Origin of the sequence: Vibrio sp. 10N.261.46.A3 (genome assembly GCF_041472995.1) — a bacterium.
Taxonomy (GTDB): Bacteria; Pseudomonadota; Gammaproteobacteria; order Enterobacterales; family Vibrionaceae; genus Vibrio; species Vibrio coralliirubri.
This window is the reverse complement of record NZ_JBFRRH010000038.1, coordinates 1-53,343: the sequence shown is the minus strand read 5'-3', so window position 1 is coordinate 53,343 and position 53,343 is coordinate 1. Positions and strand designations below refer to the sequence as shown.

Sequence of the window (53,343 nt, the reverse complement as noted above, 5' to 3'; positions counted from 1 at the left end):
TTTGTGTATAAGAGTCAGCTTAATAGCAGGCACTCAGGTTGTTAGTGTAGCTATACCTAGAAACCTAGATTTCAGTACTATCGAATAATTCCGAAGTAAGTTCTGTCTCGTTAGCTACATGCTTAAATAAACAGCGCCAACGCCAATTGTTGGTGCTGTTTTTACTTTCCCCTTACACTCTTTCCAAATATCGAATTTAGTATCAAATTTCTCTTTGTTATACAGGCAAGTCTCTCATTATGAAGAACTTCTTTGATAGCGAACTCATGCTCTCTAGCTCCTTGAATTTCGTTTTGCTATCGCTTGGGCTAACGCTCCTTTTTCATCTTCCGATTTGGTGTGGGTTCAACTTGAGCCGACGCAAATGGAAGCTTATGGATTATCTATGGCCGTTCTTGGCAGGTATCGGGATGCTGGGTGCAGTGTCTGAGATTCGTGCGAAAGTAGCGGGTGATTGGGTTGAAACAGAACAAACCAGAGCGGTGGCGATTTTAGAATCGGTTCAGCAGTTTTCTTTGGATAAGCTGCGAAGTGATACCTGCACCGGTCAACCATCTTTAGATAATCACGCTCAGCACCATGAAGCGTGTTTGTGGTATTTGAACACGGCAATCACGTTCAAAGATGTCGATTTCACCTTGTTACCCAACGCATCGGATTTTACGGTTCCTGCGCCGAGCGTGTCGCTGGTTGAAAGTGATGCTGTGTGGGTGAGTGGTATGCTGAGTCAGTATGAGAAGCAGAAAAACCAATACATAAAAACCAGAGAAGCGCAGGTGAAGCAGCCATTAGAAAGCCTCTTCTGGTATGTGAGTCCTTACTTAGTCTGTTTCGCTATTGCGTTGCGTTTGACGAAAGTGACTGCAGAGCTCAAATTAGATAAGTGCGCATAGTTTTCCTATACCCAGATAGAAAAGGTGAAGTAATGAATGTGAGTGAGTTTTCTCGGTTGGTGGGTTTGTCAGCCCACACGCTTCGCTACTATGAAAAAATCGGCTTGTTGAAAAATGTTCAGCGAAACAGTAGCGGGCATCGAGTCTATACATCGAAGGACGTCACTTGGATTGAGTTCGTGAAGCGGCTGAAAGACACCGCTATGCCACTGGATGAGATTTTAGAATACGCAAAGCTAAGGGAATTAGGGCCAGAATCTGTTTCGCAGCGCCAAGTGTTGCTGGAACAACATCAACAGAATTTGCGAGCCCATATTGAAGAACAGCAAAAGCATCTGGCTGCGCTAGAGCAAAAAATTAGTTTGTATCGAGATGGAAAAGTCCGTTGACTTAGAGTCGACTCTAACTTGTAAGGTGTTCCTGTGAACTATAAATACAGGAACAGACACATGAATCAATCACGTTTCGACATTGGCTTAGAAAGACTTAATCATATCGACGGAGAAGCAGGGCAACAGGTTATCGACAGCCTGCAAGACATCTGCCCCGATCTTGCCAAATATACAATCGAATATCCCTTTGGTGACATCTATTCACGCCCCGGTTTGGATTTGAAATCGCGAGAGATTGCGACCGTGGCAGCTCTCACTGCGCTCGGCAATTGTGCGCCTCAGCTTAAGGTGCATTTGAATGCGGCACTCAATGTTGGGTGCAGCGAGGAAGAGATTAAAGAAGTGATATTGCAGATGTCGGTGTATGCGGGATTCCCTTCGGCACTCAATGGCATGTTTGCTTTCAAGGAAGTGCTTGCTGAGAGAAACACAGTGTAAGAGAAACAAAAAATACATTCTAAAAAGGGAGCCTCAACTTTGCTAAGTTGCGCTCCCTTTTTATTTATTGGCTAAGTTTTCAAGGTCCTAAACCTGAGGGTTCTCGATTCTTTAAGGTGACATAGACAGCGCGAACGACAGCAAAATAGGCAAAGTCACCACGCTCAGGAAGTTGCCGAACAACACCATAGACGCGACTTTAGGCGGCTCGACATTGAACCTTTCTGCGAACAGGTAGTTCATCACGGCGGGTGGCAGCATGGTGAACAGCACCATCATCTGTAGGTGCAGTGTAGGCAGTGGAATAAAGAAGTAGATGATGGCAAAGGCGATGCCCCCTGTGAACAGCGATTGAGCCGTGCACAGTAAGCCTACTTTGAGTCCGCTTAGCTTCAAGTTCACCATTTGCGAACCCAGCGATAACAGCATGATAGGCACGGCTGCTTGGCCAAGTAACGATGTGGCTTCGTAGATTGGATTCCACACTGTAATGCCAGACAGGTTGAGCGTCATCGCTAATGCAGCCGCTAAAAATATTGGCATCTTGAGGATCTGTTTGATTGGGTTACCTTCGCTTAGGAGCGCCAAACCTACACTAATATGAACACACGCCGATACCACAAACAACAGTACTGCTGGGGCTAGTGCACTCTCACCAAAGGTATAGGTGAATAGAGGAATCGCAAGGTTACCGCTGTTACGAAACATGTGTGGCGGAGCCCAAGCTTTGAAATTGAGCTTAAAGATCTTACAGATTGGTATCATCAATAAAGCGGGCACTAACACCGCAACCAAAGAAGCGGTGATGAGTGGCAATTGCTCTGTGTCGAGAGGCATGGTGGTCAGCGAGGCAAACACCAAAGCAGGGATACAAACATCCATGTTGATGCGATTGATCGGTTTGAAATCGGGCTTGAGCCAACGACCCACAGCAAAGCCAGCACTGGCTAAAGCAAAAACGGGAAACAGAATGCTGACGACCTGTTCGAACATAGAATTCCTTTCTAGATTGGGTGCTTCCATTTAGCTGATAAACGAATGTTTTAGAGAGACGCTAAAGTGAAGTATGAAGTCGAAATGTATAAACATTAACCTATCAATATAATGACTTGGCGTCACCGAAGATCGTTGTCTGTGAACGGTTAATTTATATTTCTTTGAATGAAGTACAAAAAAGACCAGTGGCATCAGCAACTGGTCTTTAAAGGCTAGATAAATCTGGACGGATTTTTAATTAACGACGACTTGTCGCTGTCTAGCGATTGTTACTCGGTTTTAAGCCTAACTAACGAGCTTCTTGTAATCTTTGAAGTTCACATCGTAGGCCTTTTCGCCATAGATGTAAGTCTCGCTAACGGTTCTGTCGTCACCCAAACTCATCAGTACAAACAGCTTCTCTTCCAGTTTGGTGGCTTGTTCCATTCTAAAGCGCATCAGCTGAGTTGCGTGTAGATCCAACACCACGAAATCCGCTTCTTTTCCGACTTCCAAGTTACCAATCTTGTCTTCTAGATGCAGCGAGCGAGCACCGCCTAGTGTGGCCAAGAACAGCGATTTAGCTGGGTGGAGCTTCTTATGCTGTAACTGCATGATCTTGTACGCTTCACTCATGGTTTGCAGAATCGAGAAGCTGGTGCCTGCGCCAACATCAGTACCGACGCCGACACGAATGCCGTGTTCTTCCATCTCTGGTAATCGGAATAGGCCAGAGCCTAAGAATAAGTTCGAAGTTGGGCAAAAGGCGATGGCAGATTCAGTATCAGCAAGGCGTTTACATTCGCAATCTGATAGGTGAATACCATGAGCAAATACCGAACGTTTGTGAAGTAGTCCGTAATGGTCATAGACATCTAGGTAACTGTCACGCTCTGGGAACAGCGATTTCACCCACTCGATCTCTTTCTCGTTTTCAGAAAGGTGAGTGTGCATGTACACGTCTGGATATTCTTCTAGCAGTTTACCGACAGTAGCAAGTTGCTCTGGTGTACTGGTTGGCGCAAAACGAGGTGTCACCGCGTAAAGCAAACGGCTGCGGTTGTGCCATTTCTCAATCAGTTCCTTGGAGTCGGCATAGCCAGATTCTGGTGTGTCGGTGAGGTAGTCTGGCGCATTGCGATCCATTAATACCTTACCTGCAATCATGCGTAGGTTACGTTTCTCAGCTTCTTCGAAGAACACGTTAACCGACTCTTTGTGTACCGTGCCAAAAACCAGTGCAGTAGTGGTGCCGTTGCTTGCCAATTCGTCTAGGAATAGCTTCGCCACTTTGTGTGCGTAGACTGGGTTTTTAAAGCGTTTTTCTTCTGGGAAGGTGTAGTTCTCTAACCAATCTAGTAGCTGTTCACCGTAAGACGCGATCATCCCTGTTTGAGGGTAGTGGATGTGCGTATCAATAAAGCCAGAGGTGATCAGCTTGTCTTTGTATTCTTTTACTTCGAGTGTTTTAGGTTGGCGAGCTAATACCTCGTCGGCATGCCCGAGGTCGACTACATGGCCGTTCTCAACCACTAAAACACCGTCTTCAAAATAGTCGTAAGACTCATCGATACCGACGTCTTTTGGGTCGGCGACGCTGTGTAAAATGCTGGCGCGATAAGCTTTGCGTTGCGTTGTCATGTTTACTTCCTTTTAATGACTTCAGCGACGTTATGGCCACTGAAGCTTTGCGACTTGTGTTAGGCGATCTTCTCTTCCAATGGTGGTTCGCCTACGTCGCTTGGTTGACTGTGTTGATCGGTCAAATCCTGATTTCGATATTGTTTGGTTGGGCGCTTTTGTTCAAGTGCTTGGCCTTGATAGTGTGCGATCAGTTCACCCGCAACCGATACCGCAATTTCGGCAGGATGTTTGCCATTCACAGCACTAATGCCAATCGGGCAAATCATGGTTTCAATTTGCTCTTGGCTGTAGCCGCGTTGCTCTAAGCGGAAGTCGAACTTCTTGCGCTTAGTGAGCGAGCCGATCATGCCGAAGTAACGGCTATCTTCACGGTCGATAATGGCTTTGGTTAGGTCAAAATCGAGCTGGTGGTTGTGCGTCATCACTAGGTAATAGCTGTTCGGTGGCATGTGTTTTACTTCACCAACCGGATCGTCTGAAACAAGCTTTTTAACACCGTGTGGCAGCGTTTCAGGGAACACTTCTTCACGTTCATCAATCCAGGTCACACGGAAAGGCAGAGTCGCGACAATGTGCAGCAGCGCTTTGGCAACATGTCCTGCGCCAAACAGCACAAGGTGGTTCTGCTGAGTGCCAATCGGTTCAAAGCTTAGCGTTGCCATTCCGCCACAACACTGGCCTAAGCGAGCGCCTAGGTTGAAGCGTTCCACTTTGAGTGACTTTTCACTGGCAATCAGCATTTCACGCGCCATTTTAGTGGCCACATGTTCAAGGTGACCACCACCAATCGTAGCGATGATTCGGTCACGAGTGACAAGCATTTTGGTGCCCGCATCGCGTGGAACGGAACCTCTGTCTTCGAGCACCGTCACCATCACACACGGTTCGTAGTTCTCTTCCAGTTTTGCCAGTTCGTGAATCCAATTATCCTTAAACATATGTCCTCCTAAATCCCTTTTATGCTTCCCTAGCTGTTTATTACGCCCTAAGCCGTTTCTGATTGAGCATCGACCGAAGTCGGAGCCGTTTCAGTTACTTCCTGTATCGCCATCAGAATACGTTCTGGCGTTGCAGGTGTGTTGAGCTTGGGAATCGCGCCATCGGCAGCAACATAGCTAATCGCATCTTTCAGTGCGCTCCATACCGACATACCCAACATGAAAGGGGGTTCACCCACGGCTTTCGAATTGAAGACGGTGTCTTCTGGGTTGCTGCGGTTTTCCAAAAGGTGCGTTCTGAAATCAATTGGCATATCGGCAATCGCTGGGATCTTGTAGCTTGCCGGGCCATTGGTCATTAAGCGGCCTTGTTGGTTCCAAACCAACTCTTCCGTGGTTAACCAACCGACACCTTGCACAAAGCCACCTTCGACTTGGCCGATATCAATTGCAGGGTTCAGTGAAGCACCCACGTCATGCAGAATATCGACACGTAGAATCTTGTTTTCGCCGGTTAGAGTATCGACGATAACCTCTGAACAAGATGCGCCATACGCGTAGTAGTAGAACGGACGACCGCGCGCTTTCTCGTGATCGTAATAGATCTTCGGAGTGCGGTAGAAGCCAGTGCTCGACAGCGAAATTTGATTAAACCAAGCCAGTTCAACAAACGAGTTGAAGGTCATGATCTCGTCGCGGATCTGCACCATGCCGTTCTTAAACACCACCTCTTCAGGCCACACTTTGAAGTGTGAAGAAGCAAAGTCGATCAGGCGCTGCTTAATCGTTATTGCGGCGTTTTGCGCGGCCTTACCGTTGAGGTCGGCGCCCGATGAGGCTGCGGTTGGTGATGTGTTCGGAACTTTGTCTGTGTTTGTAGCGGTGATCTGGATACGTTCGACATCGACTTGGAACTCCTGTGCAACGATTTGTGCCACTTTGATGTTCAAGCCTTGCCCCATTTCCGTACCACCATGATTCAAATGAATACTGCCATCGGTGTAGATATGGATGAGCGCACCTGCTTGGTTCAAGAAAGTCGCAGTAAACGAGATGCCGAATTTCACTGGTGTGATCGCAAGGCCTTTCTTCAAGATAGGGCTCTGCTTGTTGAACTCAGCGATGTCTTTACGACGTGCGTGGTAGTCACTGCTGCGTTCAAGCTGTTCGGTTATCTCAGGTAAAAAGTTGTCTTCAACGGTTTGGTAGTAATGGGTCACGTTACGGCCTTCTTCGCCGTAGTAGTTCGCCTTACGTACTTCCAAAGGATCTTTTTTCAGGTAACGCGCAATCTCGTCCATGATGTGTTCAATCGTCATCATGCCTTGCGGGCCACCAAAACCACGGTAAGCGGTGTTCGATGCGGTATTGGTTTTGCATCGATGACCGACCACAGTTGCATCGCCTAGGTAATAAGCGTTGTCTGAGTGGAACATCGCACGGTCGACAATAGAGCTTGATAAGTCTGGTGAGTAGCCACAGTTACCTGCAACGGTAATGTCGGCACCTTGAATCACTCCATTGTCGTCAAAACCGACGGTGTATTGGTTGTAAAACGGGTGTCGTTTGCCGGTTTGCTGCATGTCTTCACTGCGCAGCAAACGCATTTTGGTTGGGCGACCGGTGAGGTGAGCAATAACCGCAGCCATACACGCTGGAGAGGCTGCTTGAGTCTCTTTACCACCGAAACCACCGCCCATACGACGCATATCAATCACGACTTTGTGCATTGGTACGCCAATCACTTCCGCAACCAGTTTTTGAACTTCGGTCGGGTTTTGAGTCGAGGTGTACACGATCATGCCGCCGTCTTCGGTTGGCATCACGCTACTGATTTGAGTTTCTAGGTAGAAGTGTTCTTGGCCGCCGATCTCTAGGTCACCAGAGATCACGTGTTTTGCTTTTGCCAGTGCGGCTTTCGAGTCACCACGTTGTTGAGTGTGGCTCTCTGTGACGAAGTGTTCTTTCTCTAGCGCTTCTTTTACATCAAGAATCGCAGGCAGTTCTTCATATTCAATGATTGCAGCGTGTGCGGCTTTACGTGCGGTTTCTAAATCGTTAGCTGCCACGGCAATCACAGGTTGACCGTAGTATTCTACTTTGCCATCGGCAAGCAGTGGGTCACCAGGAAGAATTGCACCAATATCCAGTTCACCCGGTACGTCTTTCGCTTGAATGGCAATTGCCACGCCTTCAAATTCGTAACACGGTGATAAATCTATCTTAGTGATGTTCGCGTGTGCTTGAGTGCTCAGGCGTGCGTATACGTGCAGCTGATTTGGGAACTCTAGGCGGTCGTCAATGTATACCGCTTCGCCCGTGACTTGCTTGGCTGCACTGTCGTGTTTAACGCTTTTACCTACGCCAGTTTTTAGGTCTTGTTTTGCAATGGTAACCATCTCTTCGTGGGTCATCGCATTGCTCTTGTGAACAGAGGAATTTGATTTAGACATAAGACGTTACCCTTGTTTCGATTTGGTTGTTTTTGTTCTGTTGTTCAATGAAGTAGCGACGCAGCATGTTGGCCGCCGACAATGAACGGTATTCTTGGCTTGCACGGAAATCAGATAGCGGCTCAAAATCGTTATACAGTTCCTGCATCGCTAACTTAATATTAGCGTCTGTCCACGGTTTGCCTAATAACGTATTTTCACATCGCGCCGCGCGCTTAGGTGTTGCAGCCATACCGCCAAAGGCGATACGAGCGTAAGAAACCTTGCCGTCTTCGATTTGAATATCAAACGCACCACACACTGCAGAGATGTCATCATCTAAACGCTTAGACAGCTTGTAAGCTCGGAAGCTATCGTTAGTTGGTTTAGGAATGATGATCTGTTCAATGAACTCACTCTCTTTCTGCGCCGTCACTTTGTAGCTGATGAAGTAATCTTCAATCGGCATGGTGCGTGACTCATCGCCGCAACGAAGTTTGATCTTCGCGTTAAGGGCAATCAGCAGAGGAGGAGTGTCACCGATAGGCGAGGCATTCGCCACGTTACCGCCGATGGTGCCTTGGTTACGTACTTGCAGTGAAGCAAAGCGATGCAACAGTTCACCAAAATCTGGGTAGTGTTTTTTCAGTAGCGCGTAAGAATCGCTGATCGGCAGGTTAGCGCCAACGATTAAATCGGTGTCGGTCTCTTTACATACCTTCATGTCTTCAACAAGGTTTACGCTGATCAGCGTTTCAATCTCACGATGGAATTGCGTCACTTCCAGTGCTAAATCCGTACCGCCAGCAACCAGCTTAGCGTTCGGGTGGGCTTGAAAAAGCTTGGCCAGCTCATCAGTGCTTTTCGGGGAAAAAGCGGTGAGGTGACCAAGGCGTAAGTTGGCCTCGGTGTCTTGAATACTTTCTAGCTTCTTGATGGTGTTGCGTTCGAGCTCAGCGAACTGGTCGATCAAAGGTTGGTCTGTTGAAAGCGACATCGCTGCATCAACAATTGGTCGGTAGCCCGTACAGCGACATAGGTTACCCGCCAGTGATTCCATGACGTCTTCTTTGCTCGCATCGGGTTTGTTTTTGCCTAGTGCAAACATCGACATGATGAAGCCCGGCGTGCAGTAACCACACTGTGAACCGTGAAAATCAACCACCGCTTTCTGCACTGGGTGCAAAGAGCGATCTCGATTTTGCAGATCTTCTACCGTGATCAGTTGTTTGCCATGCAGCGCTGAAACGAACGTCAGGCAAGAGTTCACCGAGCGGTATTGCAGTTGTCCATCAACCACTTCACCGAGAACTACCGTACATGCACCGCAGTCACCGGACCCACAACCTTCTTTTGTACCGGTTTTATTAACCTTGGTACGAAGGTAGTTGAGCACTGTCATGTTAGGTGACAGATTGTCTTCACGTCTTATTTCCTGATTGAGCAAAAAAGTAATCAAGAGACCTCCTTGTATATCGACATATTTCCATGTGTATTCTTTTTGACTTCTAGGTCAATAATTATCCATCCTGACCCTGCGGTCAACTATTTATTTACAAAAATGCAACAATGAAGTGTCATATTGAATTGTATACAATTTATTTCATTGTCTATTTGTTTGTTTTATAAAGAGTTGACGGTCTTTTAGTAAGTTTAATGGTGTGAATGTGTTTTTATCTATGTATACAAAAATTGTAGGAGTTTAAGGAGGTGAGCGCATCGGTGTTATTCAGTTCTATAGCCTCATTCAGGCAAGTAATAACAAGGCGAGCAGGGGAAGTAGTGGTGATTTTCTAACGATGGAGGAGGGGTTTACGCATAAAAAAGAGAAGTAAACGCTGAGGCTTACTTCTCTTCTGTTTTGTTAATAAAAAGTTGTTAACAAAAGATTTGGCTATCTAGTTAGCAGAACTATGATTTGCTCTTGAGCAGATCAGAGAACACCACATGCAGGTCGCTCGAAGCTGTGTTGCTGTCTAGGTTGAGCTTGGAGCGAATGTGGCTTAAATGCTCTCGCATTAGGTCAACGGCTTGCTCTTCATCGCCAGACTCTATCGCATCAAGCAATCCTTCATGCTCATCGAGAGAGCAATTTGAGTGGCTGCCCGTTTCGTACTGGGCAATAAGCAGAGAGGTTTGCGATACCAAGCTGCGTTGGAAAGCCAGCAGTGGCGCGTTCTCAGCCATTTCAGCCAGTTTGATGTGAAACTCACCAGATAAACGTAAGCCAGAACCATAGTCACCTTGGTCAAAGGCGCAGTTCTCTTTCGCGACCAGTTTTCTACACTCGTCGATTTGGGCTTTGGTTGCGTTCTTAACCGCTAGCTCAGTGATAGCAATTTCCATCACTTCACGTGCTTTAAATATCTGCTTGGCTTCGTCTACTGTTGGGGCTGCAATCACAGCACCTCGGTTAGGACGGATCACCACAACTTGTTCTAAGGAGAGGCGCAGCAAGGCACGGCGGATAATAGTACGGCTAACGCCAAAGATTTCTGCTAGTGCTTCTTCGCTTAATTTGGTGGCTGGTGGCAGCCTTTGTTCTAGTATCGCGTCGAAGATATGGCAGTAAACAACATCGTCTTGAGTCTGGCCTGTTACTTTCGTTTTTACACCTTTGGAGACAGAGTTTTTGAGAACTGTCATAGAGATAAGGACCCTTGTTTAGTCGAGTTGGGTTGGTCGAGAATAATTCATGAGTATTACTCTATATTGTATACATTTATCTATACAATGCCACTGGATGAAAGTGCGATGCACGCTTATTTGTTAATGACTTGTAATATTTAGTTTGCAGGGAACTGTGTGCAAACTAGAGCTTTAAGTCATTAGCCCTAAAGCTAGACGCGATTATCTCCGCAGCTGTACGCCACGATCTGGCTGATTTCGCTCAGGCTACGACCTGATTGTTGCTGCCATTCGTTGAAAGCCTTACTTGCCGCGACTTGTGCTCGCTTGGTGTTACGGCCGCTATCCACCACATCGGTACTGCGTAGGTGTGCTTCAACATCTGATGACAAGATGAAGGTGTCTTTGCCCATTTGGCGCAGAGTGTAGGCACCAGTATTACCACCTAATCGCTTGCCGTGTTTTTTCAGATAATCCCAAAGTTCAGTGATACGTTCTGATGGCCAGTCGGCAACCATTTGTGAGAAGGAATCCGCCTCACGCTTGGCATTATGAATCATGGTGGCATTGGCAGGGATAGTCATCACCTTAGTAAGGTGACGAATAATGCGCGGGTCTTGTGCTTTCTGCTCCCACATCTCGTTCGGCAGCATCAGCATTTTTTCGATGTCGAATTCAAAGAACACTTCTTCGAATTGCGGCCATTTCTTTCTCACCACATTCCACGAAATACCACACTGGAATACCTTTTCGGTAAAGGCGGCTAGCCAACGGTCGTCGGTGATTTGCGATAACTCGGCTTGGGAAAGGGGCGCACGAACAATCTTTTCGAGCTCGGTAGCTCCGCCTTTACGGTGAGCCGCACGTTGATAAATAGTGTCGAATTTTTCTTGGGTCATTGGAGGTTCCAAACTAAAGCGATTCTTTATGATATGGGGACTAATTTCTATATGAAAAGGAGCTTAAGCCATTGTCTTCAAATCAAATGAAAGCCAATTAAGAGAGTTTTAATTCCATTTGATACAAGGGCCATGTTTTGCCATTGAACTCTTTCACGCTCGGCTCTTTGTCGACCACCTCAAAGCCCGCTTTGTCGTAGCAGCGTTTTGCGCCGTGGTTTTGCTTGAATACGGCCAAGGTGATGGTGGTGACATCAGGGATTTTTTTCGCAGCGTCTAATGCACTTTCTATCATGGATTGCCCAAGCCCTTTGCCTCGTTGGTTTGGGTGAATCGCAACTCGGCAAAAGCGAAGTTCATTGTCTGACATGCGTTGAAATTCCATAAAGCCAAGCAAGTCCCTGGCGTTTGAGTTTGCGTTTGAATCGGCGTTCGGTTCAGAGTGTGACTTAGATGCAGAAAAGGTATAGAGCTCGACATGTGGCTCTTGAGATCTCTCGATGATGGAGGCTGCTTCTAATGGCCAACCAAATGTTCGCCCGCCCCATAGAACGTAGTCTTCTAGGGATGTAAACCAAGTGACGATCTCTTCAGCGTCGGATGCTTTAAAGCGGTTTATTTCCATATCCTTCCCTCTCACTTATCGCGTGTCTCTTTTTTAATCCGTTAAACTTCTGCGCCCAACTGTTCTAGAAAACCGCGCATGTAGTCGGTGCGCTTGTTGGCTTCTAACTTGGCGGATTCTGTATTCATGGTTTCAGCGAGCTTAAACAGCTTCACGTAGAAATGGTCGACGCTGTAATGCTTGTCATCTAAGTCACGTTGCTTCGCGAACGGATCTTGATGGTTATAGAGTTCAGCGTTAAAGCTTTGGCCGACGTACAGGCAGCGAGCAATGCCAATCGCACCGAGAGAATCTAGGCGATCGGCATCTTGGACTATTTGAGCTTCCAAAGTTTCTGGTGTGATGTTGGCGCTGTAGCTGTGCGTGACAATCGCATGATGGATCTCGTCGAGATAAGACGCGGGATACTCGATAGATTTGAGGAAAGAGATCGCCTTGTCTGCCGCCATTTGTGAGCTTTGGGCTCGGTCTGGGTGGTTCTTGGGAAAGGTGAAACAATCATGAAGGTAAGCGGCAGGCAGAACGACCTCAAGCTTAGCTTGTTCTTGAGTACATAAAGCCTTAGCAGCTTTGACGACGCGCTTGATGTGGCTGATATCATGCGCCGCATCTTGTGTCATTTGTTGTTGTGCAAAATCAAGCAGTTGGCTTTCAATTTTTTCAATCACGCGTCCCTTTCTCCCTTTCTAGACGTTATCAATGTTGCTTGTCAGTTAGCATCAGTTTCACATCGACTGTAACAGTTTCTAGCGCGATTTTTTATCTTTTATAAAAGGAATACCCACAAAAAAACCGACTCAGTGAGTCGGCTTAATATTGGTCTTAAATTGCTGTGATGGGCTTTTAAGCGGCGGCCTGTTGCAGCTGCGCCAATACATGATGCAGTGACGGGCTGATCGTGTGACCAAGCGCTTTAACTTCTTCGCAAGGTTCAACCAAATCTGGAATTTGGAAGCTGATCATGTTCGCTGCCATTGATGCACGAATACCGTTGTTTGAGTCCTCAAACGCTAGGCAGGTTTCAGGTGCGACACCTAAGCGTTCTGCCGCCAGTAAGTAGATCTCTGGGTGAGGCTTGCCGTGAGTCACTTCGCAGCCTGTGCTTAACGAGGTGAAGTACGAATCTAGGCCAGCCAGCTCAAGCTTCTTCTTTGCGATATCAAGCTGAGTGGAGGTCGCCACCGCGATTGGAATGTCGTTTGATTTTAGCCATTCAAGCAGCTCAATCACGCCATCTTTTACTGGGATTGCTTGGTTTTTAACAATTGCACTGTAGCGCGTGCGCCATTCATTATTCAGCGCTGGGTAGTCTAACCCTTCACCGTAACCATTTCGAAAAATCTGTTCGATGGTTTTTGCGTTACAACCAATGATGCCTAGGTAGACATCTTGTAAAAACGGAACACCTTGCGCGTGACATGCTTCTTCAAAAACCTGCATACAAAGTCGCTCAGTGTCGAGCAGCAGTCCATCCATATCAAAAATAGCAGCTTGAAAATTCATATACGTGGTTCTTTCTGTGTTGTCGTCGTGAGGGCAGGTATTTTGACATAGTGTCTAGTGATAGGCGAGTCAGCGTTCAGTAAGAATGTATCCAATCGGCTCGGCAATATGCTTCTGAATGACTTTAAGTGTGATTGATTGTAGTTGGAATAATATCGTTAAGTTATGAGCCTGATATTGTATAGGCCATCCAGATCTAACAGAAACAATTATGATTATTCCACATAACAAATCTAGCTTGTGCGTCTGGCTTCTTATTACATTTCATAAACTTACGGGCGTGTTAGCGTGACCATAATCTTATAAAAAACAATTACCGGGAGCCTGCAATCATAGTGTGACCAAGCAATAAGTAAATGGCTGAACTTAGGGAGAAAATAACATTAGTCCACATTTTTAGCAGGGTTGCTTATGTTGTATTTTGAGTTTCTATTTTTATTAGTCGTCCTTTATATCGGGTCTCGGTATGGCGGTATTGGCTTAGGTGTTGTTTCGGGTATTGGTTTGGTTATCGAGGTGTTTGTCTTCAAGATGCCACCAACGTCTCCACCTGTCACCGTAATGCTGATCATCCTCGCCGTTGTTACTTGTGCCTCGATTCTCGAAGCGGCAGGTGGTTTGAAATACATGCTGCAAGTGGCGGAAAGGGTGCTAAGAAAGAACCCGAAACGCGTTACCCTGATAGCTCCGTTCGTGACTTACTCGATGACTTTCCTATTGGGTACTGGCCACGCGGTTTACTCCATCATGCCAATCATCGGCGATGTCGCACTGAAGAACGGGATTCGTCCTGAGCGCCCAATGGCAGCGGCGTCTGTCGCGTCTCAACTGGCCATTACGGCATCACCAATTTCAGCGGCTGTGGTGTACTACCTCGCACAACTTTCAGATATTCAACACTCTATTACTCTGCTTTCTATTTTGATGGTGACGGTGCCTGCAACGCTGTTTGGTACGTTTTTGCTTTCTTTGTACAGCCTGAAACGCGGTAAAGAGCTGAACGATGATCCTGAATACCAAGCTCGTCTAAAAGATCCTGAGTGGAAAAAACGTATCGAAAGCACCACTGCGACGTCTTTGGATGAAGTGCTGCCAACTTCGGCTCGTAATGCGGTATTGATTTTCCTACTTTCAATTGTCGTGATTGTTATCGTGGCGATGGTGCCTGAGATCAGAACCATCGTAGACGGCGACAAGCCAATCAAGATGTCGGTGATCATCCAAATGATGATGCTCTGCTTCGGTGGTATCATCTTGTTAGCGACCAAAACTGACCCGCGAGATGTGCCAAACGGCGTGGTATTCAAATCGGGTATGGTGGCGGCGATTGCTATCTTCGGTATCGCTTGGATGTCGGATACTTACTTCCAATACGCAATGCCTCAGTTTAAATCTGGCATCGTGGAAATGGTGACCAACTACCCATGGACGTTCGCACTAGCGCTATTCATCGTATCGGTTGTGGTGAACTCTCAAGCAGCAACTGCTCGTATGATGCTACCGGTTGGCCTTGGCTTAGGATTAGACCCCGCACTGCTTATCGGCTTGATGCCAGCGGTTTACGGCTACTTCTTCATCCCTAACTACCCATCAGACATTGCAACGGTGAACTTCGATGTGTCTGGCACCACCAAGATTGGTAAGTGGTATTTCAACCACTCATTCATGTCGGTTGGTTTAATCGGTGTAGTAGGCGCATGTTGCTTGGGCTACGCACTAGCACAGATTTTTATCGCTTAATCTTACTTTTTGTCGCTTAATTAAGCGATAACGAGATAAGAAACGAAAACAGCGCCTATTGAGGCGCTGTTTTTGTTTGTTCTGATTGGATGCTTTGATGCGAATCTAAACCAATATTAACGTGGCTCAAACGCCAAAGACTGAATCGCTTCTTCGATAGTCAGGAAGTGGATTTTCATCAGGCACACTTCTGCCTTCTGGAACTCGTGATTTCGAATCAGTTTAGTCACGCTTTCAACCGAATACTGCTCGGCTCGTTTAGTTAAACCCAGTTGGTTTGAGTTTGATTGAAGCGAGTAGCTGTCGCCCTCTGAATCGATGAGGTAATCATCTTCGCCCAAGATCATATCTGAGCATTCTGCTTGAAAATCTTGTTCGGACGCGACGTAAATAAGCTCATCGTCACCGTCGAGTTTTACCAAAGATGGCCAACTGATCATTACTGCCTCTAAATCATGCATATTGAAGTGTGTGTCTGGACTATAAACGCTTTCGAAGCTTTGGTCATGTGCTGTCCTAAGCGCTATTTACTCAAAGATCGCCCTAATGGTACGAAGTAACCTTGCAGCGCTTGGTATATCTCTTTGCGATGCGCCATATCTGGATACACGGGGTACATATCAGGCTTGGTTGTGCCATTGACCAGATAAGCGTTCTTGATATCGGAACACGATTCAATCACCGACTCAAAGGCACGCGCCATCATCTCTGTGGGTAGTGAGAAGTAACGGGCAGACATCGCCTTGTCGGCAATAACACTGCGAGCCACGTAATCGTGTTTGTCCAAGTTATTGTCGCTAAGCAAAGTGGCGTCAAACAGAGACATCAAACTCTCGTTTAATGGATGAGGTCTTACTTTTCTATCGTGCAACCAACAGTCGCTGGCGAACAAGATTTGCTTTCTTGGGCCAGAGGTATCGCCGATTTCGAACGCTTTCTCTGCGATATAGTGGTCAAACGCATGCCAAAACTCGTGTGCGAGCGCGCCAGCTCCAGCATTCTTGGCGAGGGCTAATTCTCTCTGGTTTGGTGCGTAGTGTGCTTGTACGCCTTTTCTGCCACCACTGCCAAACGCTAGGCCTAATGTACCGCGTAGGCCAACTGCCTCTGGTGGCAGAGCCAAGATGTAAGCCAAGTCTGCTAACGAGTCGAATATCAGATTTGCAGCCAACTCTTTTTCTTCTTTCGTCACCCAAGCACCCACACGAATGCTGCCCATACCGAAGGTCTGTTTGATGTCCATAAAAGACACCTGATCGCCATGTCGGTAGTCTGGGCCTTCGCGCGTTTTGTATTTAAAGTGAGTTAACTTCAAAAGGGTCCTTGGAAACAGACGTAAGAATGAATGAGATGCTCAGCGAGATGCACTTGTATGAGGTGCATCTTTTTGAGTTAAAGGACGTTAGCACTTTTGATAGCAAATTACCGAACAAAATTAGTCTAGATTGAGTTCGAACGCTTCCCATGAGGTTGGGTTACCTTCACGAGTGAGTGGAAAGAGTGGCTGTTGTGGTTTTGCATAGCTTAATCGGTGCAGTCTTTGGGTTACGTGGTAGCTATCAAGCCCCGATACCGTGACTAAATCCAAAACTTCTAAATCAAGGTAGCCATCCGGCATCACGGCGCGTTTGGGTGCGTGAATCGTTATAACCTCACCGATCAACATTTGTGTTTGATTGCTTTCGATAGTGATCTGTTCTTTGAACGCTAACCCTATCTTTAAACTGCTTTCCAAGACGAAGGGAGCAGGAAATGTGTCGTCATAATAGGCCGTTAAACCGACCGCGTTGAATTCTGAGATTGGTTTAGGGTAGCGAGCTGAGGTTTGATGGGCCTTTTTAACAAAGTCAGCACCAATGCTGTTAACGGTGAAGTACTTCGTTTCTAGAATGTTTTCTAGCGTATGACGGCGGCTTTTATCTGGGCGAACAATAAAACCAAGCAGCGCGGGATCAGACCCTAGATGAATGACAGAGCTTACTATCGCAAGATTTTCAAACCCCTGCTTATCACAAGTACCAATTAAGTTGGCACTTTTAAATCCAGACAAAGAATTAACCAAACGAATGCGGTGGCGCTGGTCCATTGTTTGGATATCTTGTTTAGAAAGGGTCATGTCTTTCATATCTTCTCTTCTTCTCATTTATTGTTATCTTCGAGCATGCTCACTAACGGACTTATATGTACGAAGAATCCGCTTTTATCGATCAAAGAGCGCTTAGTTTGGCCGTGGGCAGTTTGTCTCTTTTATCTCTGCTACAGCACAATGAACGAGATCCTTTGCATAGATTTACGCGCGTTGACGTCCCTTTACATCACAGGAGCTAAAGTAATGATGTCGTCTTTATGAGTGTTAAAAAATGAAAACAGTCCGCAATATCATTTGGGCAATGATTGCCACAATGTCAGCCTTTTGGTTTGCGATGGAACCGCAATTATTCGCTTCAAGCGATGTCTTTGAATGGCGCTCAGCCATGATTCAGTACTCAGGTATTTTGTCTCTGATGTTAATGTCCATCACAATGATCTTGGCGATGCGTTTGCCTATGGTTGAGAATTGGCTGAAAGGTATGGATAAAGCATATCGAGTCCATAAATGGCTCGGTATCGGTGGTGTTGCACTGGGTGTGACACACTGGTTGTGGTACCAAATTCCTAAGTCATTGGTGGTGTCTGGCGTGTTAGATAAGCCTGCTCGACACGATGGTTCAGGGCCGCAAGCTGTTTTGACTGTATGGGAGTTATGGGTCAATGAATTGCGCGGTATTGCTCAGAGTATTGGCGAATGGGGCTTCTACTTATTACTCATTTTACTTGTGGCGTCACTATGGGCGGCAGTGAAGTACAAACCGTTTAAACTGTCGCACCGTCTGATGTCGGTTGCGTACCTGTTTATCGCTTTTCACTCAGTAATACTGCTTAAACGAGCGTATTGGGGAGAGCCTATTTATTATCTAACTGTGGCATTTGCTTTGGTTGGGTCTATCGCAGCGATTTACAGTTTATTGGGCTTAGTTGGGCGTAGTAATCGTCACTCAGCGACCATTACCTCGACTCGATATTTTCCACAAGCTGAGGTGATGGAGCTTGTGTTAAAACCTGATGCATCTTGGCATGGTCATAACGCTGGGCAGTTTGCATACTTGCGTTTCGGTAATGAAGACCCGCATCCGTTTACCATTGTTTCTGGCAGTCAAGATTCAGAGCTACGCTTTTTGATCAAAGAGCTGGGTGATTTTACTAATGGCCTTTATGAACGAGTGAAAGCGGGCGATGCGGTTACGGTTGAAGGACCCTATGGTCGACTTGATTTTGACCTAAGCAAGCCACAAATTTGGATCGCTGGTGGCGTCGGGATTGCGTCGTTTTTTGCAACACTTGAAGCGCTCAAAACAGAACGAGATCATCCTCGTATTGAGTTGTTTTATTGTACTCGCGGTGTTGATAAGCAATTAATCGATGAGTTGTGGCACCTTGCACACGCGGTTGGTGTGAAGTTGACCGTGATAGACACCTTACATTCACCTCGACTGAATGCCGGAAGAATTGTCAATCAATGTGGCGACCTCAACGAATACGAGATGTATTTCTGCGGGCCGGAGTTGTTCTCTACATCATTGAAAAAAGAATTAGACACCTATCAATTTGATATTGAAAAGCACTACCACGAAGAGCTGTTTGTGATGCGCTAAAGCCAACTATTGGGGCTGTGACTGTTAAGTTCGTTAATCGGCACAGTACAAAAAGGCGCAAAGTCACTCAATTTGTTATTGCAGCGGTTTGCTATTGAGCGATACCATATAAGGCTGTTTCTTTGGTAAAGATGTAATTATGTCAGATGAAAAACTCGCACTCGAATGGATGCGCCAACAAGCTCATAAAGTTGACCCATACGTTATCGATCCATCGTTTGATGAATGCGTTGAGTTGCTTGATCCTGCCTTCAAGAAAGGCAAGAGTGTTGCTCAACTCAAGTATCTGTTATCAGAAGCAGATCGCCGAGCGGGCGCGGCAGAGCGTAAGCATGCAGCCTTAAAGTATGCCAAAGAAAAAAGCCCAAATGCTGGTCAGATTCTGCGTCTGCAAAGCAAACTTCAACAAGTCCAGTTGGCGTTGAAATTGGCGACTGGCGACAACAACATGACTATCTCTCAGTTCTGTTCAGAGTATGACGTGACCAAGCGTGACGGCAATACGGCATGGAATGAAAAGTTGGTGGAGCAGGGTAAGAGAAAGTAGCGATCTCTATTTCTATTTTTTTATTTAGTCGTTTTTAAATCATGCTCGCACAGCCGTTAACTCGGTATCTTGAACCCCAATCATTGATATGCATTGCCGTGGTTTGAGCGCGGCGTATTGTCTCAACGATGCCCTCATTATTTCGGTGACGCACTCATGAACCTCTCCCAGATTGACCTGAATCTTCTTTTCGTTCTTAAGCATTTACTCGAAGAAAAACATGTCTCTAATACCGCAATGTCTCTGAACATGAGCCAGTCTTCGGTAAGTCGTACGCTACAAAAAATGCGTACATTCTTTGATGATGAGCTGCTGGTACGTAAGAAGTATGGCTATGAGCTGACCCCAAAAGCAGAGTCGATTAAAGACGATATCAACACCGTTATTACTAACCTGGAAAAGTTGGTTCATAAGCAGTCGTTCGACCCAAGCAAGGTTGATAGTACTGTGAAATTTTATGGCTTACTGCCTCAAATTAATACCTTAATGCCTAAGGTGATCGCTAAGATCCGCAAAGAAGCGCCGAACATGATCGTGAGTTTAGATTCTGCGCCCAAGCGTCACTTTGAAGCTTTAGTGGCGGGTGATGTACACTTTGCCTTATCTTCGCATCAGCCGCCTTCTGCTGAGCAAAACATCTATCGTATGACAGTGGCGAAGCGTACGTTCCGTTTGTTGATGAGCCGAGAGCACCCATTGGCGAATGAAACTCTGACCCCACAAAAGCTGGCGGAATATGATTTTGGTCAAGTCTCACTACAAGGTGAGAAAAAGCTCTCTTTCGAACACAAGTACCAAGAACTCGGTTTAGCCAATAAAAAGCAGCGCCTATCTGCACCTGTGCAGTTGAGCAACTTCAGCTCTGCACCAAGTATTGCTGCTGAAACCGACATCATCTTTCATCTTCCAACGCCTTTCGCAGAAGCGGCGTGTCATGATCCCCGTCTGATCACCAGAGAAGTCCCAGAAGAACTCCACTTGAGTTTTCAGGAAGTTTATTTGTACTGGCACAAGCGATTTCATGATGACCCGATGTGTGAATGGGTACGTGAAATCTTCAAAGACCTCTATGTAGGCAAAGATACCTACTCCTAAAGGCTTTTGTTCTTAAAAGATACGTACTCTTAAAAGAGAGTGACTTCTAGTTAAGTAAGCACCGAAGTCTGAGTGATTTGAGAGCCGTTATTCGCTACATCATCAGTTTCATATCAAGCATAAGGTGAAGGTAACTATCCGTCTGGCGGATAGCGATATTCTATTTTGGCGATAGCATTATGCTTGAAGCGAATGATTTACGCTGCTCTAATTGAGAATGATTATTAAATGCAATCTCAATTTAAGTAGAGCCAAGATGAACACTATTCAAACGTTTACTCGTTCCCCCTTTTCTAAATCTATAGCTGCTGCGTGTTTTGTATTTCCTGTGATGGGCTTTGCTAACGAACAAGCAAATCAAGTTGATACCGAAGCTTTGACCATGGAAGCGACGACTATGGAAACCATGGTTGTGACAGCAGCTGGTTATGAGCAGGTTGTCACTGAAGCGCCAGCGTCGATCAGCGTGATTACTCGTGAGCAGTTGGAAAACCGATCGTATAAAGATCTGACGGATGCACTGCGTGATGTACCCGGTGTGATCGTGACAGGTGGTGGTTCGAGCCAAGACATTTCAATACGTGGTATGCCTGCAGAATACACGGCAATTTTGGTCGATGGACGCAAGCAGTCTGGCCGTGAAACACAACAAAACAGCAGTGGTGGCTTTGAGCAAGATTGGCTACCACCTCTAAGCGCGATTGAGCGAGTTGAAGTCGTGCGTGGCCCAATGTCGACGCTTTACGGTTCAGACGCGATTGGCGGTGTGATCAACATTATCACTCGTAAAGATTATCAAGAGTGGCATGGCAGCGTACGTGGTGAAACAACACTGCAAGAGAACTCAGACTCGGGCAATTTATATCAAAGCCAAGTACATCTAGCGGGCCCGATTATTGATGGTTTGTTGAGCGCTTCTTTCTCTGGTTTATATCAAGAGCGTAAGGAAGATGAGATTCTTTACGGATACGGCGGCAAAACATTAGAGAGTTACCGTGGCGCACTGCACTTGACACCTACGGATGACGATACTTTCTCGTTTGATTACACCTATCACGATCAAGAACGAGTGACCACGGATGGAAAATCGAAAACCACAGATTCTGAGCGTGTGAACAATCGTCAATCATTGGGCCTATCTCACTCAGGCAACTACGACTGGGGCTCGGGCACTTCATACATCAACAATGAAACGGTTGAGAATGAAGGCGGAGAAATGGAAGTGGAAAACCTGACTCTGAACTCACAATGGTCTATGCCTGTGCTTGAGGCGCACTACCTAACTATCGGCTTCAACTATACACGTCAGGAGCTGACAGATTCTGGAGAAGATCATGTCTTCAAAAATAACCAATGGTCACTGTTTGCGGAAGATGAATGGTACATCACCGATTCTTTTGCTCTAACAACTGGCCTCAGATTTGATCAAAATGACGTGTTCGATTCTCATCTGAGCCCTCGCGTTTATGGTGTGTGGAGTGTCGACTCATATTGGACAGTGAAAGGCGGTGTTTCAACGGGTTATCGAGCACCAGGCTTAACTGAGATGGAAGCGGGCTGGGCGCAAGAAAGTTGTGGTGGCGATTGCTCGGTTTACGGTAATCCTGATCTAAAAGCCGAGACGTCAGTGAACAGTGAAATGGGCGTGTACTTTGTTGGCGATGCCGATTTAAGCTCGAACATCACCGTATTCTACAGTGACTTTAAAGACAAGATCGACAAGCAAGAGCTGAGCACTAACTGTGGTCGACGTGGTTGTGATTCTACCTACGTGAACATTGAAGACGCGATTACTTACGGTGCTGAATACACGATAAACAAAGGCATTACCGAGACGATTTCTGTCGGCTCGACGTATACCTATACACATACTGAGAAGCAGTCTGGTGAAGATGAAGGTAAACCACTAACGCAAATTCCTGAGCATTTAGTTACCGTAAATGCAGATTGGCAAGTACGTGATGATGTCCAATCTTGGATGCGAGTGACATACCGTGGCAAAGAGTCAGAACCGACAACGAGTAGTTCAAGAACACAATACGAAGCGCCATCAATTACTTATGTTGACTTAGGTGCCAACTGGTATGTGCAAAAGAACCTTAAGCTGATGGCTGGTGTTTACAACCTATTTGATGAACAAACCGATTACGAAGAGTTTGGCTACGTTGAAGATGGTCGTCGTTACTGGTTAGCAGCAGAAGCGTCATTCTAGATAAGAGGTTCACAATGAAAAAGATAACAAAATTACTGATGCTTTCATTTGCTGGATTATCGGCTGCTAATGCTAATGCTAATGCTAATGCGGTATACACAGTAGAAAAGGACATCTTGTTTAAGACGGTAGAAGCACGAGAGAGCAAGCTTGATCTCTACCTTCCCAAAACAGAAGCAAAGGTTGATGGAAAATATCCGTTGCTCGTTTGGGTACATGGCGGTGCGTGGAAGCGTGGCACTAAAGACGATATCCCGACTAAAAACCCGTTGTTGCTTAATTCTGTTTTAAGTGAAGGTTATGCGTTGGCTGCGGTCGATTATCGTTTAAGTGGCGAAGCAACCTTCCCAAAACCAGTCGCGGATATTAATGATGCCATTAACTATCTTCATGACCATGCTAACAAGTACAATCTTGCCGCCGATAACGTGGTTATGATGGGGCGTTCAGCTGGTGGTCATTTAGCGGGATTGGTCGGAGCAAGTAATACGCACGGTGACATTAGCTTTTACTCAGAACCTAAGTATCGAGTGGCTGGAGTTGTAAGCTTTTTTGGCCCGACGGACTTGCTGGAGCTAGGCAATAAAGGAAACAGACCGACCAGTAAAAAGTCGTCGGTGTCTCGCTTCTTAGGTGATATCCCGAGTGAAGTGCCAGAGCTAGCGGCACAAGCTTCAACGACCAGCTATATAAACAGTGATGCTCCGCCTTACATTCAGTTCCATGGAACGCTGGATAAGCGAGTGCCTTTAGCGCAAAGCCAGATCCTCAAAGATGTTTTGGACAAATACGGCATTGAGAATCAGCTGTTTATCGAGGAAGGTGTTGGCCATAGTGCTCCGATATTTGATACCGATAAGTACGTACCGCATGTGATTGCGTTTTTAAAGCGACATTATCCAATTAAATAATCTCTACTTTTGTGGCGTTACAACGCGCTAGAAAGCATTCATTGAGCCATTTAAAGCCAAGTTGATCACTCAAGTTCAACTTGGCTTTTTTATTGGATGCTTTCATAAGTATCTGGATTCATTTCTAACTTCCACTTTTATGATTCGATCGTCATTTATCAGATCGAACAAAACCGTCTTAACTTTCGATAATCGAGTTGTTCATCAGTTAAAGGTGGTGGTTATTGTTTACTGTATCACGCTTTGTGCGTAACTGACTCTAGCTTATCGACGACCTTGATAAAGGCTTCAATGTGCGCGAGACACAGTTTTTCGCTTATTAATCAATTCCACTTGTGACAAAGTTATCAGAATCATGCATTTTCGGTAACGTTCCCGAAATTATCGATCTATCATCCAGGCAGATACAAAATATGAAGAGATCAACACAAGTTATTTCTATTTCTTCTTAGATATTAAGCTTGTACATCAAAGTATAAGCTTGAAATGCGCTTACGAATTATTTTGGGAACGTTTGCAGTTCATCCAAAACAATTAACGTGAGAACATCAGAATGAAACGACACATTTTAGCGGTTGCTGTAACAATGGGGCTAATGACTACATCGGTATTAGCAAGTGAAGACGTTGCAGCATTAGAGCAACGTATTAATGAATTAGAACAAAGGGTTGCACAAACGGAACAGGTCTCCGTCGAGGCCAATGAAAAGGCTTCTTCGTTTGAGTTTCACGGCTATGCTCGCTCTGGGTTATTGATCAACGACGACCTCAATGGCGCGACAGGCACTGGACCTTACATGACAGCGGCGGGTGCCATTGGTGCGCCTATTGGACGTCTTGGTGTTGAAGATGATCATTACGTTGAAGCGAACTTGATTCATAAGCGATTTGCAGACGATGGCTCTAGTGCCTTGTTTCGCATCATGTTGGCCGACAGTACTGAGACAAATAACGAGTGGACTGCCAGCGAAAGCCAGTTGAATGTGCGACAAGTGTATTCGGAACTGAATCGCCTGAGTATGTTCTCTGAATCCGAAGCGTTTTCTGAAGCAACGTTCTGGGCGGGTAAACGATTCGATCGCGACAATTTTGATATTCACTTTTTCGACTCGGATATTGTCTTCCTGTCAGGCACTGGCGCAGGTGTTTACGACGTTCAAATGAGCGACGACTGGAAAGCGAATTTCTCTATTTATGGCCGAGATTTTGGTGAGATTGATAGCTCATCAACCGATGTAGAAAACTACATTGCAACCATGAATAACCGTATTGGCCAGTGGCAGGTGATGTTGAGCGGTATGACCTCAGCAGACAACGATAGTCGTTTAAATGGCGCAGCTGAAAGCGGTGTACACGCAATGTTTGCGTACCATGGAGACAACTTCTTTGGTGTAAGCGAAGGCTTCTCTAAAACGGGTATGTTAGTGGGTAGCGGCCTTGGTGCAGAGCTAAAAGGCATCGGCTCAAATGGTGATCTACTGGATGATGCAAAAGCCGTTCGCCTGTTTAGCTACGGTGTCACTCGCATTGGCGACAACTGGCGCTTAGCACCTGCATTAATGGCAGAGCATAGCCAAGACCGTTTGAAGAAGAATGACGAGTTCACATGGGCTTCTTTAAACGTTCGATTAGCTCAAGAGTTCACAGATAACTTTGAGATGGTTTACGAAGGTTCATTGCAGTACATGGATTTGGACAACGCGACCGAGCAAGCGAGCGGCGGTTTCTACAAAGCAACAGTTGCACCAACACTCAAGCTTTCAACCAGTACTGGCTTTTTTGACCGACCAGAACTGCGTTTCGCTGTGAGCTATGTGGATTGGAGTGAAGACTTGAATGGTTACTCGATCAGCACTGACGCAGATGCAGCAACAATGGGTGAGGGCGGTGAGGTTCTATTTGCACTGCAGATGGAAACTTGGTTCTAATTGCTTGATATATCTTTTAGATAGAGAGTGTTATTCATGATGTGAGATCCACATCATTAAATGCCAACCTTATCGTTTCAACTCGAAGGTTGGCATTTTTTTATCTTAAGAGCACTTGAACTCTCAAGTAAATCGTTAGCAAGACTCTCGGTCAATGATGGTGAAGGTCAACACCATCTTGCTCATTTCAAAGCCTTTTTTCTCAATACGGTCGAGTAGCAGCTTGGCTCCATTTTCTCCCGCTTTATCAAACGCATAGTTAAACGTAGAAAGCGTTGGCGTACATACTGAAGCGAGCTCATCGTCACCCACACCCAACACCAATACATCCTTTCCTGGAACGAGCCCCGCTTCCTGAATCGCTCTGATCGCGCCGATTGCGATACGGTCAGTGGCGCAGAACAGGCCGTCGAGCTTGGTGTGCTCCTTGAGATACTGCTTAGTCAACTTGTAGCCTGAATCGATGGTGAAATCGCCACGGGCGTGAAATTGCAGTGTGAGATCGTTGAATTGAAGTGATTGAGCAAAGCCTTCCGATCTCATCTTATCAACCGCAATATCATCGCCTTGTACGCCAATGAACCCCATGTATTTACAACCCTTCGAGATAAGGCGGTTGCCTGCTTCAAACCCTACACGAGTATCGTCGTGCACAATGCTTGGGATGTTAAACATTGAACCGTCTTGACCAACCAATACCACGGGTACGGCAGAGCTTTGAATCGCTTTGACCAATTGGTTGTCGAGGTGGGTCGCGTACAAGATAATGCCTTCAACACGCTTCTGGTTAAATATCTGAATATATTCAAGTTCTTTGTGGTGTGTTTGGTGCGTGCTCGCTAATAAAACATGCTTGCCCGCTTGCTCTAATACTGCGGTTAAACCGTCGACGCCTTGAGAGGTAGCATGGGAAGAAACCCTAGGAACAATCACGCCAACCAGGTTGGTTTTCTGAGATTTTAAGTCTTTAGCGACCTGGTTTGGGAGATAGCCACACTCTTCAACCGCTTTGCGAACTTTAATCTTGGTCGCGTCTTTTACGCCATACTCATCATTGATTACTCTTGAAACCGTCGACTTGGAAACTCCAGCGAGACGAGCGACATCATGAAGACTAGCCATTATAAATTATCCATTATCATTTTAGTTTTGGGATTGTTTGCAAACTGGTCATCAAATTCCCCTATTTATTAGGAGATTTTAACCCTCTCTCCTCATCCTAGGGAGATAATTTAAAGATCATTCTCACACTATTGAGCAGTTATCTTTGATCATTTGTTATTTCTAGGCAAAAATTTGTTTTGCAAACGTTCCCGAAAATTCAAAGGCTCAAATGATAATCCAATGGGGTATGTAATGAATTATCCAAAAATAGCAAAAGAGCTGCTCACTCTATTAGGTGGTAAAAGTAATATCACTGCACTCGCACATTGTGCGACTCGTCTGCGTCTTGCTGTCGCAGACCAAGATAAAATTGATGAACAGGCGATTGATAATCTAGAAGGGGTTAAGGGCCAGTTTAAAGTAGCCGGTCAATATCAAATCATCTTTGGTTCAGGCATCGTCAATCAAGTTTATGCTGAGATGGCAAAGCTGACTGAGATGACAGAGATGTCGACTAACGATGTGGCGTCTGCAGGGGCTGAAAACCAAAACATCATACAGCGCGCGGTTAAAGGCCTGTCTGATATTTTTGTACCAATCATTCCTGCGATTGTAGCTGGTGGTTTGTTGATGGGTATCTACAACCTATTGACGGCTCAAGGTTTGTTCATTGATGGCAAATCTTTAATTGACGCTAACCCGGGTTTGACCGACCTAGCAAACATGATCAACACATTTGCTAATGCACCTTTTGTGTACTTACCTATTTTATTAGCATTCTCAGCGAGCAAGAAATTTGGTGGTAACCCATACCTTGGCGCGGCTTTAGGTATGTTGATGGTTCACCCAGATCTTCTTAACGGTTGGGGCTTCGGTGGCGCATCGGTGGCAGGCAATATTCCGGTTTGGAACATTCTAGGCTTCGAGATAGAGAAGGTTGGCTATCAAGGTTCTGTACTGCCAGTTCTCGTTTCTGCGTTTATTCTCGCGAAAATCGAACTTGGCCTGCGTAAAGTCGTGCCTTCCGTTCTGGACAACTTGCTAACGCCGCTACTGGCTATCTTTGTGACAGGCTTACTCACATTCACAGTTGTTGGTCCATTGACTCGTGATATCGGCTTCTTGTTGGGTGACGGTCTGAACTGGCTATACAACAGTGCGGGCTTTATTGGTGGTGCGGTATTTGGCTTGATTTATGCGCCATTCGTTATTACAGGCATGCACCATAGCTTTATCGCTATAGAAACCCAATTATTAGCAGACATTGCCGTAACGGGTGGTACGTTTATTTTCCCTATCGCGGCTATGTCTAACGTGTCACAAGGGGCGGCGGCACTGGCTGTTGGTTTCATGACTCGCGATACAAAAATGAAGAGTATCGCTATTCCTTCTGGTGTGACGGGACTACTTGGTATTACAGAGCCTGCAATGTTCGGTGTGAACTTGAAGCTTCGCTATCCATTCATTGCTGCGGTTTGTGCCGCTGCGGTTTCAAGCGCATTCATCACCATGTTTAATGTGAAAGCACAAGCGCTCGGTGCTGCTGGTATTCCAGGTATCATCTCAATATCACCAGAAAAAATCGGTTACTACGTGGTCGGTATGATTATCGCGTTCGTGACTGCTTTTGCACTGACTGTTGTTTTAGGTCTGCGCGAGCGTAATAAACAAAACATTAAAGCAACGGCTTAACGTTTCTCCCTAGAAGTGAAGTCCCCCCTTTTCACTTCATTTCCTAAGCTTTGGGGTGCTAGCTAGGTGATTTGGCTTAGCTAGCCTTTTTATATTTTTACATGACAGCGTGAAGTGTCACCTTGCTTTCGGTTGTCATGATTTTCAGTTTTAAGGTAAGAAAGATGAATCAAGTTTGGGTAACTGGAGACGCTGTTGTCGACCTCATTCCGGGGACAGATAAGACATTGTTGAAATGTCCGGGTGGTGCTCCTGCTAATGTCGCGGTAGCGATTTCTCGTCTTTTAGGCAAAAGCGCCTTTTTCGGCCGAGTGGGTAACGACCCGTTTGGCACCTTTATGGAAGTGACTTTGCAAAACGAAGGTGTGAATGCCGAACGTTTGGTGAAAGATCCTGAGCAGCGTACGTCAACTGTAGTGGTGGACCTTGATGACCAAGGCGAACGCAGTTTTACGTTTATGGTGAAGCCAAGTGCAGACCAGTTTATGTCTGTGGATGACATTCCTGAATTTAAGAAAAACGAATGGCTACACGTCTGTTCAATCTCTCTGGCCAATGAGCCAAGTCGAAGCAGTACCTTTGAAGCCATCCGACGCATGAAAGCGGCTGGTGGTTACATCAGCTTCGATCCAAACCTTCGCGATGAAGTGTGGCAAGATCCATCTGAAATCAAGCCTGTGGTAATGAAAGCGGTTGAGTTAGCGGATGTGGTTAAATTCTCTGAAGAAGAGTTGGATTTCTTAACCGGTTCAACTTCGATGGAGCAAGGTTTGGTTCATATTGCAGATCTTAACAACACGCTTGTTCTGGTTACACAGGGTGCGAAAGGTGTTTGGCGAGTATTTGAAAAGCAAGGCGTGTTGATTTCAGGTCGTTCAGTGACGCCAGTGGATACTACAGGGGCAGGCGATGCTTTTGTTGGCGGCTTGCTTGCAAAGCTTTCTCAACATGATGAGTGGAACAATCAACAGGTCGTCGATTCTGCAATTCAGTGGGCGAATGGTTGTGGTGCACTGGCGACAACGCAAAAAGGCGCAATGACCGCACTTCCAACGCAAGAAGCTCTAACTCAGTTTATTCAAAAAAACTCTTCAAATACGAATGTCGTAGAGGAGAGTGTATGAGTTTGAACTCGAACTGGACAGTAGAGCAAAGATATCGTCGTATAGAAGATATTTCTCAAGAGAGTATTGATGCGATGGTAGAGCTTCGCAAACAAGACTCTGGCTATCCAAGCTACCATGTTGCGCCTAAATTTGGCCTGCTCAATGACCCAAATGGCTTGTGTTTCTTTAATGGAGAGCACCACTTATTTTATCAGTGGACGCCGGTTGGTCCTGTCCATGGCATGAAGTATTGGTACCACCTTTCAACCAAAGACTTCGTTCATTTCGAAGACCACGGCATAGGCCTACACCCGGACCAAGATTACGATTCTCACGGTGTTTATTCTGGTGGCGCATTGGTTGAAAACGGCAATGCACTGCTGTTCTTTACGGGTAATAAACGTGATGAAAACTGGCAACGAGTCCCAACTCAATGTTTTGCCAAGATGTCTGCCGACGGCAAAATAGAAAAGCACGGCGTGGTTATTGAAAACGATCACTACACCGAACATTTCCGCGACCCAAAAGTGTGGAAGCAGGGTGACGATTACCTGATGGTTGTAGGGGCACAAACACCTCAGGAAACAGGTTCAATGGCGTTGTATTGCAGTCGTGACCTGATGAGTTGGCAACACAAAGGCCAAATTCAGACTCGTTACAACAACCTTGGCTATATGTGGGAGTGCCCTGATTTATTTGAAATAGATAATCAGTCGGTGATGCTGTTTTCTCCGCAAGGCGTGTCTAGTGAAAACCCATACGACTTCAAAAATATATATTCAGTGGCTTACATTTTGGGTGACCGCCTGAACCTAGATACGGCGAAACTGGAAAATCATCAAGACATCGCGCAGCCAGACTACGGCTTTGATTTCTACGCACCACAGACTTACTTAGATGATAAAGGCCGTCGCATTTTGATTGCTTGGATTGGTCTGCCTGAGATTGATACACCTTCTAATGCGCATCAGTGGGCGGGCATGTTGTCGTTACCACGCGAACTTCAAATCCAAGATGGCTATCTTGTTCAGTCTGCTTTACCTGAATTGAAAGCGCTACAGGGTGAAGCTGTGGTGGTTAAAAAGGCTCTTGAACTGGATACGACGAGCTTCATGGTTGAGCTCGAAACGGATACTGACGAGTTTGAGTTTACGCTTGCCAACGTTGCGGGTGATAACATCTTGTTCAGTGCGACAGATAATGAGTTCATTCTTGATCGCAGCAATATGTCTCAACTCTACGCTGAATACTTTGGCTGTGTGAGAAAAGCGCCGAGGTTGAGCACCAAGCAAACCATCGAGGTTTATGTCGACAAGTCGGTCATCGAAATATTCATCAATGGCGGTAAGCACACAATGACTAGCCGCTTCTTCATTGATGATTTAAGTATGCTGTCCATCAAAGGTGACGTAAAAACCGTTTATCGTTCAATGAGCTCAATTAAAGGGCTAGATGATTAAGCTATCTTTGTTTCACCAAAAAGCCGCTGCCCTACAGCGGCTTTTGTTTGAGTCTGTTGCATCGTGTTGTGCAGGCTTTCTGAGCTTATCTGTTGCTCCAAGCAATTCAGAATCAATACCAGCGCTAAGGTCGAATGTTATTGAAACTGACCTTCTGGGTTCCATCGTCTTGATTCTCCAGCTTAACCACATCCCCTTGATAGTAATACGGTTCCATTGGCATCTGGCTGTTGGTCGGCCTTGCGTAATGTAATACTGCTGGCTTTGCGCCAACTTGCTGAGCGAACAAATAGCCAATCAGCGCATGTTCAAACTGGTGATAACCGTTGCCCCAATGGAAAGCTTTGGTGCGCTTAGGATCAAGCCCCACGCCGCCGTATTTGTGGTCGACCCATACATCATGAAAGGTCGGTAGGGTGTATTGCAATACGTCTTTCATTGAACCATCGACAAGTGAAACCGTCATTGCTGCTTGATCAAGCTCCGCCCATTCCCATGATGAAGCCCAATTTGTGTTTGGCCTGCTTTGCCAGCCAGTTATCTCTTTTCCTTTCCACGCTTTCTGAAGTTCCTCGCCATAATATTGGGAGACGCTGGCGAATTCTTTCTGATATTGCGCCTGAGCGAGAGTGTATTTCATACCGTCTAAACCAAACTCCGACCATTCAGAGTTATTCAATGTTTGGCCTGTAAGGTAAGTCATCCAATACGCTTTGATGGTGTGCCCAAAATCATTGTGATTGGCATTCGGCATCATCGCCGCTTTGTCGTGAATTGCACCGAAGAAGCGTTGTTCATCTTCAGAGTGGTATTGGTCAATCATGGTTTGCGTGAGCCAGTTTAAGTCATCAAGCCATTTTGTTTTGACGGGCTCTTTGAGCAGAGGTGCGACGAGCAACATGTAGCCGTTTATCTGATCAAGTTGCGCGACTAGCTCACGTCGTTTTGCACTGCCATCTTCACCGTCAGCAAGCACCCAAGCAAGACCACTATTGTCGCTAAGTCGATATTTATCAAAGATAAAAGCTTGTTGTGCGATGAGTGCTTCTTCTACCTTTTTGTCTTGAGTCAGGTAGTAGTACATGGCGAGGCCAACCAGCGCATACGCTTGATCTTGAGAGGTACGTTGCTGCCAATCCTGGCCTACTTCTCCCTCTTTTGTGTAGCCGATAAAGCCGCCGTTTTGCTTATCTTCTAGCTGATCAATGATGTAGTAGGCACCTTGTTTGGCAAGCGCTAACGCCTGCTTATCGCCAGTAAGATGGTAGAGCACGCCATAGGCATAAGTTTGACGTGACTTCATCCGCGTAAACTCTTTGCCAAAGTGTGGCGTGATCCAGCCTTTGTTCAGTTCAGGGCACACATCAGAAACATCGAGCAAGGTACCGTCATCACAGCGGAAAGTAGGGAAGTTGCCTACCGGTTCTCCTTTAGCGCTAGGCATCAACCAGTAAGGTGCAAGCCCTTCAGTAGCATGATTGAGCCACTCTTCTCCAGAAGGAAGAGGGGCGTTGGCAGATACGGCGAAGCTAGTAACACTGAGTAATGCGATCGTTGCTCGTAACATGATGTTTATCTTAACTATTTGAGTTTCGTTGAATATAAACAATCACATCTGCACATTGTGATTAGGTGATCACAATCGACCAAATTATTACGGAGTAGAGGAAGGTTTACAGATCATTGAGTCGTACCGGGATAGTCGAATTGTATCTAGCATTATCCAAAATTCGAATAATTCATAATGATTATAAGTCATTGGATGGGATTTGGTCTCGTTCGTATACTGGGTTCAAACAAAGGATGTTTTTTAAACAATTGAATGTTTCACCTTTACGAAGAGATATGCTCAACATGAAAAAACTTCTATTAGCTTCGCTACTTGCTATCAGCACAATGCCGGTCTATTCCCAATCATTCGAAGATACAGATGACATCCTTAATCGCGCATCACAGATTGAAAATCTTGAATACAAAATGATGGTGCAGCGTGCCACTCAAACAGCAATCCATTATATGCCGGCTGTGACTCAAATTGATTTTCTAAAAGCAACTCGTCGTGACCTTGATGGCGACTTTAACGATGTGGTTTACGTGAACGAACCTTTTGGCTCAGAAAAGGGGTTTCTCACCGCGAACGATACCACCGCTTACGCTTGGGCAACGATAACGTCGAAGAACGGCCCGGTGGTGATTGAGGTGCCTGCAGCAACAGACAAAGTGAATTACTTTGGCTCAATCGTAAACCAATGGGAGGTTCCGATTGCTGATGTTGGCTACAAAGGTGCTGACGAAGGCAAGGGAGGGAAGTATCTATTCCTGCCACCAGGTTACGACAATAAATTAGGTACGAAGCAGGATCTCGAAAGTAAGGGTTACCTTGTATTTGAAACGGATACGTACCTGTATGGCTTTTCATTCAGACCGTCGTTAACCAATGGGGCGACAGATTTGGATGCGGGGAACTACGCGAAGCAAATCAAAATCTACAACTTAGCCGATGTAGAAAACCCACCTAAGACAGATTACTTGGATGCAACGGATGTCGCTTATGACAGCCTCCCATATTACAACGAGACGTTTTTTCAAGACATTAATGATGTCATCCAAGAGAACCCAGTCAGAACGCAAGACAAAGCAATGGCGTCGTTACTAAAAGACCTTGGTATTGAAAAAGGGAAAAAATTCGACCCAACAGCTGAGCAGAAAAAAGCGATGAGTGAAGGTGTGTTGATGGCCTATGCGCACATGCAATCAAAGTTCGTTGAACCTGACCAAACGGTGAGTGCGCTATGGAGAGACGAAAACGGCAAACCTCTGTCGCAATGGTCTTTCTGGAATTTTGGCCCTCAAGCCCAACTTGGCTTCCCATTCGTGGATGAAGATGAGGTGTTAGTTGATAAGCGTGCAGCGTCGTACTTTTACGTGACTTACTTGCCGAAGCAGTTAGGCGGTTCAACCTTTTATCTAACGGGCTTACGCGATTCACAAGGTGAGATGTTAGATGGCAAAGCGACGTACAAGCTCAATGTACCAACCGATACGCCTGTCGAGGACTTCTGGTCAGCGATTGTTTACAACATGGAAACCAAGAATTTTGTTAAAGGGGTCGATCGAGTAGGACTATCGTCTCGAAACGCTGACACGATGAAAAAGAATCCAGATGGTTCGTATGATCTGTATTTCGGCCCTGAAGCACCAAAAGGGCAGGAGGAAAACTGGGTTCCTACAGGTGGTGAAGATTACTTCTTATTGTTCCGACTTTACCGTCCAACATCGAAGACTTTCTTTAAAAACTGGATGCTAGAAGACATGGAAAAAATCAGTGGCTAGCAAGCAATAGAGACTCAACCGTCTCTCAAGTAAATAGCTTAATGCGTGCCCCTAAGTGAAGCATACAAATTGGGGCCGGTTAGGCGATGAGAATCACTTTAGACAAGAGAAAATATTATGAAAAAATCGATTATTGCTACGCTGCTGATTACTCTAGGTTGTTCATCTGTGGCGCTCGCTGAGCCTATATTTAGTGCGCAAGTACCAGAGAGCATTATTACGCCAAATAAGGTCGAATCTGCCTATTTAGGTGAGCTCAACTATACCGATGGTGCACCGACATTAGAAACGCACGCCAAGGTGCAAGATTTTGTTCAAGTATCTAATGCTGTTCGTGTTTTTCTATCCGGTATTCCAGTTGCTTCAATACAAGGGCTATTGTTGGGGCATGAGAGTATCGGTATGAAGCCAAATCAAACCATCGCAATTTCTGAAGACAACTTAGACGCCAATAGCCTTTGGTTAACAGCGAACACGACGACACCCTATATCACTTCGGAAATAGATGTAAAAAATGGCCCGGTGATTCTAGAGGTTCCTACTCCGGTTATGGGTTTACTCGACAATGCTGCATTTAAATACGTTGATCGAATTGGTGTCACTCACCCAGGCAATGCAGCTAAATCAGGCAAGTATTTTATCCGCCACTCTTCGTGGAAAGGCGACGTTCCAGAAGGGTACATTGAGGTTGTCAGCGAAGGGTATCAGCATTGGCTATTGCTGCGTTTGGTGAGCTCGCCAGAGAGTATGGAACAGAGCATTACAACATTAAAAAATACCACCAAGCTGTATCCGTATGGCAAAGAAGATAAGACCGAGTTCATCAATATTTCTGGCGTCGATTACAACACCATTCATGCTATGGACGAGACGTTCTACGATGAGGTGAATGCACTTATTCAATATGAACCTACCGCTATTTTTGATGCTGAATGGTTATCGTTGGCTAAAGATATCGGAATAGAAAAAGGGCAAGAGTTTGTGCCAAACACGCGTATGCAGCAAATACTGTCGGAAGCCGCAAAAATAGCGACTGCTGAAGTACGCTCAAGCTATTTCCACCCTAAAGAAGAGATGTTTCGCTACGATGATAGACAGTGGTTCACTCCGTTAGTCTCAGGCCATGAATTTAAAGATGAAAATGGCGTAATTAACTCCGGTATGCGAGCAACATTCCACTTCATGGCAACCGGGATTACACCAGATATGGTGACGAAAACCGTAGGAAAAGGATCGGATTATCTGTTGGCGACACGTGATGCCAACAAGGAAGTGTTGGATGGCAGTCTACACTACACGGTGACTTTGCCACCGAATGCACCAGTAGAGCAGTTTTGGTCATTTATGATCTACGATAACCAGACTCGCTCCATGCTAGAGACCGACCAAAAATCTGCTGGTCTTGATGGTTTGAGTGAAGATATTAAGAAGAACAGCGATGGTTCTATCACTGTCCATTTTTCGCCCAATGCTCCTAAAGGAATGGAACATAACTGGGTTCAAACGACGGAAGGTAAAGGTTTTAATATCATCTTCCGCATGTATTCGCCGACAGAAAAGTGGTTTGATAATTCATGGAAACCAAGTGATTTTGTTAAGGTGAAATAGAAGGTGTCGCAAGTTTGAATGCACCCTATAAATGGGTGCATCTTTTCATGTTAAGGTTATTCAGCGCTTAGTACTGTTATTGCTCAATGATAGCTAGAGGATTTATGCGAAAAGACATGTCATATCAGTTGAATCGAGTCGACCTAAATTTGCTGGTGGCCTTTGATACATTGCTTAAAGAACGCAACGTAACCAATGCTGCAAAGGCGTTATTTGTGTCACAGTCGGCCATGAGTCGCAGCTTAAAACGGTTGAGAGAAACCTTTGATGATCCTCTCTTTATCAGAACATCTACGGGCCTAACACCAACATCAAAAGCACTAGAGTTAGGCCAAGAACTGCAACACATTCTGCCGCAGCTAAACGCGTTATTTCAGCGTAATCAATTTGATCCTCGAGAGTGCAACGATACGTTTTCGATCTCTTTACCGACCTTTCTGGGGAGCACCATTCTTCCTAATCTAGCCTTGGGATTATTTGAAGAAGCCCCGGATGTGAACTTGATAGAGATGGCTGCGAAAAGTAACCCTTATGACTTGCTCGACAAGGGTAAGTTAGATTTTGCGATTCATTATGCAAGCTCGTTAGATCAAAAATACCAAGCCACCAAAATAGGGACCATCTATCCCAAATTGTTTGTTAGAAAGGAGCACCCGCTGGTTGGAAGGGCATCAACGTTAGATGAGATCATGCAATACCCAGTGCTTGCTATGAACGTCGAAGAAGACCACAAGCAAGCATTCAACACCCCTTTGCAACAGATCTTATTGGAACTAGAAAGTGATAAACGCCCAAAGCTTCGAAGTACTCAAACTCATGTATTAATGGAAATCGCTTCTCGTTCTGATGCGGTGATTTTTGGCATGAACGCCTTAAATGCATTGCCAGATTTCGATCATCGCTTTGTCGATATTTATGATTTTGTAGACAGCAAGCAATATCACGTAGACCTTTATTTATTGCAGCATCAACGTACATTTACATCTGCTTCCCATCAGTGGATAGCGTCTCGGTTTAATGAGTTGTTGAAGACCATACTCTGAAGAAACGCACTCTAGTGAAACGTCTCTAACCGCTTAACAATTAATGAGTCTCGATGCAATATCGAGACTCATCGCTATCGACTTATACTGGCTTGCCCGCCTCATCTTCTTCAACCACATCGGTTTCTAAACTTGCCTCTGTCAGCCACTTTTGTATCGATGAGCTGTTAAGCACACGTTGTTGATACTGCGATGCCTTCTCTGAAAGCTTGATGCCATAGGTTTCTACGCGCAATGCCACAGGTGCAAACATCGCATCGGCAATCGACCATTCACCAAACAACCATCCTTCAGGGTATTGTTCCATTTGTGTTGACCATATTGCATCAATACGTGCGATGTCTTTCAATGCGTCTTCACTCAGTGTGAGCTTTCTTTTGGCGCGGCAGTTCATCGGCATTTCATTTCTGACGGCAAAGAACCCGGAGTGCATCTCTGCAGAAATGGCTCTTGCACGAGCGCGCTCTTTGGTGGATTTTGGCCATGCTGCACCGTCTAAGTGGGCGTCGTTAACGTATTCGAGAATCGCCAGTGAATCCCACACCGCAACGTCACCATCAACTAAGGTAGGAACCTTGGCCGTTGGCGTCACTTTCGCCAGAGTGTCGTAAAAATCAGAGGTGAAGAGTTTGAGCTTGATGATTTCTGTATTCAGGTTGTAGTTGTCGAATATTAGCCATGCGCGCAATGACCAAGTTGAGTAGTTCTGGTTTCCAATATAAAGCTGCATCGTTGCTTCCTTGCGTTTAGTGGGTATGCTTTGAGCCTTGGGGGCATGCATTTGAGCTTAGGGGATTGTATTACGGCGCACTAACGGATAATTTTGATGCAATACATTAATAAAAACGATGGGTGGTGATTTCAATATGGATATTGATGCTTTGCGAGGCTTTCTCGCGTTTGTAGAAACCAGTAGTTTCACTCGTGCGGCGAAACAGATAAATCGCACCCAATCGGCATTCAGTGCGCAGATGCGTAAGTTGGAAGAAGAGCTCAACGTCACCCTTTTCCAAAAAGAAGGACGTAACTTAATACTCACAGAAGCAGGCTTAGCGCTGCGTTCTCATGCCGAACAGTTAGTCGCCCTCCACAATACCGCGCTTAAGCAAGTAAAGCGTTACGAAGACAAACAACCTCTGCGACTCGGCTGCCCTGAAGACTACAACGACACCATTCTGCCAAAAGTGATTCGCCTGCTGCAGAAAGCAGAACCTACCTGTTCTATTCAAGTATTTAGCCTACCCAGCATTACACTGAGAGAATGGTTGGATGATGGTCGTTTAGATGCCGCGATTGTTACCCGAGCTCCGGATAGTGAAGAAGGTTACTGGCTTACACATGATGTGGGTGTTTGGATAAGCAGTCCTGACTATGCGTTCGATGAGTCTAAACCAGTCCCACTAGCCTTGTTTCAGACCGATTGTAAGTACCACGCAGCGGCAGTGAATGGCTTAACCAAGCAGGGCTCGCCTTATCAGTTATTGGCGTGTAGCAATACGGCTTCTGCACAACGTGCAATCGTTAAAGCCGGATTAGCCATTGGCGCGATGGGTAAGCTGAGCGTGACTTCAGACTTGAAAATACTCGATGATATGCCGCCGTTGCCTTCGGTCGATATTGTGCTGATCCTAGCGAGCAAACACCATCCAGTGTTGGATAAAGAAGTGCTCAATCAACTTGTGGAGTTGGATTCTGAGTAGCTTAGATTCCTTTTCCTATTATAGGATTCCCAAGCTTTTCAGCTTTCGATAAATAGTATTACGGCTGATGCCCAGTATTCGTGAAGTCTTGCTGATATTACCTTGGTTGGCTTGATAGGTTTGCAACAAGGTCTCTTCAACGGTACTTCTTAAATCAGCATTTGACTTACCTTCGATGATACGAGAAGCAGTAATCTGATGATGACTATCTTGAGCTAAAGAGGTGAGGTGCTGAGCAAGGTGGCTTGGTACATGTTCTAGAGTCACTTGTGGTTCGTCGCTCGCGAGTAGGGCGGTGACCTTCAGTAAGTTATCTAATTCTCGGATATTACCCGGCCAAGAATAAGCGCATAGTAAGCTCATCAAGTGAGGGCAGATTGTCTGTTCATCTTCTGCGTATTTTCGGTGAATATTTTTGATTAAAGCGTGCTTGTCTTGTCGGTATTGCAGGCTTGGTAAGGTGAAGGCCAAGCCATTTAGTCTGTAATACAGGTCTTGCCTAAATTCTCCTGTCGCAACTAACTGCTCGAGGTTTTTATGTGTGGCAGCGATGATCTGACAATCAACTTGGTAACTCTGGTTTGAACCTACAGGTACTACGGATTTATCTTGCAGAACATGCAGCAGTCGACACTGAGTCTCCAAAGGCATGTCGGCGATCTCATCTAGAAATAGAATCCCTTTATCTGCTTGGCGGATCTTTCCTTGGAAGCCCTTGTGGCTTGCTCCCGTAAAGGCGCCCGGCGCGTAACCGAACAGTTCAGATTCGATAAGATCTTTCGGTAGTGCTCCACAATTGACGGCAACTAAGGGTGAGGATTTACGCTGGCTCTGTTTGTGTAAGGCTTTAACAAACTCACCTTTTCCAACGCCAGTTTCACCTAAGATCAGCAAGCTGATCCCTTTATCGATGATCTTATTAGCTTGCTGCCAAGCGTGTTCTATCTGTTGTTCGCCATGGTGCAAATCACACGATGCTGAAATAGAACGTGTGCGTTTGGTTGTCGTGCGTTTGAGGTGCTGTTTTTCAAACACAAATGAGGTGTCTAATGAAGTTCGGTTGAAGAGGGTATCAATGCATGCACCAACGATCGAGGTTTGATCCAGCAATTGAGAGGCGACTTGATTATGCGCCACCACCTCACCAGCCTCATTCGCTATTACGATCCCTTGCCAACCACTGTGCAATAACGATTTCTCACACGCGAGATCAATACGAGTCGTGCCTTGTGGGATATGACTCAATAGCTGGTTTTCAACAAGCTGAACCATATTTTGAACGAGTAGCTGCACCGAACTGTCGTGTTGTTGCTGCTCACTGGTAATGTCCAATACGCCAACCATCTGGCCTTGATGATCAAACACCGGGCTTGCTGAACAACTTATAAACCGATGCTGGTGGATGAAGTGCTGTTCGCCAATGATAGTCACTGGTTTGGCTTCCACAATGGCGGTGCCAATCGCGTTGGTACCCTTGAGTTGTTCCTGCCAACACGCACCAGAGCTGAGTGCAATCGAAGTCAGTTTCTCCTTAAACCTTTCTTGGCCCCAACTCGCCAGAATCACCCCTTCAATATCGGTCAAGATCAAGCGACTGTCGGTGCGTGCAAACATCTGATTAAACAGAGGCAGTGCATTGCGCTCGACGATTTGAATCAAGTCAGAAGATTGATGACGTCGTTGCTTAAGGATCGATTGTGGCAGGCGTATATCTTCAGGAAGCCGTCTCTGTTTTAGCCCCGCTTCTGTGCTGCGGTGCCAAGAGGACGAAAGCCAATCTGAGTTTTGTGTGTGTTGAAGTTGCATGACTGTTCCATGTCGTAACAGTGAGGGTGTACCAATTTGGAACAGTTGAACACTGGAGTGGTTTCCATACGTCCGTTCAATGCCAACTCACTTTGGGTTGTAAACGTTTGGTAATCATAGTTTTACAATTTATTAACAACAAGTTTTGAAGTTCTGGCGTGTGATTTGCGTTGTTACTGTTGTGAAGAAAACACGAAGTATCAGTGTTTTAAACAGAAAGTATAAACATGGGCGTCTCGCCATGAGTTCTTTTCTCAAGGGTAGCCGCCACAAAAATAAGACAGCTCTAGCTCAATATCAAATCGAAGAAGGATCTAACTATGATTTACGCACAGCCGGGTAGTGACAACGCAGTGGTGAACTTTAAAGCGCAATACGATAACTTTATCGGTGGCGAGTGGGTGAAGCCTGTCAGCGGCGAGTATTTTGATAACACTTCCCCAGTGAATGGTCAGGTGTATTGCCAAGTGGCACGTTCAACAGGGGCAGACATTAGCTTGGCACTCGATGCCGCGCATGCTGCTCGTGCAAGTTGGGCTTCGACCAGCGTGACTGAACGTTCGAACATCTTACTTAAAATTGCCGATCGCATTGAAGCGAATTTAGAAGAAATCGCGGTCGCCGAGACGTGGGAAAACGGTAAGCCTGTGCGTGAAACTTTGGCAGCAGACATTCCTTTGGTTGTTGATCACTTCCGTTACTTTGCGGGTTGTATTCGTGCGCAAGAAGGCAGCGCAGCCGAGCTCGATTCAAACACCGCGAGTTACCACTTCCCAGAACCAATCGGTGTCGTAGGTCAGATCATTCCTTGGAACTTCCCGATTTTAATGGCGGCTTGGAAATTGGCACCAGCGTTAGCTGCGGGCTGTTGTGTGGTGATGAAGCCAGCGGAGCAAACACCGACATCGATCTTAGTGATGATGGAGAAGATCGCCGATCTTCTGCCTGCAGGCGTAGTCAACATCGTCAATGGTTTTGGTAGCGAAGCGGGCCAAGCATTAGCAACCAGCGATCGTTTGGCTAAATTGGCCTTTACCGGCTCAACAGAAGTCGGCCACCATATCTTAAAATGTGCGGCTGAAAGCTTGATTCCATCAACAGTTGAGCTTGGCGGTAAGTCTCCAAACATCTACTTCCCAGATATCTTTAACCATGAAGACGAATACCTCGATAAGTGTGTCGAAGGCATGCTGCTGGCGTTCTTCAACCAAGGTGAAGTGTGTACCTGTCCATCACGTGTGCTGATCCATGAATCGGTATACGACAAGTTCATCGCCAAGGTGGTCGAGCGTGCTCAAACTATTAAACAAGGTAACCCGCTAGATACTGATACTCAGGTTGGCGCACAAGCTTCAAAAGAGCAGTTCGATAAGATTCTGAGCTACCTTGAGATCGGCCGCCAAGAAGGCGCTAAAGTGCTGACAGGTGGCGAAGTTGCGCAGCAATCTGATGATCTCGGTAATGGTTATTACATCCAGCCAACCATGTTGGAAGGGCACAACAAGATGCGTGTATTCCAAGAAGAGATCTTTGGTCCAGTTATCGCGGTGACGACGTTTAAAGACGAAGCAGAAGCGCTAGAGATAGCCAATGACACCGAATATGGCTTGGGTGCAGGGGTGTGGACGCGTGATGCAAACCTCGCGTATCGCATGGGTCGCAACATTGAAGCGGGGCGTATTTGGGTGAACTGTTACCACGCTTATCCAGCTCATGCCGCGTTTGGTGGTTACAAGAAATCAGGCATCGGCCGTGAGACACATAAGATGATGCTCGACCACTACCAAAATACCAAGAATCTACTGATCAGCTACGATACTAATCCGTTGGGCTTCTTCTAATACAGGTTTGTTTTAAAAGTATGAGAATGAATCATGGGTACAAAGAATAATTAACAACGCAGTTGGCTTAATTAAGAAAAACAAAAAGTGAAAGCAAAACGCCTAACTCATTTGAGTTGGGCGTTTTTATGCTTGAATCGCTCTAGCTTTGCGAAAAGAAGATCTCGGGCTTGTGGACTGGGCCATAGTTGCCTTCTAATTGAGTAAGCTCTAATCCTTGTTTGTCTATCAAAGAGCCGACTAACTGGCGGTTGAACGGGTAGCTGTCGGGGTTGTTAATATACTCTTCAACATCAATCCACTTAGCTTCTGCAATTTCATCTGTGTCTTGAATCGCAATTTCTTGAGTTTGGGCAATAAGGTGGCAAACAAAGTAGAGGTTAGACTTTCCGAATTGATACGGGTGCCTTGTCGCCATGCCAACCACCGAAACGAACGTTGCCTCGATACCGGTTTCTTCCAATGTTTCCCGAACCACCGATTCTTCAATGCCTTCACCCAACTCAATATGACCGCCCGGTAATTTGTATCCTGTCATGCCGTGCTCTTTGATCATCAGAACTTGATTGTGTTCGTTAGTGATTAACGCACCAGCACCCAAGGTGTGGGTCGGAATAAAAGGCACAAACTCGACGATCTCGGATTTATGGATCAGCGTAATCTCGTCTTCTAAGCAGTTGTGAAACACAAAGCCAAGCTCAGTCGCCACCGGAATAAGGTGCGAGAGTGAAATAGGCAAGCTAATCCAAATAATGCCTTTGTTATTCTGCTTTGAAAATGCGGTGATCTCGCTGAGTTCGGCATTGAATGAGTCAGCATTGTGAGGGGTTGTTGCTGGGTCGATGATGATGCCGTTAAATTTGTCGAGCGTAAATTCCACGAGTGTTCCTTTATTATTTTTGATTTATTGGGAGTCGAGCATAGGCTGAGCTTATCGTATCTAAAGAGCTTATAACACCTTGAGAGCAGGGCAGTAGTGAATCAAAAGTAAGCAATGCAGTTTATGTCGACAGGGTTGGGATAAGTGGAGAGTGTTGCTAGAAATAAAAACTGCGCTTGGAAGCCAAAGCGCAGTTTTGAAATAAGGTTTATCGCAGTTCGATTTTAGCGAATATAGTTCGCGTCAATACTCACGTACCAGTGCTGAAGCTTGCCATCAGATTTCTTGATCCACAAATCGTTGGTGTAGCTATCAATCTTGCCGTTAACCGTAAGGTTGAATGTGTTCTCGTCGAATTCGCCAAGCTTCACGAACTGGTCCGTGGTAATCAGGAACGGATCCATGTCGTCTACACCAACCACATCTGAAATTACATAGTAGTGGTAAGTCAGTGGCTTGCTCGCATCATTCGGGTTGCTGCGATACGCCACAAGCTTGAATGGTTCCGTTAATGGAACGTCGAGCGTTTGCTTGTCCATGGTCGCTGGAATCGGAATAAACAGCCAAGCGGTAAATAGACCGCTCAATAAAACCATCAGGAAGAAAAGAGTCTTAATTGCTTTCATAGCAACCTTCAAAATATGGGGGATGTTAATGGGGTTATGGTAACTAGGGAGAGTAAAGATGCAAGCTCTGTTATTACCCTATCTTATCTCAGCTTAATCTAGCGCAAAGAAAGCGGTTCGGTTAACTCGAAATGGAAACACGAGTGCTTAACTCATGATTATGGCTTAAGAGAATTCGTTATTTGAACCAATCTTTGTTTTTAACCAGTCTCTCGAAACAAGGCGAAGAACTGTCGCGAAATGACCTATATAGATAAAACTTAGTACGATAAGAGTAGCGCATGAATATTTTTTGAGCGTTTTCTTATGCATTTAAATCCACGGTTAAGTGGTGAATACCATTCTTATGTCGATCACTCATTTCGTATCGATTGCTCACTCGGCTCTAATCCATTTGGCGCACCAGAGATCCCTGAGCATGTGGTTAAAGAGATAATTTACGGTATTGATAAGTACTATTGCCACAGGGAGCTTTCGGAGCTGACTTATCTGACTCGCCAGTTTATTGGGATTGAAGATTGTCGTATTACGTACACCACGGGCTCTCTTGGGGCGCTAGAACTTATCTTCAATAAACTTATCGATCACAACAATCGCACCATGATAGGCATTGGCCCTCAGTTTGTTGAAGCAGTATCTGAGTTCACTTTGGTGGGCGGGAAGTACCAGTCCATCAACATGTTTGATTATCAAAACGAGTCGGATCTGTTCGGTGTATTGGCATCAAAAATAAGCAGCCAAAAGCCGGCCTTGGTGTATATCGATAATCCCAACAACCCAACGGGCCGAATCTACGACAGATCTTATTTGGTTGAGATAGCGAAAGCATGTGAGAGTTCTGGCGCTATTTTGATTGTCGATGAGGCCTATGGTGAATACCTGACCCCTGAGCAGTCTATGCTCGATCAAACCTTGGTCTTGGACAACTTAATAGTTTTACGAACCTTTTCTAAGGGCTTAGGCCTTGCAGGGATTCGACTCGGTTACTTAGCCAGCAGTGAAAACCTGACTTCTGCAATCGAAGCTGCGGTGAGTGTGTTTACGCCGACTTACCCTTCAATAAAAATCGCATCGGCGACCCTACCCAATGCGAAACACTTCTTAGAAATGAACCTCAGCAAAACTGAATACTTTAAGCAGCAAATGATCGGCTTGTTGTCTGAGCACAATATTGAAGTGCTTGGCACGTCAATATCAACGCCCATTATGTTGCTGAAAAAGACAGGAACTAACCTTTCAAAGCTATTTGAGAATATCGGCATTAAGACATGTTCAGGTGTCGATTTTGCTATTACGTGCGACGCGATGACTGAAGAGTATGTTCGATTACGAATTGTTGGCAATGATATAGATTTAGAAGCGTTAAAGCAGCGTATTCAGCAGCTATAAAAGCAACAGTAATAAAATCAGTAGGCATAAAAAAGCCCGCACCTTGCGTTTACAAGGTGCGGGCTAAATTCATCTGGCTACTTGTTCAAGTAAGCAGCGTGGAACTCAATGTGTTCATCAATAAAGCTAGAGATGAAGTAGTAGCTGTGGTCGTAACCTGGCTGCATACGTAGCTCTAAATCGGCATTGGTTATCTTAGCGGCTTCGACCAATTGCTCAGGTTTAAGCTGTTCAATCAGGAAGTTATCGGCTTCACCTTGGTCTACCAACATTGGCAGTTTAGTGCCTTTGGTTTTTAGAAGCTCAGAAGCGTCGTAGTGTTTCCACTCTTCAATATCTAAGCCTAGGTATTGGTTGAAGGCTTTTTGTCCCCAAGGGCATTGCATTGGGTTGGTGATTGGGCTGAATGCAGAGATAGAACGGTAGCTATCTTCGTTTTTAATGCCAATCGTTAGGGCACCGTGTCCGCCCATGCTGTGACCAGAAATCGATTTTACAGATGTCACAGGGAAGAAAGATTCAATCAGTGCTGGGAGCTCTGTTACCACGTAGTCGTACATGTGGTAATGGCTGTCCCATGGCGCTTGGGTTGCATTCACGTAGAAGCCTGCACCTTGGCCGAGATCGTAATTTTCATCGTCGGCAACACCTTCGCCACGTGGGCTAGTGTCTGGTGCAACAATCGCGATGCCTTGCTCAGCCGCGGCTTTGAAAGCGCCGGCTTTTTGCATGAAGTTTTCATCGGTACAGGTTAAGCCTGATAACCAATACAAAACAGGAACTGGGTTTTCTTTGCTTGCGTTAGGTGGTAAGAAAATCGCAAAACGCATGTTGCAGTCAAGCGTTGCAGAAAAGTGGGTGTATTGTTTGTGCCAACCACCAGCAACCTTTGCTTGGCTAATGTTTTCGATTGTCATCTATTGTGCTCCGTTAGGTTGATGGTTTGGGAGTAAATTTGTCTGTATTACATAAAGTTTCACCACCCACCGGGCAGGAGGTGGTGAAGACAGTTTCGCTCTGATGTTTAAGTCAGAACTGTGGTCTCGATACCGAGGTATCGAGACCAAGGGGAATTACTTATCCATGTGTAGAACAGTACGAATAGATTCACCTTTGTGCATTAGGTCGAATGCTTCGTTAACGTCTTGCAGACCCATTGTGTGAGTAATGAACTCTTGAAGACCAAACTCACCCGCCATGTAACGGTTCACGATTTCTGGAAGCTCAGAGCGGCCTTTAACACCACCGAAAGCAGAACCACGCCATACACGACCAGTTACTAGTTGGAATGGACGAGTTGCTATCTCTTGGCCTGCACCTGCAACACCAATGATGACTGATTCGCCCCAACCTTTGTGACAGCACTCAAGCGCTTGACGCATCACGTTTACGTTACCGATGCACTCGAAAGAGTACTCAACACCACCGTCTGTCATCTCAACGATAACGTCTTGGATTGGTTTGTCGAACTTAGTTGGGTTGATGCAGTCAGTCGCGCCTAGCTGTTTTGCTAGCTCGAATTTGCTCTCGTTGATATCAACACCGATGATGCGGTTAGCACCAGCCATGCGAGCACCAATGATTGCAGAAAGACCGATACCGCCTAGGCCGAATACAGCAACGTTGTCGCCTTTTTCAACTTTAGCTGTGTTCAGTACAGCGCCCATACCTGTTGTTACACCACAACCTAGAAGACAAACTTCTTCAAGTGGCGCTTCTTTGCTTACTTTCGCTAGAGAGATTTCTGGAAGTACAGTGTACTCAGAGAAAGTAGAGCAGCCCATGTAATGGAAAATTGTTTCGCCATTGATAGAGAAGCGGCTTGTACCGTCTGGCATTAGGCCTTTACCTTGCGTTTCACGAACGGCTTGGCATAGGTTAGTTTTACCAGACTTACAGAATTTACATTCGCCACATTCTGCTGTGTAAAGTGGGATAACGTGGTCGCCAACTTCAACACTGGTAACGCCTTCGCCGATCATTTCAACGATACCGCCACCTTCGTGACCAAGAATAGAAGGGAAGATACCTTCTGGATCGTCACCTGATAATGTGAATGCGTCAGTATGACAAACACCAGTAGCAACGATGCGAACTAGAACCTCACCAGCTTTAGGAAGTTGTACATCAACTTCTTCCATTTTTAGTGGCTCGCCAGCTGCCCATGCAACCATTGCTTTTGATTTGATATGCGTTTGACCAGGTTTAATTTCGATTGTCATTGGATGTTTCCTATATATGTCAGTACAGCGGATAACTGTGCAATTAAATTCAACCCGTTAAGCGTAGTCGAGCTTAATTGTTTCCGCTCTCTCGTTTTGTTGGAGCTAGTATAGGTGTGAGTACGTGTTTTGATAATCCCCTTAAATAGAAAATGATTATTACACATTTGTAATAATGGATATGGATCAATGAATTTTCTTATTGGCAACTATCTTAGTCAGAGCGACTCAGGTTTTGAGGACATGTGACTTATCTAAACGGTCTGAATACATTGCCTTTACTGATGTTTAGGTGGAGGTTTTATGGTGATTTATATATTAACCTTCGATTCGTATTGTTGAACTATCAGCTTTTAAGATGAATGGTAACTTGTTGAATTTTAACGATTGAAGCAATGTCGCATAAGCGTTCGTTGTGCGACGTTTTGTAAGATATAAGAAACAATAGTGTCATTTTTCTCATCTAGTCTCCTCGCCAAATTTTGAGTTCTAACTTTTTGGGAAGAGAAAATGAAAAAGAGTACATTGACCGTACTGTCAGGCTTAATAGCGGCCACATTAGCTGGTTGTAATTCAAGTTCACCAAGTGACGACAGCGGCAATCTAGATAGCGCAGTGCAAGTCGCATTCATGCCTGATATCCATTTCCATGATGTCTACGGCAAATTTGAAGATGGTTCGTTCGCTGGCTTACCGAATTCCATGAGTAATAAAAACGCTACGATCAGAACGATGGAGTCTCAGATGAACTCTACTCGTCTATTTAATGAAAACTACTTTGCGATGATAGCGGCGCTTGATGATGTGGTTGAGCGTGGCGTTAAATACGTAGCCTTGCCTGGTGACTTTAGTGATGACGGCCAGCCGATTCATATGCGTGGCTTGGTGAGCATTTTTGATCACTACCGCGAGACTCATGGTCTTGAGTTTTTTGCAGCGCCAGGCAACCACGATCCAGTGCGTCCATTTACAATCCCTGCAGGTAAATCTGATTACCTAGGCGAGGGTGGTAAGAAGCAGCGTATCTATAGCCGAGGTAAAGAAGAGTGTGTTGGTTATGACGATGAGTGGACGACTATTCCCGGTGAAGGTGACAACTTAGCAACCATCTGTACTGAAGAAGTACGTGAATGGGGCTATGAAGAGATCATGAGTATCCTAGGCACTCACGGCTTCTACCCTCAGCAAGACTATCTCTACTTTGAAACGCCTTACAGCAGCGACCAAGCTCGAGCTAGTTACAGCTATGATTTAGCTAAAGAAGAAGCGGCTTTTGATAAGCGCATGTACGAGATCTGTTATGAAGGTACGGGTGGTAGCTATAAAGAAAGTGGTTACTCAAGCTGCTCTGAAGTGCCGGATACCAGTTATTTAGTAGAGCCTGTGAAAGGGCTTTGGTTGTTGGCGATCGACGCGAACGTTTATCGCCCGAAAGAAAACTCGTCTGATAGCTCTGTCGATGGAAACACGTTTGATGGTTCAAGCAGCGCTGGTTACAACATGATGCTGACTCACAAAGAACATGTGATTGATTGGATCTCTGATGTTGTAAAAGCCGCGAAAGAGCAGAACAAGACGCTGGTGTCTTTCTCGCACTTCCCAATGACCGACTTCTACAACGGCGCTTCTGAAGAGATTGAAGATCTGTTTGGCGAAGGAAGCCATCAACTGGCTCGTGAACCGGATGACGATACCAGCCGCGCATTAGCTGCTACTGGTCTAAATATCCACGTTGGTGGCCACATGCACTTTAACGATACGGGTAAGAAGAGCTTCAATATTGATGGTGTACAGCACACTCTATTTAATATCCAAGCACCATCGCTAGCGGGCTATATTCCTGCCTACAAACTGTTGAACATTCGCCCTGATAACCAGATTGAAGTTGAGACGGTGGTCATCGATCAAGTTAAACGTTATAACGAGCTATTCAGTCACTATGCAGAAGAGCATGAATACCTTACTCAAGCTGCAAATGGAGATCCTGATGCAGAAGCTAAGATTTGGAACAAAGATATTCTGAATTCAGAGAGCTACTACGAACTGACCGATTGGCACATCCGCGAACTAACACGTCTACGCTTCCTTCCGGGTGACTGGCCGTTAGAGATGCGCGCTATGATCATGGAAATGAACGGCGAAGAGATGATGATCATGTCTCAGCTAGAAACTAATTTTACGGTTTGCCAGTTAGCTGATGAAATGAATTATCCAGTCGAGGGTTGTGTTGCAAATGGAGTAGACGACTATGAACAATTTCAACAAGACTGGGAAGCAGCGAAAGTTGAAGCTGACGCTATTGCATCTCAAGAAGGTCTAGTGCTTGAAGATTTTGCAGAATGGAGTGGTGAGTTGCTAGCGACTGACTTCTACCGCTTACGCAATGCAGACGAACTGGCATTCCGTGATATCGGTGAAACACAATTGCGCCAATATGAGTTGCTGAGTCGTGAACTTTCAGAGTTCGATGGCACGGTGGATTCAGAACTGGGTGACCTTGGCCAATATACCGTTGGTGAAGTGTTCCGTTCTCGTTTTGGTAGTTTGTTCGTGATTCTTGAAAAATTCGCAACAGGCCAAGCAAGTGACCACTTCTTGATTGATATCGACCAGCAAACCCTGACCGATCTGAAAGGTGAAGTGAAGCGCGATATCCTAAGAGGTTCATCATCAGCAAATTAAGCTACTTAGATTGTTAGCGGATTAACCAATTAGCTTATTAAAAAAGAGCTCTACACATGATGTTGTAGGGCTCTTTTTGTCTTTCTGTCCTTCGATTGAATGAACCATCACACTTAAGAATTTTTAAGGTACGTCATAATAATTGCTTACTGAAAATCGCATGAATTGGAAATAAAACTACAATATTCTGAGCGCCGTATTTAATGTTGTGGACTCAAACATGCTTTTATCTCTTCCGCCTCCAGTGATGCTGTCACTCGCCATCGTGCTTGAAGTTGTCGCGACTTCTCTATTGCCAAAAACGCAGCAATTTACTTCCCTTCCTGCTACCGCCGCAGTGTTAGTCGGTTATGGCTTTGCTTTTTATCTGTTGTCTCTCACGGTTCAAACCATGTCTTTGGGTGTTGCCTATGCGATTTGGTGTGGGGCAGGGATAGTGTTGGTCGCGGCGTTGTCTTGGTTGGTCTACGGGCAAAAGCTAGACATCTACGCGATCATTGGCATCGCTTTGATTCTGTCGGGCGTGGTGATCATCAACCTGTTTTCAACGTCGGTGAGTCACTAAGAGTCGACTCCCTACTTCTGAAGGAACAAACTAATTGGAATCTAGAGTAGTTAACCTTCAACTTAAGGTATTGAATATAATATAGTAATTCCAATTAATGCATTTTGTGCATGTATTTTATGAAAACAGCTCACTTTACTCATAGATTGGTCGGTTTAGTATAGCCAGCAGAAACCAATGATTATAAATAATCATCGATATTGTCTGTTTATCAATAACTTAGGAGGTCATTATGACTATTCCGACAACCGATATGATGGAAGCTTGGGCGGGATTTCAAGCTGGCGACTGGCAAACATCCGTTAATGCACGTGATTTTATTCAGCGAAACTACACCCCTTATGAAGGTGATGAATCTTTTCTTGCGGACGTGTCGGAGTCGACGACACAGCTATGGGAATCGGTGCTAGAAGGTATTAAAGAAGAAAGCCGCACTCATGCCCCTGTCGATTTTGATACTGATATCGTTTCCACTATCACCTCACACGATGCCGGTTACATTGCAAAAAACCTCGAAAAAATCGTGGGTCTACAAACCGATAAACCACTAAAACGCGGCATCATCGCTAATGGTGGCATTCGAATGGTGAAAACGTCGTGCGAAGTGTACGGTCGTGAATTAGAGCCACAAATCGAAAAGATCTTCACTGAATACCGCAAAACGCATAACCAAGTAGCGTTCGATCTTTATACCGACGAAATTAAGGCATGTCGCCGTTCTGGTATTATTACTGGTCTGCCGGATGCTTATGGTCGTGGACGCATTATTGGCGACTACCGTCGTCTTGCTTTATACGGTATCGACTTCCTAAAATCAGACAAAAATGAGCAGTTCAAATCGACTCAGAAGATGCTTGAAACGGGTGGTGATTTAGATAAAACATTGCGTCTACGTGAAGAGCTTACTGATCAAATTCGTGCCCTTGATGAAATGCGAGAAATGGGTTTGAAGTACGGCATTGATATGTCTTCTCCTGCTCGTACTGCGCAAGAAGCAATCCAATTTACCTATTTTGGTTACTTAGCTGCGGTTAAGTCTCAAAATGGTGCTGCGATGTCGCTAGGACGCACATCAACCTTCCTAGATGTTTACATCGAACGTGACCTTAAACTTGGTCTGATTGATGAAAAACAAGCGCAAGAGTTGATTGACCATTTCATTATGAAGCTTCGTATGGTTCGTTTCCTACGCACACCTGAATACGATTCATTGTTCTCTGGCGACCCAATTTGGGCAACGGAAGCAATGGCAGGTATGGGCGTTGATGGTCGTACTCTTGTTAGCAAAACGACTTTCCGCTACTTGCATACATTGCACACGATGGGCCCAGCACCAGAGCCGAATATGACGGTTCTATGGTCTGAACAACTGCCTATCGCGTTTAAACAATACGCGGCTAAAGTGTCTATCGAAACCTCATCACTTCAGTATGAGAACGATGATCTAATGCGTGCGGATTTTGATAACGACGATTACGCGATTGCGTGTTGTGTGAGCCCACAGGTGGTTGGCCAACATATGCAGTTCTTTGGTGCTCGTGCAAACCTTGCCAAAGCGCTGCTTTACACCATTAACGGTGGTGTTGATGAAAAATCTAACATGCAGGTTGGTCCTCAAGTTGCTCGTATCGAAGATGAAGTTCTCGATTTTGACCGCTTAATGCCTCGCTTTGATGACATGATGGATTGGCTTGCAACGCAATACGTCACTGCGCTGAACGTGATCCATTACTCGCATGACCGTTACAGCTATGAAGCATCGTTAATGGCATTAATGGATCGCGATGTTCATCGCACAATGGCTTGTGGTATTGCTGGGCTGTCGGTTGTTGCTGACTCGTTAGCGGCCATCAAATACGCGAAGGTAACACCAGTACGTAACGAAGATGGCATCGCTGTCGACTTTGAGATTGAAGGCGAATATCCGAAATTCGGTAATAACGATTCACGTGTCGATGATATTGCTTGTGATTTGGTTGAACGTTTTATGAAGAAAATTCAGAAAATGAATACCTACCGTGAAGCGGTTCCAACTCAATCTATCCTTACGATTACTTCAAACGTTGTATATGGTAAAAAAACCGGCAACACGCCAGATGGTCGCCGCGCAGGTATGCCATTTGGTCCGGGCGCAAACCCAATGCACGGTCGTGACGAGAAAGGTGCGGTGGCTTCACTGTCTTCGGTTGCCAAACTGCCGTTCGAGTACGCTAAAGATGGTATCTCTTACACCTTCTCAATCGTACCAAATGCACTGGGTAAAGATGACCTAAGCCAAAAAGTGAACCTAGCAGCACTAATGGATGGTTACTTTCACCACGAGGAAAAAGCAGGATCGATTCGTGTTGAGGGTGGACAACATCTTAACGTTAACGTGCTTAACCGTGACATGTTGTTGGATGCCGTCGAACATCCAGAAAAATACCCACAGTTAACTATCCGAGTGTCGGGTTACGCTGTGCGATTCAACTCGCTAACACGTGAGCAGCAACAAGATGTAATTAGCCGTACGTTTACTGCTAAGATCTAACCGTAAACTTCAAGTCATACGGTTCTAAAAAAGCGCGAGAATGACATCCGTCTCTCGCGCTTTTTTGTGTGTCGAGTATGGCGCTAATGATGTCATTGGACGCGCGTTGTGTTGGTTAGACTCGGGCAAAACTGATATTTACGCAATGATTGGAATTACTTTGACTGTGTCTGGTGGTCACTAGGGCCTCTAACTTATTTTTGTCGGGTGGACGACACCTGTTACCAAGTGCCGTCTCCCTAAGAACCCAGCGTGCAACTTTCAC

General features: G+C 45.5%; 44 protein-coding genes. 23 read left to right on the top strand and 21 right to left on the bottom strand.

All coding sequences use genetic code 11. The features are described 5' to 3' along the window. Positions 1 to 374 precede the first annotated feature (374 nt). Genes AB4484_RS10895 through AB4484_RS10885 form a run of 3 tightly spaced genes read left to right on the top strand, consistent with a single transcriptional unit; the run spans position 375 to position 1,723 of the window. A complete protein-coding gene (locus AB4484_RS10895; protein WP_048611803.1) occupies positions 375 to 893 on the top strand; it encodes a hypothetical protein in 519 nt (172 codons plus the stop codon). Between the two features lie 32 nt (positions 894 to 925). Further along, complete coding sequence (locus AB4484_RS10890; RefSeq protein ID WP_122082335.1) at positions 926 to 1,282, top strand: MerR family transcriptional regulator; 357 nt, start codon at positions 926 to 928, stop codon at positions 1,280 to 1,282. A gap of 60 nt (positions 1,283 to 1,342) precedes the next feature. After that, on the top strand, positions 1,343 to 1,723 hold the full coding sequence (locus tag AB4484_RS10885; RefSeq protein ID WP_048611799.1) for a carboxymuconolactone decarboxylase family protein: 381 nt from the start codon (positions 1,343 to 1,345) through the stop codon (positions 1,721 to 1,723). 111 nt (positions 1,724 to 1,834) lie between these two features. Here the strand turns inward: AB4484_RS10885 and AB4484_RS10880 are convergent, their stop codons facing one another. The 10 genes from AB4484_RS10880 to AB4484_RS10835 all read right to left on the bottom strand — a co-directional run bounded on the left by AB4484_RS10880 (position 1,835) and on the right by AB4484_RS10835 (position 13,367). After that, positions 1,835 to 2,716 (bottom strand): AEC family transporter, encoded by an 882-nt coding sequence (locus AB4484_RS10880; protein ID WP_372078055.1) that lies wholly within the window; start codon positions 2,714 to 2,716, stop codon positions 1,835 to 1,837. Between the two features lie 288 nt (positions 2,717 to 3,004). Beyond that, the gene (gene guaD / locus AB4484_RS10875; protein ID WP_050620127.1) at positions 3,005 to 4,339 is read right to left on the bottom strand and encodes a guanine deaminase; all 1,335 of its coding nucleotides are present in this window, start codon (positions 4,337 to 4,339) and stop codon (positions 3,005 to 3,007) included. 59 nt (positions 4,340 to 4,398) lie between these two features. Next, the gene (gene xdhC / locus AB4484_RS10870) at positions 4,399 to 5,280 is read right to left on the bottom strand and encodes a xanthine dehydrogenase accessory protein XdhC (RefSeq protein WP_017630713.1); all 882 of its coding nucleotides are present in this window, start codon (positions 5,278 to 5,280) and stop codon (positions 4,399 to 4,401) included. Positions 5,281 to 5,327: 47 nt separating this feature from the next. Further along, positions 5,328 to 7,733 (bottom strand): xanthine dehydrogenase molybdopterin binding subunit, encoded by a 2,406-nt coding sequence (xdhB, locus tag AB4484_RS10865; RefSeq protein WP_372078052.1) that lies wholly within the window; start codon positions 7,731 to 7,733, stop codon positions 5,328 to 5,330. Further along, the gene (gene xdhA / locus AB4484_RS10860; RefSeq protein WP_372078050.1) at positions 7,726 to 9,171 is read right to left on the bottom strand and encodes a xanthine dehydrogenase small subunit; all 1,446 of its coding nucleotides are present in this window, start codon (positions 9,169 to 9,171) and stop codon (positions 7,726 to 7,728) included. The genes xdhB and xdhA overlap by 8 nt, the downstream gene beginning before the upstream one ends. 452 nt (positions 9,172 to 9,623) lie before the next feature. After that, positions 9,624 to 10,358 (bottom strand): GntR family transcriptional regulator, encoded by a 735-nt coding sequence (locus AB4484_RS10855; protein ID WP_048611788.1) that lies wholly within the window; start codon positions 10,356 to 10,358, stop codon positions 9,624 to 9,626. A gap of 194 nt (positions 10,359 to 10,552) precedes the next feature. Then, positions 10,553 to 11,239 (bottom strand): DNA-3-methyladenine glycosylase I, encoded by a 687-nt coding sequence (locus AB4484_RS10850; RefSeq protein ID WP_372078047.1) that lies wholly within the window; start codon positions 11,237 to 11,239, stop codon positions 10,553 to 10,555. A 97-nt stretch (positions 11,240 to 11,336) separates the two neighbouring features. Then, complete coding sequence (locus AB4484_RS10845; RefSeq protein ID WP_372078045.1) at positions 11,337 to 11,864, bottom strand: GNAT family N-acetyltransferase; 528 nt, start codon at positions 11,862 to 11,864, stop codon at positions 11,337 to 11,339. Between the two features lie 41 nt (positions 11,865 to 11,905). Further along, entirely contained in the window at positions 11,906 to 12,532 is a 627-nt protein-coding gene (locus AB4484_RS10840; protein WP_372078043.1) for an HD domain-containing protein, read from the bottom strand. A gap of 175 nt (positions 12,533 to 12,707) precedes the next feature. Then, positions 12,708 to 13,367: an HAD family phosphatase gene (locus tag AB4484_RS10835; RefSeq protein WP_010432777.1), complete on the bottom strand. Its 660-nt coding sequence runs from the start codon at positions 13,365 to 13,367 to the stop codon at positions 12,708 to 12,710. Positions 13,368 to 13,778: 411 nt separating this feature from the next. On the opposite strand from AB4484_RS10835, the gene AB4484_RS10830 reads away from it, so the two are divergent. Continuing rightward, on the top strand, positions 13,779 to 15,107 hold the full coding sequence (locus AB4484_RS10830) for an anaerobic C4-dicarboxylate transporter (protein ID WP_010432780.1): 1,329 nt from the start codon (positions 13,779 to 13,781) through the stop codon (positions 15,105 to 15,107). A 116-nt stretch (positions 15,108 to 15,223) separates the two neighbouring features. On the opposite strand, the gene AB4484_RS10825 is transcribed toward AB4484_RS10830, so the two are convergent. From AB4484_RS10825 to AB4484_RS10815, 3 genes are all read right to left on the bottom strand, one after another. Further along, positions 15,224 to 15,547, bottom strand: coding sequence for a DUF4144 domain-containing protein (locus AB4484_RS10825; protein ID WP_050645882.1), 324 nt, complete (start codon positions 15,545 to 15,547; stop codon positions 15,224 to 15,226). A gap of 83 nt (positions 15,548 to 15,630) precedes the next feature. Beyond that, on the bottom strand, positions 15,631 to 16,422 hold the full coding sequence (locus tag AB4484_RS10820; protein WP_372078040.1) for a CLCA_X family protein: 792 nt from the start codon (positions 16,420 to 16,422) through the stop codon (positions 15,631 to 15,633). 120 nt (positions 16,423 to 16,542) lie between these two features. Next, positions 16,543 to 17,232 (bottom strand): flavin reductase family protein, encoded by a 690-nt coding sequence (locus AB4484_RS10815; RefSeq protein WP_372078038.1) that lies wholly within the window; start codon positions 17,230 to 17,232, stop codon positions 16,543 to 16,545. Between the two features lie 235 nt (positions 17,233 to 17,467). Here AB4484_RS10815 and AB4484_RS10810 point away from each other — a divergent pair, with 235 nt between their 5' ends. From AB4484_RS10810 to AB4484_RS10785, 6 genes are all read left to right on the top strand, one after another. Next, positions 17,468 to 18,799 carry a ferric reductase-like transmembrane domain-containing protein gene (locus AB4484_RS10810; RefSeq protein WP_372078036.1) on the top strand — a complete coding sequence of 444 codons (1,332 nt, stop codon included), beginning with the start codon at positions 17,468 to 17,470 and terminating at the stop codon, positions 18,797 to 18,799. 139 nt (positions 18,800 to 18,938) lie between these two features. Continuing rightward, positions 18,939 to 19,346, top strand: a complete 408-nt coding sequence (locus AB4484_RS10805) for a hypothetical protein (RefSeq protein ID WP_017061620.1) — start codon at positions 18,939 to 18,941, stop codon at positions 19,344 to 19,346. Positions 19,347 to 19,502: 156 nt separating this feature from the next. Next, positions 19,503 to 20,441 (top strand): LysR family transcriptional regulator, encoded by a 939-nt coding sequence (locus AB4484_RS10800; RefSeq protein WP_061033037.1) that lies wholly within the window; start codon positions 19,503 to 19,505, stop codon positions 20,439 to 20,441. A 331-nt stretch (positions 20,442 to 20,772) separates the two neighbouring features. Continuing rightward, positions 20,773 to 22,653 carry a TonB-dependent receptor domain-containing protein gene (locus tag AB4484_RS10795; protein WP_372078058.1) on the top strand — a complete coding sequence of 627 codons (1,881 nt, stop codon included), beginning with the start codon at positions 20,773 to 20,775 and terminating at the stop codon, positions 22,651 to 22,653. Between the two features lie 14 nt (positions 22,654 to 22,667). Further along, complete coding sequence (locus AB4484_RS10790) at positions 22,668 to 23,564, top strand: alpha/beta hydrolase fold domain-containing protein (protein WP_372078034.1); 897 nt, start codon at positions 22,668 to 22,670, stop codon at positions 23,562 to 23,564. A gap of 553 nt (positions 23,565 to 24,117) precedes the next feature. Continuing rightward, positions 24,118 to 25,491, top strand: a complete 1,374-nt coding sequence (locus AB4484_RS10785) for a carbohydrate porin (RefSeq protein ID WP_372078032.1) — start codon at positions 24,118 to 24,120, stop codon at positions 25,489 to 25,491. Between the two features lie 135 nt (positions 25,492 to 25,626). Here the strand turns inward: AB4484_RS10785 and AB4484_RS10780 are convergent, their stop codons facing one another. Further along, positions 25,627 to 26,613, bottom strand: a complete 987-nt coding sequence (locus AB4484_RS10780; RefSeq protein WP_372078030.1) for a LacI family DNA-binding transcriptional regulator — start codon at positions 26,611 to 26,613, stop codon at positions 25,627 to 25,629. Between the two features lie 234 nt (positions 26,614 to 26,847). Here AB4484_RS10780 and AB4484_RS10775 point away from each other — a divergent pair, with 234 nt between their 5' ends. The 3 genes from AB4484_RS10775 to AB4484_RS10765 all read left to right on the top strand — a co-directional run bounded on the left by AB4484_RS10775 (position 26,848) and on the right by AB4484_RS10765 (position 30,853). Then, on the top strand, positions 26,848 to 28,287 hold the full coding sequence (locus AB4484_RS10775; RefSeq protein WP_017076937.1) for a sucrose-specific PTS transporter subunit IIBC: 1,440 nt from the start codon (positions 26,848 to 26,850) through the stop codon (positions 28,285 to 28,287). Positions 28,288 to 28,451: 164 nt separating this feature from the next. Next, positions 28,452 to 29,411: an aminoimidazole riboside kinase gene (locus AB4484_RS10770; RefSeq protein WP_372078028.1), complete on the top strand. Its 960-nt coding sequence runs from the start codon at positions 28,452 to 28,454 to the stop codon at positions 29,409 to 29,411. After that, positions 29,408 to 30,853, top strand: coding sequence for a sucrose-6-phosphate hydrolase (locus AB4484_RS10765; RefSeq protein WP_372078026.1), 1,446 nt, complete (start codon positions 29,408 to 29,410; stop codon positions 30,851 to 30,853). Before AB4484_RS10770 ends, AB4484_RS10765 begins: the two co-directional genes overlap by 4 nt. Positions 30,854 to 30,977: 124 nt before the next feature. On the opposite strand, the gene AB4484_RS10760 is transcribed toward AB4484_RS10765, so the two are convergent. Next, complete coding sequence (locus AB4484_RS10760; RefSeq protein WP_372078024.1) at positions 30,978 to 32,420, bottom strand: N-acylglucosamine 2-epimerase; 1,443 nt, start codon at positions 32,418 to 32,420, stop codon at positions 30,978 to 30,980. Between the two features lie 287 nt (positions 32,421 to 32,707). Between AB4484_RS10760 and AB4484_RS10755 the strand changes: the two genes are divergently transcribed. The 3 genes from AB4484_RS10755 (at position 32,708) to AB4484_RS10745 (ending at position 36,837) form a co-directional block, all read left to right on the top strand. Next, entirely contained in the window at positions 32,708 to 34,186 is a 1,479-nt protein-coding gene (locus AB4484_RS10755) for a DUF1214 domain-containing protein (RefSeq protein WP_372078022.1), read from the top strand. A 117-nt stretch (positions 34,187 to 34,303) separates the two neighbouring features. Continuing rightward, positions 34,304 to 35,794 carry a DUF1254 domain-containing protein gene (locus AB4484_RS10750; protein ID WP_372078020.1) on the top strand — a complete coding sequence of 497 codons (1,491 nt, stop codon included), beginning with the start codon at positions 34,304 to 34,306 and terminating at the stop codon, positions 35,792 to 35,794. 104 nt (positions 35,795 to 35,898) lie between these two features. Beyond that, the gene (locus AB4484_RS10745) at positions 35,899 to 36,837 is read left to right on the top strand and encodes a LysR family transcriptional regulator (RefSeq protein WP_048613734.1); all 939 of its coding nucleotides are present in this window, start codon (positions 35,899 to 35,901) and stop codon (positions 36,835 to 36,837) included. An 82-nt stretch (positions 36,838 to 36,919) separates the two neighbouring features. Here the strand turns inward: AB4484_RS10745 and AB4484_RS10740 are convergent, their stop codons facing one another. Beyond that, a complete protein-coding gene (locus AB4484_RS10740) occupies positions 36,920 to 37,567 on the bottom strand; it encodes a glutathione S-transferase family protein (RefSeq protein WP_372078017.1) in 648 nt (215 codons plus the stop codon). A gap of 118 nt (positions 37,568 to 37,685) precedes the next feature. Here AB4484_RS10740 and AB4484_RS10735 point away from each other — a divergent pair, with 118 nt between their 5' ends. After that, positions 37,686 to 38,537 (top strand): LysR family transcriptional regulator, encoded by an 852-nt coding sequence (locus AB4484_RS10735; RefSeq protein ID WP_372078015.1) that lies wholly within the window; start codon positions 37,686 to 37,688, stop codon positions 38,535 to 38,537. Positions 38,538 to 38,555: 18 nt separating this feature from the next. Here AB4484_RS10735 and AB4484_RS10730 read toward each other — a convergent pair whose 3' ends face one another. Then, positions 38,556 to 40,343, bottom strand: coding sequence for a sigma-54-dependent Fis family transcriptional regulator (locus AB4484_RS10730; protein WP_372078013.1), 1,788 nt, complete (start codon positions 40,341 to 40,343; stop codon positions 38,556 to 38,558). A gap of 320 nt (positions 40,344 to 40,663) precedes the next feature. Here AB4484_RS10730 and AB4484_RS10725 point away from each other — a divergent pair, with 320 nt between their 5' ends. After that, complete coding sequence (locus AB4484_RS10725) at positions 40,664 to 42,184, top strand: aldehyde dehydrogenase family protein (RefSeq protein ID WP_372078011.1); 1,521 nt, start codon at positions 40,664 to 40,666, stop codon at positions 42,182 to 42,184. Between the two features lie 142 nt (positions 42,185 to 42,326). Here the strand turns inward: AB4484_RS10725 and AB4484_RS10720 are convergent, their stop codons facing one another. After that, positions 42,327 to 43,064 (bottom strand): NUDIX domain-containing protein, encoded by a 738-nt coding sequence (locus tag AB4484_RS10720; RefSeq protein ID WP_372078009.1) that lies wholly within the window; start codon positions 43,062 to 43,064, stop codon positions 42,327 to 42,329. Positions 43,065 to 43,288: 224 nt separating this feature from the next. After that, complete coding sequence (locus AB4484_RS10715) at positions 43,289 to 43,690, bottom strand: hypothetical protein (protein WP_048613745.1); 402 nt, start codon at positions 43,688 to 43,690, stop codon at positions 43,289 to 43,291. A gap of 306 nt (positions 43,691 to 43,996) precedes the next feature. Between AB4484_RS10715 and AB4484_RS10710 the strand changes: the two genes are divergently transcribed. Further along, a complete protein-coding gene (locus AB4484_RS10710; protein WP_372078007.1) occupies positions 43,997 to 45,079 on the top strand; it encodes an aminotransferase class I/II-fold pyridoxal phosphate-dependent enzyme in 1,083 nt (360 codons plus the stop codon). A 77-nt stretch (positions 45,080 to 45,156) separates the two neighbouring features. On the opposite strand, the gene fghA is transcribed toward AB4484_RS10710, so the two are convergent. Together fghA and AB4484_RS10700 are read right to left on the bottom strand one after the other, a co-directional pair. Next, on the bottom strand, positions 45,157 to 45,996 hold the full coding sequence (gene fghA / locus AB4484_RS10705; protein WP_372078005.1) for an S-formylglutathione hydrolase: 840 nt from the start codon (positions 45,994 to 45,996) through the stop codon (positions 45,157 to 45,159). A gap of 156 nt (positions 45,997 to 46,152) precedes the next feature. Then, the gene (locus AB4484_RS10700; RefSeq protein ID WP_171307310.1) at positions 46,153 to 47,301 is read right to left on the bottom strand and encodes an S-(hydroxymethyl)glutathione dehydrogenase/class III alcohol dehydrogenase; all 1,149 of its coding nucleotides are present in this window, start codon (positions 47,299 to 47,301) and stop codon (positions 46,153 to 46,155) included. A gap of 510 nt (positions 47,302 to 47,811) precedes the next feature. Between AB4484_RS10700 and AB4484_RS10695 the strand changes: the two genes are divergently transcribed. From AB4484_RS10695 to AB4484_RS10680, 4 genes are all read left to right on the top strand, one after another. Next, positions 47,812 to 49,983, top strand: a complete 2,172-nt coding sequence (locus tag AB4484_RS10695; RefSeq protein WP_372078003.1) for a metallophosphoesterase — start codon at positions 47,812 to 47,814, stop codon at positions 49,981 to 49,983. A gap of 220 nt (positions 49,984 to 50,203) precedes the next feature. Then, positions 50,204 to 50,548, top strand: a complete 345-nt coding sequence (locus AB4484_RS10690; RefSeq protein WP_017069768.1) for a multidrug efflux SMR transporter — start codon at positions 50,204 to 50,206, stop codon at positions 50,546 to 50,548. A 232-nt stretch (positions 50,549 to 50,780) separates the two neighbouring features. Further along, a complete protein-coding gene (gene pflB / locus AB4484_RS10685; RefSeq protein WP_372078002.1) occupies positions 50,781 to 53,078 on the top strand; it encodes a formate C-acetyltransferase in 2,298 nt (765 codons plus the stop codon). Positions 53,079 to 53,118: 40 nt separating this feature from the next. After that, entirely contained in the window at positions 53,119 to 53,262 is a 144-nt protein-coding gene (locus tag AB4484_RS10680; protein ID WP_372078000.1) for a hypothetical protein, read from the top strand. Positions 53,263 to 53,343 lie beyond the last annotated feature (81 nt).

What these genes read in the sequence shown, in the direction of transcription:
- AB4484_RS10895 (WP_048611803.1), top strand. Translation starts at nt 375, where the DNA reads ATGGATTATCTATGGCCGTTCTTGGCAGGTATCGGGATGCTGGGTGCA.
- AB4484_RS10890 (WP_122082335.1), top strand. Translation starts at nt 926, where the DNA reads ATGAATGTGAGTGAGTTTTCTCGGTTGGTGGGTTTGTCAGCCCACACG.
- AB4484_RS10885 (WP_048611799.1), top strand. Translation starts at nt 1,343, where the DNA reads ATGAATCAATCACGTTTCGACATTGGCTTAGAAAGACTTAATCATATC.
- AB4484_RS10880 (WP_372078055.1), bottom strand. Translation starts at nt 2,716, where the DNA reads ATGTTCGAACAGGTCGTCAGCATTCTGTTTCCCGTTTTTGCTTTAGCC.
- guaD (WP_050620127.1), bottom strand. Translation starts at nt 4,339, where the DNA reads ATGACAACGCAACGCAAAGCTTATCGCGCCAGCATTTTACACAGCGTC.
- xdhC (WP_017630713.1), bottom strand. Translation starts at nt 5,280, where the DNA reads ATGTTTAAGGATAATTGGATTCACGAACTGGCAAAACTGGAAGAGAAC.
- xdhB (WP_372078052.1), bottom strand. Translation starts at nt 7,733, where the DNA reads ATGTCTAAATCAAATTCCTCTGTTCACAAGAGCAATGCGATGACCCAC.
- AB4484_RS10855 (WP_048611788.1), bottom strand. Translation starts at nt 10,358, where the DNA reads ATGACAGTTCTCAAAAACTCTGTCTCCAAAGGTGTAAAAACGAAAGTA.
- AB4484_RS10850 (WP_372078047.1), bottom strand. Translation starts at nt 11,239, where the DNA reads ATGACCCAAGAAAAATTCGACACTATTTATCAACGTGCGGCTCACCGT.
- AB4484_RS10845 (WP_372078045.1), bottom strand. Translation starts at nt 11,864, where the DNA reads ATGGAAATAAACCGCTTTAAAGCATCCGACGCTGAAGAGATCGTCACT.
- AB4484_RS10835 (WP_010432777.1), bottom strand. Translation starts at nt 13,367, where the DNA reads ATGAATTTTCAAGCTGCTATTTTTGATATGGATGGACTGCTGCTCGAC.
- AB4484_RS10830 (WP_010432780.1), top strand. Translation starts at nt 13,779, where the DNA reads ATGTTGTATTTTGAGTTTCTATTTTTATTAGTCGTCCTTTATATCGGG.
- AB4484_RS10825 (WP_050645882.1), bottom strand. Translation starts at nt 15,547, where the DNA reads ATGATCAGTTGGCCATCTTTGGTAAAACTCGACGGTGACGATGAGCTT.
- AB4484_RS10815 (WP_372078038.1), bottom strand. Translation starts at nt 17,232, where the DNA reads ATGAAAGACATGACCCTTTCTAAACAAGATATCCAAACAATGGACCAG.
- AB4484_RS10810 (WP_372078036.1), top strand. Translation starts at nt 17,468, where the DNA reads ATGAAAACAGTCCGCAATATCATTTGGGCAATGATTGCCACAATGTCA.
- AB4484_RS10805 (WP_017061620.1), top strand. Translation starts at nt 18,939, where the DNA reads ATGTCAGATGAAAAACTCGCACTCGAATGGATGCGCCAACAAGCTCAT.
- AB4484_RS10800 (WP_061033037.1), top strand. Translation starts at nt 19,503, where the DNA reads ATGAACCTCTCCCAGATTGACCTGAATCTTCTTTTCGTTCTTAAGCAT.
- AB4484_RS10795 (WP_372078058.1), top strand. Translation starts at nt 20,773, where the DNA reads ATGGGCTTTGCTAACGAACAAGCAAATCAAGTTGATACCGAAGCTTTG.
- AB4484_RS10790 (WP_372078034.1), top strand. Translation starts at nt 22,668, where the DNA reads ATGAAAAAGATAACAAAATTACTGATGCTTTCATTTGCTGGATTATCG.
- AB4484_RS10785 (WP_372078032.1), top strand. Translation starts at nt 24,118, where the DNA reads ATGAAACGACACATTTTAGCGGTTGCTGTAACAATGGGGCTAATGACT.
- AB4484_RS10780 (WP_372078030.1), bottom strand. Translation starts at nt 26,613, where the DNA reads ATGGCTAGTCTTCATGATGTCGCTCGTCTCGCTGGAGTTTCCAAGTCG.
- AB4484_RS10775 (WP_017076937.1), top strand. Translation starts at nt 26,848, where the DNA reads ATGAATTATCCAAAAATAGCAAAAGAGCTGCTCACTCTATTAGGTGGT.
- AB4484_RS10770 (WP_372078028.1), top strand. Translation starts at nt 28,452, where the DNA reads ATGAATCAAGTTTGGGTAACTGGAGACGCTGTTGTCGACCTCATTCCG.
- AB4484_RS10765 (WP_372078026.1), top strand. Translation starts at nt 29,408, where the DNA reads ATGAGTTTGAACTCGAACTGGACAGTAGAGCAAAGATATCGTCGTATA.
- AB4484_RS10760 (WP_372078024.1), bottom strand. Translation starts at nt 32,420, where the DNA reads ATGTTACGAGCAACGATCGCATTACTCAGTGTTACTAGCTTCGCCGTA.
- AB4484_RS10755 (WP_372078022.1), top strand. Translation starts at nt 32,708, where the DNA reads ATGAAAAAACTTCTATTAGCTTCGCTACTTGCTATCAGCACAATGCCG.
- AB4484_RS10750 (WP_372078020.1), top strand. Translation starts at nt 34,304, where the DNA reads ATGAAAAAATCGATTATTGCTACGCTGCTGATTACTCTAGGTTGTTCA.
- AB4484_RS10745 (WP_048613734.1), top strand. Translation starts at nt 35,899, where the DNA reads ATGCGAAAAGACATGTCATATCAGTTGAATCGAGTCGACCTAAATTTG.
- AB4484_RS10740 (WP_372078017.1), bottom strand. Translation starts at nt 37,567, where the DNA reads ATGCAGCTTTATATTGGAAACCAGAACTACTCAACTTGGTCATTGCGC.
- AB4484_RS10735 (WP_372078015.1), top strand. Translation starts at nt 37,686, where the DNA reads ATGGGTGGTGATTTCAATATGGATATTGATGCTTTGCGAGGCTTTCTC.
- AB4484_RS10730 (WP_372078013.1), bottom strand. Translation starts at nt 40,343, where the DNA reads ATGCAACTTCAACACACACAAAACTCAGATTGGCTTTCGTCCTCTTGG.
- AB4484_RS10725 (WP_372078011.1), top strand. Translation starts at nt 40,664, where the DNA reads ATGATTTACGCACAGCCGGGTAGTGACAACGCAGTGGTGAACTTTAAA.
- AB4484_RS10715 (WP_048613745.1), bottom strand. Translation starts at nt 43,690, where the DNA reads ATGAAAGCAATTAAGACTCTTTTCTTCCTGATGGTTTTATTGAGCGGT.
- AB4484_RS10710 (WP_372078007.1), top strand. Translation starts at nt 43,997, where the DNA reads ATGCATTTAAATCCACGGTTAAGTGGTGAATACCATTCTTATGTCGAT.
- fghA (WP_372078005.1), bottom strand. Translation starts at nt 45,996, where the DNA reads ATGACAATCGAAAACATTAGCCAAGCAAAGGTTGCTGGTGGTTGGCAC.
- AB4484_RS10700 (WP_171307310.1), bottom strand. Translation starts at nt 47,301, where the DNA reads ATGACAATCGAAATTAAACCTGGTCAAACGCATATCAAATCAAAAGCA.
- AB4484_RS10695 (WP_372078003.1), top strand. Translation starts at nt 47,812, where the DNA reads ATGAAAAAGAGTACATTGACCGTACTGTCAGGCTTAATAGCGGCCACA.
- AB4484_RS10690 (WP_017069768.1), top strand. Translation starts at nt 50,204, where the DNA reads ATGCTTTTATCTCTTCCGCCTCCAGTGATGCTGTCACTCGCCATCGTG.
- pflB (WP_372078002.1), top strand. Translation starts at nt 50,781, where the DNA reads ATGACTATTCCGACAACCGATATGATGGAAGCTTGGGCGGGATTTCAA.
- AB4484_RS10680 (WP_372078000.1), top strand. Translation starts at nt 53,119, where the DNA reads ATGACATCCGTCTCTCGCGCTTTTTTGTGTGTCGAGTATGGCGCTAAT.